The 52,970-nt window shown below is 58.6% G+C and carries 42 protein-coding genes and 1 tRNA gene (1 of these 43 only partly in view); 12 read left to right on the top strand and 31 right to left on the bottom strand.

The features are described from left to right. Nucleotides 1–229 (top strand): hypothetical protein (locus LVD11_RS14490; protein WP_237060190.1); only part of this gene is annotated, 229 nt, incomplete at its 5' end. A 372-nt stretch (nucleotides 230–601) separates the two neighbouring features. Here the strand turns inward: LVD11_RS14490 and LVD11_RS14485 are convergent. The 12 genes from LVD11_RS14485 to LVD11_RS14430 form a co-directional block, all read right to left on the bottom strand. Next, a tRNA-Ser gene (locus tag LVD11_RS14485) sits at nucleotides 602–691 on the bottom strand. A 319-nt stretch (nucleotides 692–1,010) separates the two neighbouring features. Further along, a complete protein-coding gene (csrA, locus tag LVD11_RS14480) occupies nucleotides 1,011–1,205 on the bottom strand; it encodes a carbon storage regulator CsrA (protein WP_237060187.1) in 195 nt (64 codons plus the stop codon). A gap of 217 nt (nucleotides 1,206–1,422) precedes the next feature. Next, nucleotides 1,423–2,661 carry an aspartate kinase gene (locus LVD11_RS14475; RefSeq protein ID WP_237060185.1) on the bottom strand — a complete coding sequence of 413 codons (1,239 nt, stop codon included), beginning with the start codon at nucleotides 2,659–2,661 and terminating at the stop codon, nucleotides 1,423–1,425. A gap of 146 nt (nucleotides 2,662–2,807) precedes the next feature. Beyond that, on the bottom strand, nucleotides 2,808–5,420 hold the full coding sequence (gene alaS / locus LVD11_RS14470; protein WP_237060183.1) for an alanine--tRNA ligase: 2,613 nt from the start codon (nucleotides 5,418–5,420) through the stop codon (nucleotides 2,808–2,810). Nucleotides 5,421–5,479: 59 nt separating this feature from the next. Continuing rightward, a complete protein-coding gene (locus LVD11_RS14465) occupies nucleotides 5,480–5,842 on the bottom strand; it encodes a histidine triad nucleotide-binding protein (protein ID WP_237060181.1) in 363 nt (120 codons plus the stop codon). Nucleotides 5,843–5,846: 4 nt separating this feature from the next. Next, nucleotides 5,847–6,032 carry a Trm112 family protein gene (locus LVD11_RS14460; protein ID WP_237060179.1) on the bottom strand — a complete coding sequence of 62 codons (186 nt, stop codon included), beginning with the start codon at nucleotides 6,030–6,032 and terminating at the stop codon, nucleotides 5,847–5,849. Between the two features lie 114 nt (nucleotides 6,033–6,146). Then, nucleotides 6,147–6,986: an alpha/beta hydrolase gene (locus LVD11_RS14455; protein ID WP_237060178.1), complete on the bottom strand. Its 840-nt coding sequence runs from the start codon at nucleotides 6,984–6,986 to the stop codon at nucleotides 6,147–6,149. A 99-nt stretch (nucleotides 6,987–7,085) separates the two neighbouring features. Further along, nucleotides 7,086–8,123: a class I fructose-bisphosphate aldolase gene (locus LVD11_RS14450; protein ID WP_237060177.1), complete on the bottom strand. Its 1,038-nt coding sequence runs from the start codon at nucleotides 8,121–8,123 to the stop codon at nucleotides 7,086–7,088. Between the two features lie 70 nt (nucleotides 8,124–8,193). Next, nucleotides 8,194–9,672 carry a glycerol kinase GlpK gene (gene glpK, locus LVD11_RS14445; RefSeq protein ID WP_237060176.1) on the bottom strand — a complete coding sequence of 493 codons (1,479 nt, stop codon included), beginning with the start codon at nucleotides 9,670–9,672 and terminating at the stop codon, nucleotides 8,194–8,196. 40 nt (nucleotides 9,673–9,712) lie between these two features. After that, nucleotides 9,713–10,192 (bottom strand): regulatory protein RecX, encoded by a 480-nt coding sequence (locus LVD11_RS14440; RefSeq protein WP_237060175.1) that lies wholly within the window; start codon nucleotides 10,190–10,192, stop codon nucleotides 9,713–9,715. 12 nt (nucleotides 10,193–10,204) lie between these two features. Further along, nucleotides 10,205–11,242: a recombinase RecA gene (gene recA / locus LVD11_RS14435; protein ID WP_237060174.1), complete on the bottom strand. Its 1,038-nt coding sequence runs from the start codon at nucleotides 11,240–11,242 to the stop codon at nucleotides 10,205–10,207. A gap of 75 nt (nucleotides 11,243–11,317) precedes the next feature. Next, nucleotides 11,318–11,827: a CinA family protein gene (locus LVD11_RS14430; RefSeq protein ID WP_237060173.1), complete on the bottom strand. Its 510-nt coding sequence runs from the start codon at nucleotides 11,825–11,827 to the stop codon at nucleotides 11,318–11,320. A 91-nt stretch (nucleotides 11,828–11,918) separates the two neighbouring features. On the opposite strand from LVD11_RS14430, the gene mutS reads away from it, so the two are divergent. From mutS to LVD11_RS14415, 3 genes are all read left to right on the top strand, one after another. After that, entirely contained in the window at nucleotides 11,919–14,615 is a 2,697-nt protein-coding gene (gene mutS / locus LVD11_RS14425) for a DNA mismatch repair protein MutS (protein ID WP_237060172.1), read from the top strand. Between the two features lie 123 nt (nucleotides 14,616–14,738). Then, nucleotides 14,739–15,062: a ferredoxin FdxA gene (gene fdxA, locus LVD11_RS14420; protein ID WP_237060170.1), complete on the top strand. Its 324-nt coding sequence runs from the start codon at nucleotides 14,739–14,741 to the stop codon at nucleotides 15,060–15,062. A gap of 231 nt (nucleotides 15,063–15,293) precedes the next feature. Beyond that, the gene (locus tag LVD11_RS14415) at nucleotides 15,294–15,461 is read left to right on the top strand and encodes a DUF1328 family protein (protein ID WP_237060168.1); all 168 of its coding nucleotides are present in this window, start codon (nucleotides 15,294–15,296) and stop codon (nucleotides 15,459–15,461) included. Between the two features lie 171 nt (nucleotides 15,462–15,632). On the opposite strand, the gene LVD11_RS14410 is transcribed toward LVD11_RS14415, so the two are convergent. Next, nucleotides 15,633–16,157 carry a carboxymuconolactone decarboxylase family protein gene (locus tag LVD11_RS14410; protein WP_237060166.1) on the bottom strand — a complete coding sequence of 175 codons (525 nt, stop codon included), beginning with the start codon at nucleotides 16,155–16,157 and terminating at the stop codon, nucleotides 15,633–15,635. Between the two features lie 20 nt (nucleotides 16,158–16,177). Here LVD11_RS14410 and dinB point away from each other — a divergent pair, with 20 nt between their 5' ends. The 3 genes from dinB (at nucleotide 16,178) to LVD11_RS14395 (ending at nucleotide 18,374) form a co-directional block, all read left to right on the top strand. After that, on the top strand, nucleotides 16,178–17,332 hold the full coding sequence (gene dinB / locus LVD11_RS14405) for a DNA polymerase IV (RefSeq protein ID WP_369413325.1): 1,155 nt from the start codon (nucleotides 16,178–16,180) through the stop codon (nucleotides 17,330–17,332). 122 nt (nucleotides 17,333–17,454) lie between these two features. Next, a complete protein-coding gene (locus LVD11_RS14400; RefSeq protein ID WP_237060164.1) occupies nucleotides 17,455–17,751 on the top strand; it encodes a DUF6116 family protein in 297 nt (98 codons plus the stop codon). 86 nt (nucleotides 17,752–17,837) lie between these two features. Then, entirely contained in the window at nucleotides 17,838–18,374 is a 537-nt protein-coding gene (locus tag LVD11_RS14395; RefSeq protein WP_237060162.1) for an RNA polymerase sigma factor, read from the top strand. A 526-nt stretch (nucleotides 18,375–18,900) separates the two neighbouring features. On the opposite strand, the gene LVD11_RS14390 is transcribed toward LVD11_RS14395, so the two are convergent. From LVD11_RS14390 to LVD11_RS14355, 8 genes are all read right to left on the bottom strand, one after another. Then, nucleotides 18,901–19,878, bottom strand: a complete 978-nt coding sequence (locus tag LVD11_RS14390) for an NADPH:quinone oxidoreductase family protein (protein WP_237060161.1) — start codon at nucleotides 19,876–19,878, stop codon at nucleotides 18,901–18,903. A gap of 74 nt (nucleotides 19,879–19,952) precedes the next feature. Next, nucleotides 19,953–20,876: an SDR family NAD(P)-dependent oxidoreductase gene (locus tag LVD11_RS14385; RefSeq protein ID WP_237060159.1), complete on the bottom strand. Its 924-nt coding sequence runs from the start codon at nucleotides 20,874–20,876 to the stop codon at nucleotides 19,953–19,955. Beyond that, nucleotides 20,873–21,355: a MaoC family dehydratase gene (locus LVD11_RS14380; protein WP_237060158.1), complete on the bottom strand. Its 483-nt coding sequence runs from the start codon at nucleotides 21,353–21,355 to the stop codon at nucleotides 20,873–20,875. Before LVD11_RS14380 ends, LVD11_RS14385 begins: the two co-directional genes overlap by 4 nt. Before the next feature lie 58 nt (nucleotides 21,356–21,413). Further along, nucleotides 21,414–22,199: an SDR family NAD(P)-dependent oxidoreductase gene (locus tag LVD11_RS14375; protein WP_237060157.1), complete on the bottom strand. Its 786-nt coding sequence runs from the start codon at nucleotides 22,197–22,199 to the stop codon at nucleotides 21,414–21,416. A 1-nt stretch (nucleotide 22,200) separates the two neighbouring features. Next, the gene (locus tag LVD11_RS14370) at nucleotides 22,201–22,977 is read right to left on the bottom strand and encodes an SDR family oxidoreductase (protein WP_237060156.1); all 777 of its coding nucleotides are present in this window, start codon (nucleotides 22,975–22,977) and stop codon (nucleotides 22,201–22,203) included. 26 nt (nucleotides 22,978–23,003) lie between these two features. Continuing rightward, nucleotides 23,004–24,062 carry a phosphotransferase gene (locus LVD11_RS14365; protein ID WP_237060155.1) on the bottom strand — a complete coding sequence of 353 codons (1,059 nt, stop codon included), beginning with the start codon at nucleotides 24,060–24,062 and terminating at the stop codon, nucleotides 23,004–23,006. A 61-nt stretch (nucleotides 24,063–24,123) separates the two neighbouring features. Next, nucleotides 24,124–25,332: an acyl-CoA dehydrogenase family protein gene (locus LVD11_RS14360; RefSeq protein WP_237060154.1), complete on the bottom strand. Its 1,209-nt coding sequence runs from the start codon at nucleotides 25,330–25,332 to the stop codon at nucleotides 24,124–24,126. Between the two features lie 40 nt (nucleotides 25,333–25,372). Further along, nucleotides 25,373–26,044, bottom strand: a complete 672-nt coding sequence (locus tag LVD11_RS14355; protein ID WP_237060153.1) for a histidine phosphatase family protein — start codon at nucleotides 26,042–26,044, stop codon at nucleotides 25,373–25,375. A 96-nt stretch (nucleotides 26,045–26,140) separates the two neighbouring features. Between LVD11_RS14355 and LVD11_RS14350 the strand changes: the two genes are divergently transcribed. After that, nucleotides 26,141–27,073, top strand: coding sequence for a LysR family transcriptional regulator (locus LVD11_RS14350; RefSeq protein WP_237060152.1), 933 nt, complete (start codon nucleotides 26,141–26,143; stop codon nucleotides 27,071–27,073). A 216-nt stretch (nucleotides 27,074–27,289) separates the two neighbouring features. Further along, nucleotides 27,290–29,320 (top strand): NADPH-dependent 2,4-dienoyl-CoA reductase, encoded by a 2,031-nt coding sequence (locus LVD11_RS14345; RefSeq protein WP_237060150.1) that lies wholly within the window; start codon nucleotides 27,290–27,292, stop codon nucleotides 29,318–29,320. Between the two features lie 82 nt (nucleotides 29,321–29,402). Here LVD11_RS14345 and LVD11_RS14340 read toward each other — a convergent pair whose 3' ends face one another. Beyond that, nucleotides 29,403–30,650, bottom strand: coding sequence for an MFS transporter (locus tag LVD11_RS14340; RefSeq protein WP_237060148.1), 1,248 nt, complete (start codon nucleotides 30,648–30,650; stop codon nucleotides 29,403–29,405). A 692-nt stretch (nucleotides 30,651–31,342) separates the two neighbouring features. On the opposite strand from LVD11_RS14340, the gene LVD11_RS14335 reads away from it, so the two are divergent. After that, nucleotides 31,343–36,097, top strand: a complete 4,755-nt coding sequence (locus LVD11_RS14335; protein WP_237060146.1) for a CapA family protein — start codon at nucleotides 31,343–31,345, stop codon at nucleotides 36,095–36,097. A 30-nt stretch (nucleotides 36,098–36,127) separates the two neighbouring features. Here LVD11_RS14335 and LVD11_RS14330 read toward each other — a convergent pair whose 3' ends face one another. The 8 genes from LVD11_RS14330 to LVD11_RS14295 all read right to left on the bottom strand — a co-directional run bounded on the left by LVD11_RS14330 (nucleotide 36,128) and on the right by LVD11_RS14295 (nucleotide 49,910). Beyond that, the gene (locus tag LVD11_RS14330; RefSeq protein WP_237060144.1) at nucleotides 36,128–36,808 is read right to left on the bottom strand and encodes a TIGR02466 family protein; all 681 of its coding nucleotides are present in this window, start codon (nucleotides 36,806–36,808) and stop codon (nucleotides 36,128–36,130) included. 21 nt (nucleotides 36,809–36,829) lie between these two features. Further along, nucleotides 36,830–38,818, bottom strand: a complete 1,989-nt coding sequence (locus LVD11_RS14325) for an acylphosphatase (RefSeq protein WP_237060142.1) — start codon at nucleotides 38,816–38,818, stop codon at nucleotides 36,830–36,832. Between the two features lie 424 nt (nucleotides 38,819–39,242). Further along, nucleotides 39,243–41,225: an acylphosphatase gene (locus LVD11_RS14320; RefSeq protein WP_237060140.1), complete on the bottom strand. Its 1,983-nt coding sequence runs from the start codon at nucleotides 41,223–41,225 to the stop codon at nucleotides 39,243–39,245. Between the two features lie 18 nt (nucleotides 41,226–41,243). After that, on the bottom strand, nucleotides 41,244–42,152 hold the full coding sequence (locus LVD11_RS14315) for a transglutaminase-like domain-containing protein (protein ID WP_237060138.1): 909 nt from the start codon (nucleotides 42,150–42,152) through the stop codon (nucleotides 41,244–41,246). Nucleotides 42,153–42,205: 53 nt separating this feature from the next. After that, on the bottom strand, nucleotides 42,206–43,477 hold the full coding sequence (locus tag LVD11_RS14310) for an HlyD family type I secretion periplasmic adaptor subunit (protein ID WP_237060135.1): 1,272 nt from the start codon (nucleotides 43,475–43,477) through the stop codon (nucleotides 42,206–42,208). Next, complete coding sequence (locus LVD11_RS14305) at nucleotides 43,474–45,669, bottom strand: type I secretion system permease/ATPase (protein ID WP_237060133.1); 2,196 nt, start codon at nucleotides 45,667–45,669, stop codon at nucleotides 43,474–43,476. The genes LVD11_RS14310 and LVD11_RS14305 overlap by 4 nt, the downstream gene beginning before the upstream one ends. Next, nucleotides 45,666–46,892: a TolC family outer membrane protein gene (locus LVD11_RS14300; RefSeq protein WP_237060131.1), complete on the bottom strand. Its 1,227-nt coding sequence runs from the start codon at nucleotides 46,890–46,892 to the stop codon at nucleotides 45,666–45,668. The genes LVD11_RS14305 and LVD11_RS14300 overlap by 4 nt, the downstream gene beginning before the upstream one ends. Before the next feature lie 345 nt (nucleotides 46,893–47,237). Beyond that, nucleotides 47,238–49,910 carry a BapA/Bap/LapF family prefix-like domain-containing protein gene (locus LVD11_RS14295; RefSeq protein WP_237060129.1) on the bottom strand — a complete coding sequence of 891 codons (2,673 nt, stop codon included), beginning with the start codon at nucleotides 49,908–49,910 and terminating at the stop codon, nucleotides 47,238–47,240. A 272-nt stretch (nucleotides 49,911–50,182) separates the two neighbouring features. Between LVD11_RS14295 and LVD11_RS14290 the strand changes: the two genes are divergently transcribed. Further along, a complete protein-coding gene (locus tag LVD11_RS14290; protein WP_237060126.1) occupies nucleotides 50,183–51,757 on the top strand; it encodes a carboxylesterase/lipase family protein in 1,575 nt (524 codons plus the stop codon). A gap of 97 nt (nucleotides 51,758–51,854) precedes the next feature. Continuing rightward, a complete protein-coding gene (locus LVD11_RS14285) occupies nucleotides 51,855–52,403 on the top strand; it encodes a histidine phosphatase family protein (RefSeq protein WP_237060124.1) in 549 nt (182 codons plus the stop codon). An 87-nt stretch (nucleotides 52,404–52,490) separates the two neighbouring features. Here LVD11_RS14285 and pepN read toward each other — a convergent pair whose 3' ends face one another. Then, nucleotides 52,491–52,970, bottom strand: the final stretch of a protein-coding gene (gene pepN / locus LVD11_RS14280; RefSeq protein WP_237060122.1) for an aminopeptidase N. The gene runs 2,175 nt beyond the window's last position; the window shows 480 of its 2,655 coding nt (coding positions 2,176–2,655); the start codon falls outside the window, past its right edge; its stop codon occupies nucleotides 52,491–52,493.

Genomic DNA, 52,970 nt, shown 5'->3' with positions numbered 1-52,970 from the left:
GCCGGCCGCTCGGGCCTTTCCGGGATCCCCGACCACCGCTTCCGGTGACCGTCGAAGGGGCGCGCATTATATCGACCCCTTCGTGCTTGGCAAGCCTTTTTTGAAGGCTTTTTTCAGTGCCGGAAACCGATGCCCGAAGGCGTCCTTTCCCGACCCCGAAGGACCGCCCGGCCCTTCCGAAGTGGCGCGCATTATAGCGGCCTCTCCGCGTCTGGCAAGCCTTTTTTGAAGGCTTTTCCAGCGCCGGAAGCGATGCCCGAAGACGTCTTTTCCCGACCCTGAAGGACCGCCTGGCCCTTCCGAAGTGGCGCGCATTATAGCGACCATTTCTGGCCCGGCAAGCAGTTTTTCCAAAATCTTTCTGGAGCAAACTGGAGAGCCAGACCGGGAGGCGCTCGCCTCCCCACCCTGCGACTCAGGGCAAAAAAAACACCCTCTCATGAGAGGGTGTTTTTGTATGGCGGTGAGAGAGGGATTAGCTTCGCTTTGCTCGCTGCTCTCCGGCGACAAGCGCCTCCGAGTCGAACCAGCGGGTTCTCACTCTCTCAGACCATCCTCAATCAAAGGGCCCTGCTCAGCAGGGCCCTTTGATTGATCGATATGGCGGTGAGAGAGGGATTCGAACCCTCGATGAGTGTTAACCCATACGCCCTTAGCAGGGGCGCGCCTTCAGCCACTCGGCCATCTCACCGTGTAATCTCATTGTGCTGCAACCCGGGGCTGCAGACAAGAATCCCGACCCGGGATCCTGGCGGTCAACTCGATTGAGCACCCCCCGAAAGAGGACGGCATCATACCAACGGGAGGGCAAAAATCAATGGGGAATCAATAACTTTTTTGGCGCCATTCCCGCTTGCACACATTCTGCACAGACTGATTTCCGGGGTTGCCTGTCGGCAGCTGGCCTGTACGACAGAGGGAGCAGAGAGCAGGAGGGAGGAAAGCAGGGACAATGTCGCAGCGGAAACAAAAAAGGCCGGTCATGCCGGCCCCTTTTTGCTCGGGAGGAGCTACTCTTGCTCGGTGTCACCCGGCGTCTGCTTTTCCCTCTGGATCCGCTGGTATATTTCTTCCCGGTGCACGGCTACTTCTTTGGGCGCGTTTACACCGATTCTCACCTGGTTTCCCTTTACGCCGAGCACGGTGACAGTAACATTGTCACCGACCATCAGCGTCTCGCCAATCCGGCGGGTTAAAATCAGCATTACCTACTTCTCCTTGATCATCCTGTGATTGGGATAACTCAAATCAATTTGAGTTTCCCACGGTCATCATAACCGGATGGCGGCATGTTTTGGGAGGTTTTTGCCCATCACTACTGTCAGTATTGACCACCCGATCAAATTCTCAACAGTTGCACCCTACGCCACATGACGAAATTGCTATGAGAACTCAGCCGCCACCTACCAGTTGGTTATAGCCTCAGCCCGCCGCCCTGGGTTCGGACAACTCAAACTCACTGTGAAGGGCACGCACTGCCAGCTCCAGGTAGCGCTCGTCGATGATCACGGAGATCTTGATTTCGGAGGTGGTGATCATCTGGATGTTGATGTTGTCCTCGCCCAGCGCACTGAACATCCGGCTGGCGACATTGGCGTGTGAGCGCATCCCCACACCCACAATCGAGACTTTCGCAATCTTGTCGTCAGCGACCACTTCCCTGGCACCCAGTTCACCTGCAACACGCTCCAGCACCTCCCTCGCCTTCGCCAGGTCATTGCGGTGGACAGTGAAGGTGAAATCGGTGGTACCGTCGATAGAACTGATGTTCTGCACGATGACATCCACCTCAATGTTTTCCGCGCCTACCGGCGCCAGGATCCGGCAGGCCACCCCGGGGGTATCCGGCACGCCGCGAATGGTCAGCTTTGCCTCGTCCCGATTGAATGCAATGCCGGAAACAACGGGTTGTTCCATTTGGGTGTCTTCCTCATCCAGACTGATCAGCGTGCCCTCCCCTTCCTCGAAGGTGGAGAGAACCCGCAAGGGTACTTTGTATTTACCGGCAAACTCGACCGCGCGGATTTGCAGCACCTTCGAGCCCAGGCTGGCCATTTCAAGCATTTCCTCGAAGGTGATGCGGTCGAGCCGACGCGCACTGTCAACCACCCGCGGGTCGGTGGTGTATACCCCGTCCACGTCGGTATAGATCTGGCACTCGGTGGCTTCCAACGCTGCCGCCAGGGCGACACCCGTTGTATCCGAACCGCCGCGGCCCAGAGTGGTGATATTTCCTTCTTCGTCCACCCCCTGGAAACCGGCCACCACCACTACACGGCCCGCATCCAGGTCCCGGCGCATGCGCTCCACATCGATCTGCTGGATACGCGCCTTGGTGTGCGAGTTGTCAGTGAGAATCTTGACCTGGCCGCCGGTATAGGAGCAGGCATCATAACCGCGCTTTTTCAGGGCCATACTGAGAAGGGCAATGGTGACCTGCTCACCGGTGGCCACCAGCACGTCCAGCTCACGCGGATCCGGTTTTTCCTGCACCTGGTAGGCCAGGTCAATGAGGCGGTTGGTCTCACCACTCATGGCTGAGAGCACCACCACCATTTCATGCCCCTGCGCCCGGAAAGCGGCCACCTTGTCGGCAACAGCCTCAATGCGCTCGATCGAGCCCACCGAGGTGCCACCGTATTTCTGCACGTACAAACTCATGGGATTCTGTGTTTCCTTACTGCCGGCAGCGCCTGACCAGACCGCATGGCACAGCAACTATCGAATTCTGCAAGCCGCGCACTAAATCACTAATTTTTGCCAAAATCAACTGAATTGTTGCGCGACCAAGTGCCGGGCCGACCCGTTCAGGAGAGCCGCTCCTCCACCCAGGTGCGCACGTCGGCAAGCATTCCCGGCAGGGCCGCCACATCGGTGCCGCCACCCTGGGCCATATCCGGGCGCCCACCGCCCTTACCTCCCAGCTGGCCAGCAGCGAAGCGCATCAGCTCGCCGGCCGCCACCCGGTCAGTCAGGTCCTTGGTCACCGCAGCCACGAGGGCCACCTTGTCATCGCCCGGTGCAGCCAGCAATACCACACCACTGCCCAGTTTATTCTTCATCTGGTCGGCGAGGTCACGCAGTGATTTCGGGTCCGCACCGTCGATGGAGGCTGCCAGCAGTTTGTGGCCCCCCACCTCTACCGCCTGGGCCGAGAGATCACCACCCGCACCGCTGGCGAGTTTTGTCTTCAGCTGCGACATTTCCTTTTCAAGCTTGCGGTTGGTGACCAGCAGTTGCTCCACCTTATCTGCCAGCATATCCGGCCGCGTCTTCAGCAGCGCTGCAGCATGCTCAAGGCGCTGCTGCGCCTCATCAAACAGGGCCAGGGCATGCGCCCCGGTCACCGCCTCGATGCGGCGCTGGCCGGAGGCGATGCCGCTCTCACCGACAATCCGCAGGAGGCCGATATCGCCGGTCCGCTGGACGTGAGTCCCCCCGCAGAGCTCTACCGAGAAAGCACTGCCGTCCTCTATCTCGCCCATTGAGAGCACCCGGACAGTATCGCCGTATTTTTCTCCGAAGAGCGCCATGGCACCCTTTTTCCTCGCGCTCTCGATATCCGTCTCCTCGGTGTGAACCGGGGTATTCGCACGAATCTGGGCATTTACCAGCGACTCAATCGCGTGGAGCTGCTTGGTTGTCACCGCCTCCGGGTGGGAGAAATCGAACCGCAGGCGCTCGGAGTCCACCAGCGAGCCCTTCTGGGTCACATGCTCGCCCAGCACCTTCCGCAACGCAGCGTGCAACAGGTGTGTCGCCGAGTGATTCAGCGCAGTGGACTGGCGCACATCCCCGGAGACCTCCGCCTCCAGTTCGTCGCCGACAGAAAGGCTGCCCTGCAGCAGCTTGCCGGTATGGAGATGATGGCCGCCCTGCTTGGTGCAGTCACGCACCTCGAAGCGTCCGCCGGCCGCCTGCAGGTAACCGCAATCACCCACCTGGCCCCCGGATTCGGCATAGAATGGCGTGCGGTCCAGCACCACCGCACCCTCCTGGCCCTCGCCCAGGGTATCCACCTGCTCGCCGTCGCTGACGATGGCTATCACCTTGCCGTGGGCAACCGTGGCATCGTAGCCGAGAAATTCGGTCGCCCCCTCCAGGTCGAGGGTGGCGGTGTAATCGTGCTTGAACTTGCCGGCAGCACGGGCGCGTTCACGCTGGGCCTCCATGGCCGCCTCATAGCCGGCCATGTCCAGGGTCAGTTCCCGCTCACGGGCAATATCATGGGTCAGGTCCACCGGGAACCCGTAGGTGTCGTACAGGGTGAATACCAGCTTGCCCGGGATTTCAGTGCCCTCCAGATCGGCAAGGGCCTCGTCCAGTACCGACATTCCCTTATCCAGAGTCTTGGCGAACTGCTCTTCTTCCTTGCGCAGCGTGTCCTCGATCAGCTTCTGCTTCTCGCGCAGCTCCGGGTAGGCGTCCCCCATCTGTTCCGCCAGCGCATCGACCAGCCTGCAGAAGAAGATACCTTCCTGGCCCAGTTTGTGGCCGTGGCGCACCGCACGGCGGATGATCCGGCGCAGGACATAGCCCCGTCCCTCGTTGGAGGGCATGACGCCGTCGGCAACGAGGAAAGAACAGGAGCGTATATGATCGGCGATCACCCGCAGGGACTTCTCTTCCAGGTCCTTACAGCCGACGATCTCCGCAGCAGCCTGGAGCAACGCCTGGAACAGGTCGATCTCATAGTTGGAATGCACGCCCTGCATCACCGCGGCAATCCGCTCCAGGCCCATGCCGGTATCCACCGAGGGCTTGGGCAGCGGATGCAACTCGCCATCGGCGGAACGCTCATACTGCATGAACACCAGGTTCCAGATCTCGATATAGCGATCCAGGTCATCATTATCCGATCCGGGCGGGCCGCCGGGCACTTCCGGGCCGTGGTCGTAGAAGATCTCCGAACTGGGCCCGCAGGGGCCGGTGTCGCCCATCTGCCAGAAATTATCCTCATCCAGGCGCGAGAAACGTTCGGCACTGACCCCCATTTCCTTCAGCCAGATATCCGCAGCCTCGTCATCGCTGATATGCACGGTGACCCACAGGCGCTCCTCCGGCAGGCCAAGCACCTTGGTCAGGAAATCCCAGGCAAAGCGGATGGCATCGCGCTTGAAGTAGTCGCCGAAGCTGAAATTGCCCAGCATCTCGAAAAACGTGTGGTGGCGGGCGGTGTAACCGACATTTTCCAGGTCGTTATGCTTGCCACCGGCACGCACACAGCGCTGGGAACTCACGGCGCGCGTATAGGGACGCGGCTCGTGACCGAGGAAGGTATCCTTGAACTGCACCATGCCGGCATTGGTGAACATCAGGGTCGGGTCATTACCCGGCACCAGGGAACTGGAGGGCACCACGGTGTGGCCCTGCTCGGCAAAGTAATTCAGGAAGGCGTCGCGTATCTGTGCGCTTTTCATCCAGCGTAATTCCACTTCGTTGGTAAGGGTTATCAGTCAGAAAGGCCGAGAGTCCCGGGTCAGCTGCCCGCCGGGGCGTCGGCCAGGTCCTGCTCACGCATCTCGCGGTCGGCGAGCAGGTGAATATGCAGGTGAAAGACGGTCTGGCCGGCACCGGCACCGTTGTTGACCACCAGCCGGAAGCCGTCGAGCCCCAGCTTTCGGCCCAGTTCACCTGCAACCCACATCAAGTGTCCCAGCAAGGGCCGATCATCCCGTCCCGCGTCCGACACATTGAGCAGAGGCTTGCGCGGGATGATCAAAAGGTGGGTCGGCGCCTGGGGCGCGCGATCGCGGATGACAATGCACTGGTCATCCTCATACAGCCGCTCGACCGGAATTTCACCGGCGACGATTCGGCTGAACACGCTAGGCTCACTCATGGGCTTATTTTTCCAGCTTTTCCTCGGTGGTCAGCTGGCGCGCCTCGGATTCCAGCATCACGGGGATGCCGTCACGTACCGGATAGGCCAGCCCGCTGGCCTTACACACCAGCTCCTGCTTCTCCTCGTCGTATTCAAGAGGCGCCTTGCTCACCGGGCAAACCAGCAGACTCAGTAGTTTCTTATCCATGTTCCATACACTCCGGGCCCACCCGGGGCCAAAAACGACCGCGTATGGTACAACGGTTAACAGCCATTTTCACGGGCTGCGCGGCCGTCCCCATCCCCGGTGGTGTACGGGGGGTCAGGCGGAGGCCTCGATCGCCCCCACCTCCTGGCCGGCCCGGAGGTGCCTGAGTAGCAGTTCCACTGCGCGGGGACCATCCTCTGGCTCATTGAATACCTCGTGAAACGCGCCCGGGAACAACTGCACTTGCCGCTTTTCACTACCAAATCGCTCGAACCAGGCCAGGGTGGTGTCACTATCCACCATGCGATCACCCCGCGGCAGTAACAACAGGCAGGGAACCGTAATCCGGTCGAGCCGGGAGAAAAGGAACTCTCGCTCGCGCAGGAAAGTAGTGAACCAGCGCATGGATACCCGGTCGTGGACCAGGTCGTCAGCCAGGTAATCCTTCACCACAACCTGGTCATGGGTCAGGTCGTGCGGGTCCAGCCGGTTGGAAAGGGACAGTCTGGGCACCACCGCTGCGAGCCCCCTGATCAGGAAACGCTCCACCGCGCCAGGCTCCCGGCAGCCCCGGAATCCCGGTGCCGAGAGCACCAGGCTGTCGACACCCCCGAAGCGCACGACACAGCCACAGGCAATGACACCGCCCATACTATGCCCCAGGAGGTGCAGTGGGCGGTCAGGATTATCCCGCTGCACAATGCGGATAAAATCGTGCAGGTGCTGGCTGTAGCGGGCAAAGTCGTCGATGTGACCCCGCCCCCCCGCGGACAGGCCGTGACCGTAGTGATCAGGCGCGTAAACACTGTAGCCCGCACTGTTCAGCGACTTCGCCAGCCGCCGGTAGCGGCCGCCGTGTTCACCGAGCCCGTGCGAGATCACCACTACGCCAAGGGCCCCCTCCACCCACCAACGCCGGTAATGGAGCCGCTCTCCGTGTGACAGGAATTGCATGTCTCTCTCCTCGCTACCTTATTGTTATTTTGCAGTGATGTCCGTGCAGCCTCTACCGTGTCCGGGCATGTTTGCGCGGCGACAGCGCCGCTACGCCCCCTACTCCATGGACTCCTGGTACTCGCCGAGCATCGCCAGGTGGTTCAGCCGGGCGCGCTTGAGCAGGGCGGCCTGGGCAGCACCGGCATTGCCGCTCTCACCCTGCCAGGCTTTCAGCGCCGGTTCCTGTAACGCGCGCCCATAGGAAAAACTCAGCTGCCAGGGAGCATGCCATAACTGGTTGAGTGCATTAAGGTTCGCTGTGGCCTCTTCCGGGCCCTGGCCACCGGAGAGGAAATTGATGCTCGGCACTGCGGCCGGCACCCCGCGGCGGAGACTCCGCATGGTGTATTCGGCCACCTGCTCCGGGGGCGCCTTGGCACAGTCTTTCCCGGGCGTAACCATGCTGGGTTTCAGGATCATCAGCTCCAGTACCACGCCGTGCCGGTGTAAAGCATGGAATACCTCGTGCCACACCGCCTCGTTCACCTCTGCACTGCGCTCGATACTGTGGTCACCGTCCATCAGCACCTCGGGTTCAACGATCGGTACCACCCCACAGCCCTGGCACACCGCTGCATAACGGGCCAGCATCTCGGCATTGGCAGTCAGTCCCAGCCGGGCGGGGTTATGCGGGCTTATCGGGTACACCTCGCGCCATTTGGCGAACCGGGCACCCTGTTCGCGGTAGCCCTGCAGGCGCGCCTCCAGGCCATCGAGGCCAAAGGTGATCAGGTCACCGGGAGCGCCGGCCAGGGGGCCCTTGCCCTTGTCCACCTTGATGCCGGGAACTATCCCCTGCTCCGCCGCAACATGCGGGAGGAGGCGGCCATCGCCGTTTTTCTGCCCCAGGGTCTCCTCGAACAGGATGACACCGCTGACATACTGCCCCAATCCCTCGGTATCCAGCAGCAGGGAGCGGTAAAAGCGGCGATGCTCTTCCGTCGACTCCACCCCCACCGCGTCAAATCGTTTGGCGATGGTCCCCGAGCTCTCGTCCGCGGCGAGGATCCCCCGGCGCCCGTCCACCATATCCGCGATAGTTGCCTGCAGGTCGTCACTGATACCCACGCTGAATACCTCCCGTCTCCGGTTCATCACAGACTTGAGGATAGGCATTTTCGGCGGGAGCGGCGGCAGTATGCCGCCGCAGCCGTTCGACCGCCCGTCAGAAAGTGCGGCAGGCAGACACCGCCCGACGCCAGCCCTCCAACAGTTCCTCCCGCTTGTGGGCGCTCATCTGCGGCACGAAGTCCCGCTCAATCTCCAGCAGAGACTCCGGCAAGGCCCCGCTCTCCCAGATGCCCGCACCCAACCCCGCCAGCAGCGCCGCCCCCACTGCCGTTGACTCGATCTGGCGCGGTCTTTCCACCCGGGCGCTGGAGATATCGGACTGGAACTGCATCAGGAAATCATTGGCCGCCGCACCACCATCCACTCGTAACCGGTTGATTTCCACTCCAAGCGCATCAGCCATCAACCGCGCCAGGTCATCACTCTGGTAGGCGATGGACTCCAGGGTGGCTCGCACCAGCTCATCCCGGCCGGTGCCGCGACTCAGGCCGCAGATCATGCCCCGCGCGGTGGGATCCCAGTGCGGCGCACCGAGGCCGCTGAATGCCGGCACCAGGTATACGCCGCGGGTATCGGGCACCTGGCGCGCGATGCTCTCGGTGTCCGCCGCCTGCTGGATGAGCCCCATGTCATCCCGCAGCCACTGCACCGCCGAGCCCGCATTGAACACGGCCCCCTCCAGAGCGTAGGCCGGCGCGCCGCCCGCATCGCAGGCAATGGTGGTGAGCAGGCCAGTGGGAGCCGGGGGCCGGTCCTCGCCCGCGTAGGCGAGCATGAAGCATCCGGTGCCGTAGGTGTTCTTGATCGCCCCCGGCACGGTGCAGCCGTGGCCGAACAGGGAGGCCTGCTGGTCCCCGGCCACACCGGTGATCGGCACCTCCGCGCCCAGAAAGGACGCCGGGTCAGTATTGGCGAAGTGCCCGGCGGACGGCCTGATTTCGGGCAGGATGGCGTCCGGGCAGCCAAACAGCTCCAGCAGTTGGGGATCCCAGTCACGCCGCTCGAGGCTGTAAAGCAACGTTCGGCTGGCGTTGGTATGGTCTGTGAGGTGCGCTCGGCCACCGGTCATTTTCCAGATCAGCCAGCTGTCTATCGTCCCGAAGGCCAGCTCCCCGGCCCGGGCCCGTTCCAGCAGCCCGGGATTGGCGCGAAACAGCCATTGCAGCTTGCTGGCGGAAAAATAAGCATCGAGCACCAGGCCTGTCTTCTCCCGCAGCCAGTCCGCCCTGCCCGCCTGCTCCAGCTCCCGGCAGATATCGGCGGAACGGCGACACTGCCACACGATGGCCGGGCAAACAGGCTCGCCAGTCTCGCGATCCCAAAGTACCGTGGTCTCGCGCTGGTTGGTGATACCGATAGCGGACAGCTGCGAGGCTTCGACACCAGCGCGCTCGAGGGCCGCCCCGCACACACGGAGGGTTACCTGCCAGATCTCGCTGGCATTGTGCTCTACCCAACCGGGACGGGGGTAATACTGGGGAAATTCGGAATAGCTGCGGCCTAACAGGCGGCCCTGGGAATCGAAGACAAAGGCGGTGGTTCCGGTGGTGCCCTGATCGACTGACAGAATCACGGGGGCTCCTTACTCTTATCTTTTCCCGCAGTATACAGGCTCAGGAGAAAAGTTCCGCCTCCAGGGCATACTGGATGGCGTCCGCGGGGAAACCGCGGTAGGCAAGGTAGCGCTGGCGCCGTGCGCGCTCTTTCAGCTGCTGGTCGCGCGGTAATGCATCGCTGATGGGGCGTCGGAACTTGCGCTGCAGGGTCTCCGCCGCCAGCTGGTACCAGTCCGCCTCAAGCTGGTCGAGGGCAGAGCCGGCCAGGGCGCTGTCGATCCCCCGCTGTTGCAGGTCTCGACGGATGCGCAGGGGCCCCTGACCGCGCTGCACGCGCGAGCGGGCAAACACTTCGGCGAAGCGCTGGTCGGACTGGTAGTTGAGTTCGTGCAGGCGCCCGAACAGCGCCTCGAAATCTGCGGAGGGGAAGCGCGCCGAGAGTTTCTGCCGCAGTTCGTGGCAGGAGTGCTCCCGGCGCGCCAGCAGGTCAAGCGCTGCAGTGAACAGCGCCTGAGCCGTATCGTCAGAGGAGAACACGGGCGGCTGGAATTACTCTTCCGGCGCTTCCGCTGTCTCGGGTTCCGGCTTGGCCGGCACCAGGTCGCCCAGCAGCTGGGCGCGTAGCTGTCCCTCGATCTCGTCGCGGATACCCTGGTTCTCTTTCAGGAACTTGACCGCATTGGCCTTGCCCTGGCCGATCTTGTCGCCCTTGTAGCTGTACCAGGCACCCGCCTTGTCGACCAGCCCATGCTTGACGCCGTAATCAATAATCTCGCCCAGCAGGTTGATCCCCTGGCCATACATGATCTGGAACTCGGTCTGCTTGAACGGCGGAGCCACCTTGTTCTTGACCACCTTCACCCGGGTTTCGTTACCGACCACTTCATCGCCTTCCTTGACGGAACCAATGCGACGGATATCCAGGCGCACGGAGGAATAGAATTTGAGTGCGTTACCGCCGGTGGTGGTTTCCGGGGAGCCGAACATCACGCCGATCTTCATGCGGATCTGGTTAATGAATACACACAGGGTGTTGGTATTCTTGATGTTACCGGTCAGTTTGCGCAGGGCCTGGGACATCAGGCGCGCCTGCAGGCCTACGTGGGAATCGCCCATTTCGCCCTCGATCTCGGCACGCGGGGTCAGGGCCGCAACCGAGTCGACAATCAGTACATCGACAGCACCGGAGCGCACCAGCATGTCGGCCACTTCCAGCGCCTGCTCACCGGTATCCGGCTGGGAGACGATCAGCTCGTCTACATTGACACCCAGCTTCTCGGCATAGATCGGGTCCAGCGCGTGCTCCGCGTCGACAAAAGCACAGGTGCCGCCCTTGCGCTGGGCCTCGGCAATAACCTGCAGTGTCAGGGTGGTCTTACCGGAGGATTCCGGACCATAGATCTCCACGATACGGCCGCGCGGTAAGCCGCCGATGCCGAGGGCAACATCCAGGCCCAGGGAACCGGTGGAGATCGCGGGAATGCGCTCGCGCTCCTTGTCCCCCATACGCATAACGGTACCCTTGCCGAACTGGCGCTCGATCTGAGACAGCGCCGCCTGCAATGCCTTGTCTTTGTTGGAATCCATGACCTTTCCCATGTACTTAAGCGTTGTTGATTGTGGGCAAGCTTAACGAAGGATTACTGTATAAGCAACCAGTAATCAATCTTCCGAGTGCTCCCGCACCAGTGCCAGCATTTCCCGCAGCGCCTCGGCCACGGTCTGCTGCTGCACCGCGGCGCGGTCGCCCTCGAAGTGAAAGCAACTGGCGTCGATGGTAACCGGCTCCTGGCCTTCCGAGTGAGCCACCGCAATCCAGACGGTGCCAACCGGCTTCTCCTCGGTGCCGCCATCCGGGCCAGCGATTCCAGTGACAGCCACAGCCACATTGGAATCCATCAGCCCCAGCACTCCACTGGCCATCTGCCGGGCCACCTCTTCACTCACGGCCCCCAGTTCCTCCAGGTCTTCCCCGGAAACCGAAAGCAGCTCGCGCTTGACCCAGTTGGCATAGCTGACCACCGAGCCCTCGAACCAGTTGCTGGCACCCGCCACCGACGTAATAGCCGCGGCGATGGCGCCGCCGGTGCAGGACTCGGCAGCCGTCGCCTTCCAGCCCCTCTTGTGCAATTCTTCACCAAGCTGCTGCGCCAGTACTGAAATATCCGTCATCTGTTTATTCCTTGCTACCCGACTCGGTAGAATAGCGCCTTGCCCCGGACCCCGGCAAAATCCAACCAGAAACGGACAAGAAGTACGCCCCATGCCGCAAGCCGCGACCGCAACCGATAACGCCAAACATACCCCGATGATGCAGCAGTACCTGCGCATCAAGGCCCAGCACCCCCAGGAGCTGGTGTTTTACCGGATGGGGGACTTCTACGAGCTTTTCTACGATGATGCCAAGAAAGCGGCAGAGCTCCTGGATGTCACCCTGACCGCCCGCGGCAAGTCGGGCGGCGAGCCGATCCCGATGGCAGGCATCCCCTACCATTCGGCAGACGGCTACCTGGCAAGGCTGATCAAACAGGGCGTATCCGTGGCCATCTGCGAGCAGATCGGCGACCCGGCCACCAGCAAGGGCCCGGTGGAGCGCAAGGTGGTGCGCATCGTCACCCCGGGCACGGTCACCGACGAGGCCCTGCTGAATGAGCGCCGGGACAACCTGCTGGCGGCCCTGTCCCGGCTGGGGGACCGCTACGGCCTCGCCCTGCTGGACCTGGCCACCGGGCGCTTCGTGGTGCAGGAGGTAGATACGGTAGAGGCACTCGCGGAACAGGTGCAGCGCCACGCGCCCGCCGAACTGCTGGCGCCGGAGGACCTGGCGCTGCCGGCGGAAATAGAGCGCCGCGCGGGAATGCGGCGGCGCGCCCCCTGGGAGTTCGATCACGAGAACGCCCTGCGTGTACTGAACCAGCAGTTCGGCACCCTGGACCTGGAGGCATTCGGTTGCAGCCATATGCTGGCTGCCGTCACCGCCGCCGGGTGCCTGTTGCAGTATGCCCGGGACACCCAGCGTACCGAGCTACCCCATATCCGCAGCCTGCAGACAGAGACCAGCGATGACACGGTGGCGCTGGACGGTGCCAGCCGCCGCAACCTGGAAATCGACCTGAACCTGTCGGGCGGTGACGACAACACCCTGCTGTCGGTTTTCGATACCTGCAAGACCGCCATGGGCAGCCGCCTCCTGCGCCGCTGGCTGAACAACCCGCTGCGCCAGCTGACCACCCTGAACAATCGCCAGGACGCGATCGGCGCCATGCTGGAGAATTACGGCTTCGAGCCCCTGCGGGACGCCCTCAAGCCGGTGGGGGATATGGAACGCATCCTCGGGCGCCTGGCGCTGCGCTCGGCCCGCCCCCGCGACCTGGCCCGGCTGGGCCAGTCGCTGGCGCAGTTCCCGGAGATCCAGCGCCAGCTGGCGGAGATGGACACGGCCCTACTGCGCGAGCTGGGGCGCGAGATCGGCGAATGGCCGGAGACCGTGGCGCTGCTGGAGCGCGCGATTATCGAGAACCCGCCGGTGGTGATTCGCGATGGCGGCGTGATTGCCGAGGGCTACGACAGCGAGCTGGACGAGCTGCGCTCCATCAGCGAGAACGCCGGCGACTTCCTGGTCCAGCTGGAGCAGCGCGAGAAGGAGCGCACCGGTATCCCCACCCTCAAGGTGGGCTACAACCGGGTGCACGGCTACTTTATCGAGATCAGCCGCGGCCAGAGCGACAAGGCGCCGGCCGAGTATATCCGCCGCCAGACTCTCAAGAATGCCGAGCGCTTCATCACCCCCGAGCTGAAGGAGTTCGAGGACAAGGCCCTCTCGGCCAAGAGCCGCGCCCTGGCACGGGAGAAGGCGCTGTACGAGGAGCTGATCGTCAAGCTCAACGAGTCCCTGGCGGAGCTGCAGGCGGCCGCCGCCGGCGTGTCGCAGCTGGACGTCCTGGCCTGCCTGGCCGAGCGCGCCGACAACCTGCGCCTCTGCCGGCCTGCCCTCGACACCGAGCCGGGCCTGGATATCAGCGCCGGCCGCCACCCGGTGGTGGAGCAGGTGCTGGACGACCCATTTGTGGCCAATGATATCGACCTGCGCGACGACCGTCGGATGCTGGTGATTACCGGCCCCAACATGGGGGGTAAATCCACGTACATGCGCCAGACAGCCCTGATCGCCCTGCTGGCACACTGCGGCAGCTACGTGCCGGCTGATTCCGCCCGCATCGGCATGCTCGACCGCATCTTTACCCGCATCGGCAGCGCCGATGACCTGGCCGGGGGCCGTTCCACCTTTATGGTGGAGATGACCGAGACCGCCAATATCCTGCGCAATGCCAGCGAACACAGCCTGGTGCTGATGGACGAGATCGGGCGTGGCACCAGTACCTACGATGGCCTGTCGCTGGCCTGGGCCTGCGCCCACTTCCTGGCCGAGCGGGTGCGTGCCTTTACCCTGTTTGCCACCCACTATTTCGAGCTCACTGACCTGCCGGCGCGCTGTCCCGAGGCGGCTAACATCCACCTCAACGCCACCGAGCATGGCGACAGCATTGTCTTCCTGCACCGTATCCAGGAAGGACCCGCTTCCAAGAGCTACGGCCTACAGGTAGCGAAGCTCGCTGGCATCCCCGGGGAGGTGCTGGAGGAGGCCCGGCAACGCCTGCAGGCGCTGGAATCCGGCGAGCGCCCCGAACTGGCAGAATTCGAGCCAGCACCCGCCCCTGCGACGGCCCCGGAGCCCAAGTCCGGTGTGGCTGATTCCCCGGAGGCGGTATCCCCGGAGGCGGTATCCCCGGAGGCGGTATCCCCGGAGGCGGTATCCCCGGAGGCGGTATCCCCGATGCAGGCGGAGCTGTTTGGCGCTCCCAGCCACCCGGCCGTGGATGCGCTGGCCGATCTGGACCCGGATGACCTGACCCCGCGCCAGGCCCTGGAACAGCTCTACGCGCTGCGCAAATTGTTATAAGCACCCAACCAATTCGACTGAAAACCCACTACAATTCGCGCCAGTTGTTGCTAAAATCCGCAACTCACAAAATTCCGCCGGGGCCGGCGCCCCCGGAAATTGACGCTTCATCGAGGGACAAGCATGACATTCGTAATTGGGGAAAACTGCATCAAGTGCAAATACACCGACTGTGTGGAAGTCTGCCCGGTGGACTGTTTCTATGAGGGCCCCAACTTCCTGGTGATCCACCCGGACGAATGCATCGACTGCGCGCTGTGCGAGCCCGAGTGCCCCGCCAATGCCATCTTCTCTGAGGACGAAGTCCCCGACGACCAGCAGGAGTTCATCGAACTGAATGCTGAACTGGCAGAGGTGTGGCCCAATATCACCGAGAAAAAGGATCCCCTGCCGGATGCGGACGAGTGGGACGGCAAGAAAGGCAAACTGGAGCAGCTGGAACGCTAACCATTCCCTGACACTCTGCATCAACCCGCACCCAAACGGGCCGCACCAAGCGGCCCGTTTCCATTCACGCCATCCTGCCCACCATATTTCCGTACTGGAACATAATTGCTGGTGAACAGCCAAAGTTGAATCTATAACTGTTGCCCATGAGCCATCCGCGATGGCCTGAGCCCAATCGAGAGCGGCCGGCTCAAAGTGCTTAATCTCTCCCGCCACCAGAGGAGACTCACCATGTTGCGATGGGCAATAATATTTTTCGTAATTGCGATCATTGCCGCCTTCTTCGGGTTCGGCGGCGTGGCCGGTGTCGCTGCGGATGCAGCGAAAATCCTGTTCTTTATCTTCCTGGTACTGTTCGTACTGGCCCTGATTTTTGGTCGCAGACGCCCCCCCAAATGACACCATTTACTGGAGGGTCGAATCTCGGCCCTCCGGCTAACTCCAGCCCCGCACTATATAGCGACCAGCCCACCCCCCCGGTTGCAGCAGTACCCAACCTGTTTATTAACGTTGGCTTCCCTCAGCTTCTTTCGCCCGTTTTATAGACTGCCCTGCGCAGAGAAATTCTGTTTAGTCCAGAGTCACATCCAGTACTTCCAGAAAACGGTTGGCACCGGCCATAAATTCCATGACGCCCAGCGCCTCAACAATTTCCATGTCAGTGGCGCCCTCGCGCCTTGCAGCATCGACAAACTTCTCGCCGTGGTCGAACGGCGACTGATGCGCCCGGTGGGCCAATGCGAGCAGTGCATGCTCCTTGGATGACAGGTGGGCGTGATCCGGGTCCAGCCGGATTTTCAGGATCTCGTGCGGATTCACTTCTCGCTCCTGCAGGAGTTCGCTGTACCGCGCTATACCGTATTCATTGCGGTTATCCGCAGACACCACCAGTGCGATACTCTCTTTTAGCCGGACCGACAGGCACCCATGCATCATCAGGACCTTGAAGCGCTCCCAGTTCAGGCGCAGAATTTCCGGGTGATTGGCATAGGCTCGAAACATATTGGGAATCGAACCCAGCTCATCCTCGATCTCCGCAAAGACCTGTTCCACCATTTCGTCAGCAGGCCTCTGCACCAGGGGTATGCGGCTCATAGTCCATCTCCCAAAGCGTCATGAATAGCCGGTCAGGAATCACTCAAGGCTTCCCGCCTGGCCGCAATGCTGTATATAATCCCAGCATGAGGAAGATCATCCATTGCGACTGCGACTGCTTCTACGCCTCTGTAGAAATGCGGGACGATCCCAATTTGCGCGGGAAGCCCCTGGCGGTGGGAGGCGCCAGTGATCGTCGCGGGGTGATTTCCACTTGCAATTACGAGGCACGGAGTTATGGAGTCCGCTCCGCCATGCCCTCTTCACAGGCAAAAAAGCTGTGCCCTGACCTCATTGTAGTACCCGGCAATATGAAAAAATATCGGGAGGTCAGCGCCCAGATACGGGAAATTTTCTCAGATTACAGCGACGCCATAGAACCGCTGTCGCTGGATGAAGCCTATCTTGACGTTACTGAGAGTGACCATTGCCAGGGCAGCGCCACCCTGATTGCCCGTGAAATCCGCCAAAGGGTGGAATCTTCCCTCCATATCACTATCTCGGCCGGGGTGGCCCCCAACAAGTTCCTGGCCAAAATAGCCAGCGACTGGCAAAAACCCAATGGCCTGACCGTCATTACGCCCGATCAGGTGGATGAGTTCGTCCTGCGGCTGCCTGTGGGGAAGATCCACGGCGTGGGGCGGGTCACTGCGGAAAAAATGCATCGCCGAGGGATCCGTACCTGTGCCGACCTGCGTAACTACTCGCGAATCGAGCTCAGCCAGTTGTTCGGCAAGTTTGGCAGCCGACTCCACGACCTCTGCCGCGGCATCGACGACCGTCCGGTGCAGAGCGATGGTTCCCGCAAGAGTGTGAGTGTGGAGCGCACCTTCAATGAGGACCTGCCCACACTGGATGACTGGCAGCAACAGCTGTCCGAACTCTACATCAGGTTACTGGAACGGCTGGAGAAACTGGATGACCGTTACGAAATCAGTGGCGCAGGGGTAAAGGTCAAATACAGCGATTTCTCCACCATGACCCAGGAGCGGTCAAGCCAGAAAGCCCGCGCTACCGAGTTCCGTCACCTGCTCCAGCAATGCTGGGACAAACGTGCCGAACCCATTCGCCTGCTGGGGCTCGGGGTCAAACTGAGGGATTTACGTGCCGAGATGGGGCCGGAGCAACTCTGGCTACCATTGAAATACCGCAACCGCCAGGTATCAAATTCCTGACCCGCCACTGTAAACCGGTCGGCACGTACCAGTCAGTAAATCTGGCGTGGCCGGTGTCTATAGAACCAGAGCTTTTCGGCCAGCCAACTATACTCACCCATGGCAGGAGGCGGGAACGCCCCATGAAAAGAGTGCTACCCAGTGCCATGGTCGGCTGGTTCCTTTCCTATGCCCGCCGGCTCGAGCACCCACACCTGTTCAAGTGGATATGCGCTATATTCCTCGTGGACCTGTTTGTTCCCGATTTCCTGCCGTTCGTCGATGAGCTAATCCTCGGATTAGCCGCAGTATATCTTGGCAGCCGCAGGAAACGGCGCCTCGATGACTTACCCCGCAACAACACCGACGGGGATAACAGCGATAAACGTCAGCATTCTTTCGCACAGCATTCACAGCGAAAAGACGACGGGCACCGATGACGGTTTCCGGCCGCTAGCGCGGCTGGCCCAGGCTCGTACCGCAGTTTGATTGAGCGGATTTGGGAAGCGCATGGAGGCGCGACAACTTGTCCAGCAAACACTACCAGCACCTGAATGACGAGGCGCTACTCGAGTTTTATCACTCGACTCGCAACCTTGCGGCATTCCGCCACCTTTACACTCGCTATAAGGATTCGCTTTATCGTTACTGTGCCCAGATGAACTTCACCTGCACCAATCGCGTGCTCGAGGAACTCTGGACCAACCTGCTCGAACACCCTCCGGTCTTGCAGGGACGACTACTGCGCAGCTGGCTCTTTATCCGTATCAACAAGTTACTGCGCCGGCACCTGGAAGAACCTGCGGAGGCGGGCACTGGCCGCCCTGAGCACCAGCAGCAGGGAGAGCCGCTACTGGAGGCAATCCAGCAACTGCCGCGCAGTCAACGAAACATACTCTTGCTCCATATGGAGTGCCGACTGCCCCTGGCCACAATCGCGGATATCGAGGGCATCTCGCTGAAGCGTTGTCGTGATCAGTATCACCAGGGCAAGGAACAGTTGAGGGAGATTTTGCATGGACCTCGGCGGCAGCCGTGGCGGATCGTGGAGGTGACTGTATGAGTGTCTGGGAGAGTCAATACCGGCAGGCAGCAAGCCAACTTGTTTCCCCGGAACATCTGGATGAGCGGATTATGCAGCAGGCCCGCCAGTACAAGCCGGCTCCCCGCACCAATCGCCTGGCTTCTGGCGCCGCCGGTAGCTTCGCCGCTGTGGCAGTCATGGTCTTGCTGATTCATCCGGCTCAGTACCTTGGAGCTCTCACTCCCGGGGGCACTCAGAACAGCGGCCCAAATCCCCTGGAGAACTGGCAACCACAGCCCTCGTCGGTCGGCGTGCAGCGGGACCAGTGGTTCGGGCTGCGCAGCGAGGTGCGGGCCGGGAATTACGTATCCCTGTGCGACCACTGGCGAAGAGAGCAGCGGGGTATCACAGACTCACCTCTCCCCCGGGATCTCGCCCGAAAAGCACGGCAGCATTGCCGCCTGCTTCCAAAACCCTGAACACGATGCCGGTTACTGCGAGACCAGCCAATCCTGGCCAGGATACCCGGGCTTTCGCTGCACAGTGACAGGTCTTCGACAGGTCTTCAGGAGATTGTGAGGATCACTTTGCCCCGGGCGCGCCGCTCGGTAATAGCTGCAAATGCCTCCCGGAATTCCTCAAGGGAATAGATTTCGGTCGCCATGGGATTCAGCTGCCCTTCCTCAACCATTTGAAGCAACTCGGCAAAATTCTGCAGGTTAGCGGCCGGGTCCCGCTGTGCCCAGCTGCCCCAGAATATGCCCATTATGTCCCCGGCCTTGAGCAGGGGCAGGTTCAGGGGGAGGTGGGGTATATCCCCGGAAGCAAAACCGATCACCAGGTAGCGGCCACACCAGCCGATGGATCGATAAGCCTGTTCGGTATAGTCCCCGCCGACCGGATCAAAAATAACATCGGCTCCCCGGCCGTCGGTCAACTCCCTGATACGGCCCTTCAGGTCCTCCTGACTGTAATCAACCAGTTCATCGGCGCCCGCCTCACGACAGAACTCGAGTTTGCGGGCACTCGAGGCACAGGCAATCACCCGGGCTCCCAACGCCTTGCCCAGCTGGATCGCAGTCACCCCCACTCCACCGGCCGCCCCCAGGACCACCAGTGTTTCACCGGGCTGCAGCGCAGCGCGCTGTTTCAGGGCATAGTATGAAGTGGCATAGGTAATACAGAAACCGGCCGCCTGCTCAAAACTCAGGCTTTCCGGCATAGGCACCAGCAGGTTCTGGTCTACAGTGACTTGCTCGGCAAATGCGGACATTCCCGGCATCGCGATCACCTTGTCACCCACACGAAACCGTTTCACCTTACTGCCAACCGCACTCACCACCCCTGCGCATTCCCCACCGGGGATAAACGGCAGGGGCGGCTTGACCTGGTACTTTCCGGCAATGACGAGAACGTCGGGAAAGTTCAGACCCGCAGCACGTACCTCTATCCGCACCTCGGTTTCCCGGGGAACGGGAGCATCGTGATCTTCGATCACCAGCGTATCAACCGGCCCGTATTCCCTACATATCAGTGCGCGCATCAGGCAAACCTCATCAATTCACAATATTTAGACACCGGCAAAGTGGTCGTGTTCTGTCTTAACAGGCCGGCCAGTTATGCCATCTCGATCTCGAGTGCCTCAGCAGCCTTTTGTACGAACTTGAAGGTCTGGCTAAAACCGCCGACCAGTTCCTGCTGACCGGTCTCATCTCCAATCTGTTTCAACGACTGGAGAACGTTTTCCCCGCTCTGTTCATCCGGCGCCAGGTAAATACCCTCGGTCTCTACAATCCGCGTCCGGGCAAAGCCCCCTGCCCCCGCACACAGAATGGTGCGGTTGGGCGCCTCCGCAGCAACCAGTGCCACCAGGCCGGCGGTGACCGATTCCGGCCTCATCAGGTCGAGCACGCGGGGGTCCTGGATCAGGTCCTCGGTCATACGGGTGGCAGCGGTGGGGGAGAGACAGTTGATCCGGATACCGTATTTCTCACCCTCCAGGCACAGGGTATTCATCAGGCCAACCAGGGCGGTCTTGGCGGCCCCATAGTTCGATTGACCGAAATTCCCGTACAAACCGGACGAGGATGTTGTCATCACAACTCTGCCATAAGCCTGATCGCGCATTGGCGACCAGACTGCCTTGGTGCAATTCACTGCACCCATCAGGTGCACGTCGATCACCTTGCGAAAATCCTCGATCTCCATGTTGGCGAAAGACTTGTCACGCAGGATACCGGCATTGTTGACCAGTATATCCACACGGCCCCATTTGCCGATGGCCTCGGCAACCATATCCTGCACTTGGGCAAAATCACAGACATTAGTCCCGCTGGCGAAGGCCTCCCCCCCGGCGGCCACAATTTCCGCCGCCACCTCTTCGGCCGCTCCCGGTGAAGCACCGGTGCCATCGCGGGCACCGCCCAAATCGTTAACCAGCACCCTCGCCCCACGCCGGGCCAACTCCAGGGCATGGGAGCGCCCCAGGCCATTGCCGGCCCCGGTAACGATGGCTACCTGGCTGTCAAAGCGGATGGTCATTGGCGCTCTCCCTGCATTACTCCGGTAAACTGCATGATCAGCCATTCGGCAATCAACGCCGGCTTTTCCTCGCCCTCGATTTCCATGGTCATCTCTAGCTTGACCTGATACCGGCCGCCCCCCCTGTCGACAACATCAAGCACCCGGGCCTGAACGCGTACTCGCTGGTCGACCTTAACCGGGTTGATAAATCTCACCCGATCAAGGCCATAGTTCACAGCCATTTCCACCCCCGCAATACCAACCCGAAGTTGCCCGGCAAAATGGGACAACAGTGACAAGGTGAGGAATCCATGGGCAATGGTGGAACCGAAGGGACTTTGGCCTGCCGCTTCCGGGTCCACATGAATAAACTGGTGGTCACCGGTACAGTCAGCGAAAGCATTGATTCGCGACTGGTCAATGGTCAGCCAGTCAGTGGGCTCAGTGGTATGGCCAATATATTGTTGCAGTTCATCACGCGGGATAGCCGTGGACATGGGCGGCTCCTTATTGTCTCTTATCCAGGGTCACCTAATCGGACCAGTGAGCACTCTATCAATAGGCGGAAACCCCGCCATCCACTGCCAGCGCCTGGCCGGTGACGTAAGTCAGCTTCGGGGACAGTAGCATCAACATGGCGCTGACCACCTCCTCCGGTTCGGCCAGGCGCTTCATCGGGCACCCGGCGGCCAGGAAGGCCTGGAAATCCTGGGTGCTCACCCCCTCGGGAGTTTCGATATCTGTGACCATTGGTGTCAGTGTGAAGAAGGGACAGACCGCATTGACGCGAATGCCGTGACTGGCATTTTCGATGGCCGCAGTTTTGGTCAGGCCGATAACGGCGTGCTTTGCTGCGGCATAGGAGGCGATCTTTGGCGCACCGCCCAATCCCGCCATGGACGAGACATTCAGCACGGTACCGGATTGCTGCTGTTTCATCACCGGCAGCTGGTGCTTCATGCCGAAGAATACCCCCTTCTGGTTGATGCTGTATTGGCGGTCCATTTCCTCTTCACTGGTCTTTTCCACCGACATCATTGGCGGTGCCACGCCGGCATTGTTAATCGCAATATCCAGCCGACCGAACGCTTCACGGGCAGCATTTACCAGCGCAATGCAATCATCTTCCTGCGATACATCACAACGGCGGGCCCGCACTTCAATCCCGGCATTGCCAAGCTCATCCACAAGCGCCATCAGGGCCGCGTCGTTGATATCACCCAGGACCAGGTGCGCACCCCGCGCGCCGAGCTCCCGGGCCAGCAGGGCGCCGAAGCCACTGGCGGCACCAGTCACCAGGGCTACCCGGTCTGAGAAATCGAGTATTGGGTCCCGTGTCATATCAGATCCCCCCGCAGGAAGTCATACCGCCATCAACCACCACACACTCACCGGTGGTGTAGCTGGACGCATCGGATACCAGGTACAGCACTGTGCCGGCCATTTCATCCGGCTCAGCATGGCGATGCATCGGAATGTGGCCGATAGCCGTCTTGTAAATGTCTTCGTGTGCAAACAGGGCACCGGCGAACTTCGTCTTGGTCAGGCCCGGTAAAAGGGCGTTGACGCGAATATTGAACTGGGCACATTCCTTGGCAAAAGCCTTGGTCATGTTGACCACTGCAGCCTTGGTGATGGAGTAAATGCCCTGCCCGACGCCCGGCTGCAGCGCGTTAATCGAGGCAGTGTTCACGATTACGCCACCGCCCTGCTCACGCATTAACTTACCGGCCTCCACCGACATGAAGAAGTAACCGCGGATGTTTACGTCAACGGTCTTCTGGAAAGCGCTGAGGTCTGTATCGAGAATATGGCCGAAATAGGGGTTGGTGGCGGCATTATTGACAAGGATGTCCAGGCGACCGAACCTATCGCGAATCTCGCCAAAAACCCGTTCGATATCCTCCATACTGCCGATATGGCAGGGCATTGCCTCGGCCTTGCCGCCGGCATCGACGATAGCATCCGCTACCGCCTTGCAGCCTTCCAGCTTTCGGCTTGAAACCAGGACGTGGGCGCCCTGCTCCGCCAGCAGCCTGGCGATGGATTCACCGATGCCGCGACTGGCCCCGGTCACCAGGGCAATCTTTCCAGTCAGTTCAAACAGGTTTGTGGACATTTTTTCTTCTCCGTATTCTTTTCCTGTCAGTATTCTTTTTCGATCACGTCCAGCGCGAACCGGGCCACCGGGTCCACCAGGGCACCCATTTTGGCTGCGCTCCTGCTGGAGGCGTTACCCTGCTGGGCACGCTTGGCCACCCCCTGGATAATCGCCGCCAGTCGGAAAAAACTGAACGCAAGGTAAAAAGCCCAGTTGTCAATTTTCCTAATTCCCATGCGCTCGCAGTAAGCGGCGATATAGTCGGCCTCCGAGGGAATGGCCAGGGCCTGGCGGTCCACTCCCATCAGGCCAGACATCTTCTCGCCGCTGGCAGGCATCCGCAGCTGCATGCACTGGTAGGCAAGGTCTGCAAACGGGTGACCGAGAGTGGACAGTTCCCAGTCAAGTACGGCGATAGCTCGCGGCTGCAGCGGATGGAACACGATATTGTCGAGTCGGTAATCCCCGTGTACCAGGGCCACGCGACCGTCATCAGGCGGCAGGTGCCCGGCAAGCCAGTCAATCAGGGCATCCATGGACGCGATAGTGTCGATTTCAGAAGCCCGGTACTGGCCGCTCCAACGCTCGAACTGGCGCTGGAAATAGTTGCCCGGTTTCCCGTAATCCCCGAGGCCCACGGCTTCGATGTCGACACTGTGCAGGGCAGCCAACACCCGGTTCATCTCATCGTAGAGGCCGGCGCGCTCATTGTTGTCAACCTCCGGCACCGCAGCGTCCCAGAAAATGCGACCCTCGCAGAATTCCATGATGTAAAACAGGGAGCCGATCACCTCCCGGTCTTCACACAGGTGGAGCACCTGCGGTACCGGCACATCGGTATCGTGCAGTGCCCGCATCACGCGAAATTCCCGATCCACTGCATGGGCGGACTTCAGCAGCTTGCCCGGTGGCTGGCGCCGTAACACCCAGGTGCCTGACGTCGTCTCCAGCTTGAAGGTGGGATTGGATTGGCCCCCGGAAAATTTTGTCGCCTTCAGTGGCCCGGAAACTCCCGGGATCTTCCCGGCCAGGTACTTCTCCAACGTTGCCAGTGGCAGCTGATCTATCGACTGGTTGCTCTGCAATGTCTTGGTCTCTTCCATCGAGTTCTCCCGGGCCTTGACCCGGCCCCGTACCTTGTACCTTTGTCGCGGTCTTGTTGTGCTACTCGGCGCCGTAGCGTGCAGCCAGGTTGCGGCCCAACTGCATCATATGCACCTGGTCAGGACCGTCCGCAAGCCGGATAGTGCGGGCATAGGCATAGGCATGCCCCAGCACCAGGTCCTGGCCAAGCCCCGCAGCACCGTGGATCTGTATCGCGCGATCAATTACGTTACAGGCCATCTGTGGTGCGACAATCTTGATCATGGCGATCAGCTCCTTGGCCGCCTTGTTCCCAAACCGGTCCATCTGGTCAGCCGCTTTCAGGGTCAGTAGCCGGGCTTGCTCGATCTCACACGCAGACCTGGCAATATCCTCCCGCACTGATCCCTGCTTGCTCATCGGGCGCCCGAAAACCACACGCTGCTCGGCGCGCCGGGCCATCATTTCCAGTGCGCGCTGGGCCATCCCGATAAGGCGCATGCAGTGATGGATACGGCCCGGGCCCAGCCGCCCCTGGGCGATTTCAAAACCACGCCCCTCACCGAGTATGACGCTGGATGCCGGCACACGCACATTGTCAAAGACCACCTCGGCATGTCCTTCCGGGGCATCGTCGTAGCCGAAAACCGTCATTGGCCGGATGATTTTGACTCCCGGGGTATCGGTGGGAACAAGGATTTGTGATTGCTGCCGGTAACGGTCCGCACTATTGGGATCCGTCTTTCCCATCACGATCATGATCTTGCAACGGGCATTCATCAGGCCGCTGATGTAGAACTTGTGGCCATTGATTACGTAGTCATCCCCATCGCGCACGATCGAGGTTTCTATGTTGGTGGCATCTGAAGAGGCCACCGCTGGCTCGGTCATGGCAAATGCGGAACGGATCTCCCCGTCCAGCAATGGCTGCAACCACTGCGCCTGCTGCTCGGGAGTCCCATACTTGGCCAGCACCTCCATATTACCGGTATCCGGCGCGCTGCAGTTGAACACTTCAGAGGCCCACAGGACCCGCCCCATCTCCTCCGCCAGCGGCGCATATTCCAGGTTGGTCAGCCCTGCGCCAAAGTGGGGGTCTGGCAGGAACAGATTCCACAGCTCCTTCTCCCGCGCCTTTTGCTTCAGCTCCGCCAGGATTGCGGGCTCATCCCAGCGGTCCTTTTGCAATTGCTGCAGGAACTCTGGCTCTGCAGGGAGAATATTTGCCTGCATAAAATCCAGCAGCCGCTCCCGCAGCGCCTTGACCTTGTCGGAATACTCGAAATGCATCTTGGCTCCCCTGTTTTTTTTGTTGCCCCGCAAACGGCCGTCAGCTGTAGGTAATGAATTCCCGCCTCTCGCGGTGCTCCAGGTGCGGAATATGGTTGAAACTGTGCAGGCTGATATTGTCAGGACTGGCGAAAAAGTGGCTGACGGCGGTGTTGCGAATCTGCATGTTGAGCTTGATTACCGCTTCTGGCCCGGCCTCCATGACCGTACGTACCATCATCGCAATGGCACCTCCGGAACTGACCACCAGGGTGCGGCTGCCACGCGGGCTGTCCGCCAGGATGGCCAGTGCCTCACTTACCCGCTGCTCGAACTCCACCCAGGTTTCTCCGGGGTGGATGTCCGCACGGATCCAGGCGCGCATTGCCTTTTTGAGGAAGCGGTAGTAATCACTGCGGCCGGCTCCGGTCCCGGGCACTGCTCCAGGGTCCAGCTCCCCATAGGTGTGCATCACAGCCTGAAAGTCGAATTCGTTCAGTTGCGACAATACCTCTACGCGCGAGTGGTCCAGGCCCGCGCCCTCACAGATGCCCCGGGCGGTTTCACGGTGGCGCAGCAGGTCACCGCACAGAATCCGGTCAAACCCCGCCCCCAGGTCCATCCAGTGCTCCCCCAGCCAGCGCGCCTGGCGCCAGCCCAGCTCCGAGAGCTTGTCGTAGTCAGCGGCGCCGAACGAGGCCTGCCCGTGGCGCACGGTAAAGAACTCAGCCAATGGTGGTTCCCCCTGCTTGCAAGGTTCCAACTTAGCGGCCGACATTGAATCATCAAAGTTTATTATGCGAATATCTGTTCATTCACAGGATTAATCATGCGTCCTGTACTTCTCACCAGACAGGCAAGGCACCTCATGCAGCTCAAGCAGATGGATATGAACCTCTTTCTGGTACTGGACGCCATTTACAGCCAGCGGAACCTCACAAGGGCCGCAGAACAGCTGCATATCACCCAGCCTGCCGTGAGCAATGCGCTCGCCCGGCTGCGCCGGAGCCTGGATGACCCACTGTTCATCCGCACACCCAGCGGGATGAGCCCCACCCCCCTGACCGAGAACATCATGCCGCAGGTGCAACAGGCTCTGTCACTGCTAGGGCGCAGCCTGAACCAGCAGGAACACTTCGATCCTGCCAGTGCCAGCAGGACCCTGCGGCTGTCAATGAACGATATGGCTGAAACGCTGCTGTTACCGCGGCTGCTAGAACGGCTCCAGGAACGGGCACCGGGGATTTCAGTGGAATCCTACTACGTACCGAGGGACCAGCTGGTCAAGGAGCTGGCCGCCAATACACTGGATTTCGGCGTCGATGTACCGCTGATTTCCGCCTCGCAGCTCCACCAGCAGCGCCTCAGTAACGATCGCTACCTGTGCATGTTACGGAGTGATCACCCACTGGCGGACCAGGACAGCCTGACCCTGGAGCAGTACCTGCAGCTGGAGCATGTGCATGTTTCCAGCCGCCGCAGCGGGCCGGGCCTGGTGGATATTGCCCTGAACAAACTGGGACGGCGCCGCAACATCCGCCTCCGCGTCCAGCACTACCGGGTCGCTCCGGCGGTAGTTATGCGCACCGACCTGGCGCTCACAGTGCCAGCCATCCTCGCTAACCAGTACCCCGGCCGTATTTTTGAGCTCCCCTTCCAGGTACCGCAGATGGACTGGCACTTGCTGTGGCACAAGAATCAGCACGAGGATCCCGCCTGCCGCTGGCTGCGGGAACAGTTGGTTGAACTCTTCAAGACCTGACCCCCGTCGCTCCGGCACTCCCCCTTCTTCACCCCCGGTCGCGGGGCGGCACGGCATTGATGCCAAAGATTTCGGCTGAATCGGTCACTGCCGGACCATTTTCGCACTGATATTCTGCAGACAAATACCGGGGAAGCTGGAGCGGACCTGAATGATCACGCTTCCGCAGGAAAAGTGACCCCGGGGTCAAAAGAAGAGTAACGAGAGAGATTTGCCATGTCACAGACCTACCCTCACCTGCTCGCCCCGCTGGACCTGGGATTTACCCAGCTGAAAAACCGGGTACTGATGGGCTCCATGCATACCAACCTGGAAGAGCACCCGGGAGGATTCGACCGGCTGGCAGCCTTTTACGCCGAGCGCGCCCGCGGTGGCGTGGGCCTGATCGTTACCGGGGGCATCGGCCCCAACGAGGAAGGCTGCGTCTTCCAGGGCGCGGCCAAGATGACCACTGCTGAAGAGGCCCAGCAGCACCAGGCAATCACTTCCGCTGTACATAATGAAGGTGGCAAGATCTGTATGCAGATCCTGCACACTGGCCGCTACGCCTATAACCCGAACCTGGTAGCACCCTCGGCGGTCCAGGCGCCGATTAATCCCTTTACCCCGCGCGAGCTGAGCGACGAGGAGATCGAGGGCCAGATCGATGACTATGTGCGCTGTGCCACCCTCGCCCGCGAAGCCGGCTACGACGGTGTGGAGGTGATGGGCTCGGAAGGCTATTTCATCAACCAGTTTATCGTCTCCCGCACCAACAAGCGGTCTGACCGCTGGGGAGGGAGCTTCGAGAACCGTATCCGGTTGCCCCTGGAAATCGTGCGCCGAATCCGTGCGGCTGTGGGTGAGGATTTCATAATCATCTACCGCCTGTCGATGCTCGACCTGGTAGAGGATGGCAGCACTTTTGAAGAAGTGGTGACCCTGGGCCAGGCTATTGAGAAGGCCGGTGCCAACATCATCAACACCGGTATCGGCTGGCACGAGGCTCGCGTGCCCACTATCGCCACCAGCGTCCCACGAGCCGCGTTCACCGAAATCACCGCACGTGTGAAGGAGCACCTCACTGTGCCGGTGATTACCAGCAACCGAATCAATATGCCCGCGGTGGCGGAATCAGTACTGGCCGAGGGCCACGCGGATATGGTTTCCATGGCCCGCCCGTTCCTCGCCGACCCGGAGTTTGTGGACAAAGCGGCCCAGGATCGGGCGGACGAGATCAATACCTGTATCGGCTGCAACCAGGCCTGCCTGGACCACACCTTCGAGATGAAACTGACTTCCTGCCTGGTCAATCCGCGCGCCTGTCACGAGACCGAGCTCAATTACATCCCGGCGACAGTCGCGAAAAAAATCGCCGTCGTGGGTGCCGGCCCGGCCGGACTTGCAGCAGCCACTGTTGCGGCCGAACGTGGCCACGACGTTACCCTGTTCGAAGCCGATTCCCGAATCGGTGGCCAGTTTAATGTGGCCAAGCGTATTCCCGGCAAAGCGGAATTCGAGGAAACCCTGCGTTACTTTGGCCGCAAACTGGAACTGACCGGAGTGCGTGTAGAGCTGAACCACCGCGTGACTGCGGAAGAGCTACAGGGCTTCGATGAGGTAATTATCGCCACTGGCATCAATCCCCGAACGCCACCAATTCCCGGGGTTGAAAGCGAAAAAGTACTCGGATACCTGGATGTGCTTAAGCACCGCAAGCCGGTGGGCGAAAAGGTGGCAATCATCGGCGCTGGTGGAATTGGCTTTGACGTGGCTGAATACCTGACCCATGAGGTCGATGAGAGCAAAGAACTGATCGCCAGTGATAAGAATGAGTTTTTCGCCGAGTGGGGTGTGGATATCCACCTGGACAACCGCGCCGGCCTCAAGCCCGCCGATTCGGTTGCCTCGCCACGCAAGGTCTACCTGCTACAGCGCAAGACCTCCAAAGTGGGCAAGGGACTGGGCAAGACTACTGGCTGGATCCACCGCACAAGCCTCAAGCACCGCCAGGTGGAAATGCTGCCCGGCGTCAGCTACGAGAAAATAGACGAGCAGGGCCTGCACATCCGCACGGGCGAGGAAAGCAGACTGCTGGAAGTGGACAACATCATTGTCTGCGCCGGGCAGGAGCCGGCACGGGAACTGCACGACTCCCTCACCGCGCTGGGTATCAATTCCCACCTGATCGGCGGCGCCGACGAGGCGGCAGAGCTTGATGCCAAGCGCGCCATCGACCAGGGTTCACGCCTGGCGGCCAACCTCTGATTCCGGCACAAAACAGACCGTGACGCCACCGGCGTCACGGTCGTCCCCCACCTCAATCCCACATCTCAGGATATCCGGCATATTATCCAGTCTGTGACAGGCGCCTCTGCGCTGGCTGACCGTACTCCTGCGCGGTGGCAGACCACCGGTACATCAGCAGGACCACACCGCAGAGCCCGAAGCAGATCCAGTAAAGCACGGCACCACCCCACCACTGGATCACGATCCCACCGAACAACGGTGCCGCCGACCAGCCCAGGGCATAGAAAGCTGCTGCACCGAAATAGCTGCCACGACGGTCGGGAGGCGCCATCTGGTCAATCTGGATGCTCATGGTGGGGAACAGGATCGTCTCGGCCAGGCTGACCACAAAACTCGCCCCGAGCCAGCCGGCAACCCAACCCATCGGGTTGACCGCAAACCACAATTGGCCAACGGCCAGGACCATCAGGCCCAGCACGATGCGCTGTCGTACCGACCAGTGTCCCAACAGCCGCAACAGGGGAAACTGCAGGAGCACAATGGTCAATGCATTGATGAGGATCATGCTGGAAATCAGCTCGACTACCTGCGGCGCCCCACTCCTTTTCAGGTACTGCACGAGGCTGGAATCAAAGTGCGCGTAGATAAAGAAAGTCAGCACATTGGCCAGCACGACCAGCAGGAACACCCGATCTTTCCGCAACACCGCGATTGTGCTGGAAAGCGTGGCATCAGGATTTCGACGCCTGCCCGCGGCCCGACCGGTGGCGGTAAATGCAAATCCCCAGGCGATGGCCAGCGTCAGCGCGAGGTAACTGAGCGCAGTCAGCCCGAAGGTCGACTGTTGTGCCGAAAGGCCCGCCCAGACCCCGACCAGCGGGCCAAATGCGACGCCTACATTAATCAGGAAATAGCGGAGCTGCAGCGCCAGCTCCCGCGTTCGCTGTTCCGGCAACAGATCGCCTATCAGTGCACTGGAAGGCGACTGCCAGGTTGACTGAGCTACACAGCACAGGGAGATCGCCGCAATAAACACCGGAAGCGACCCGGCCTGGGCCAGCAGGGCAAACGCGAGACCATTCAGCCCCGTACCAAGCAACAGCAGGTTACGGCGGCCATAGCGATCAGAGAGCGTCCCGACATAAAAGCCCAGCAATGCAGCAACGACTGCCGATACACTCAGGATGACACCAATCTCTGCGGCACCCAGCGCGAACCGGTCATACAGCATGATCGCGAGGAAAGGCCACACCATAAAGTAAGTGCCACGCGCAAAAAAACTGCCGACCAGAATGATCCAGACCAGAAGCGGAAAGCCGTGCATTCCCTGCCACCACTGCTTATCCATGGTCACTACTCCCTGTGTTCATGTTCCAGTTCCATCAATACATTTCGGTCGCTGACGACCAATTACCGGCAAAAAAAAACCCGGAAGGCAGACCTTCCGGGTTTTTTTGGGAGGAAGGCCTTTCACCTTCCTTCGCACAATGCTCTGTCGGGTGCTCTAACGCATGGCGGTTACCACCGCACGGGTACACGGGGAAATGCGCACTGAAATCACTTCAGCTGTATACACGCACAGGCCCCGCTCCTGCTGTAGCAGGCCGGTACACGGCAAGTGCTGTTTCAGTGTGATCTCTTTGTACATGTTTCCAGGCGATCAAAGCTAGTGAACGGTATCAGGCAATACTATCCCACCCCAGAGGTTTTGCAACCCCCAACGATGGCTTACCACCAGCCAGGGGCAAAAGAAAAGCAGCGCAAGCCCGTGACCTCCGCTCGCAATGGGATAACACAAGACCAGGTCGACTAACCGGTAATGCCCAGTCGCAACCATATAGTCGCGCCTGGCAAGGCCCAGTGCTCCGGGGAGAACTATACTGGGAGGCTGTGGCGAAGCCTAAAGATAGTGCCACCCAGTGATAGCGGGGATGAAACAAATGCCGATCCACATCGGTGCCCCCACCACGCAACGACCAACCCGATTTCACATGGCACACAATTCGTCACTACCATCTCTCATGGAAGCGAGAAGGAAATATGACGCTCTCAGACCTTTTACTAAAAGCAAAACCAATGGTGGAGAGGAAACTGGAAGACCTCCCTGCTCCCTACATACTCTTTGTCTCCATTTGCGACGGTAAAGAGCGCGCCATCACACGCCATGTAAAGGGCGAGAGCATATCGAGTGCTTGGCAGGCAATTACCACCGAAGCACGTAAGGCAACCAGAAATGGCAAACTGCAGCCCTGCTGGCTTCGCATGGACTGGGTCACCCGCGCCGACAAAATGAGTTGGGCAGCATTGAAGGAGATACTCCGCATCACAAAGCGCTCCTACTTCCGCTACGGCATCGCCATGGACGAGGATTTCCGCTTTGCCTTCCTCGAGCAGGAACTGAATGGTAATGCGATGCTATATGGTGGCAACCAGATAGGACATGCAGTTGTCAACGAGAAAAATTTCAATGTTTATTGCCGCAAGCGGTACGGCAATAAACTAGAGCCCGACTTTTCAGACGACAAGACAGTTTTTCGTCTGTGGACGGAAGGTGTCTTCTGTGACGAGTCCGGCCAACCTGAATACCTTTACGGCCCCGGCAGAAACGCTGGCCGCAGGATCATCGATGACCTGGATGAAGACACGACAACCAAACTGATTGAGACCAGCAGCAACTATCTGGCGGGCCAGGTAAAGAAGAGCGGGCGTTTTGAGTATGGCTGGCACGCCTGCTTTGATAAGGCAATCGGGACCTACAATACGCTGCGCCATGCCAGTAGCACCTATGCAATGACGGAGGCCTGGGAGGTCACGCGTGACAGGAGACTGGGCGCCGCCATCGAGCGCTCACTCGACTACCTGTCGAACACCCTGATTAAGCGCACCTCCCTGCCGTCCGGCGAAACTGCAGCTTTCCTGGTTGAAGCCAATGGCGAGATCAAGCTGGGCGGCAATGCGGTGTGCCTGCTGGCTTACGTCAAGTGGTGTGAGCTCACGGGAGACGACCGGTACCGTGACCTGATGGACCAGCTGGCCTTGGGCATACGGTTTATGCAGGACAGCCAGTCAGGCAAATTCGTGCATGTCCTCCAGTTCCCCGAGCTTTCGCTCAAGGAGGAGTTCCGTATTATCTATTATGACGGCGAGGCCGCATTCGGACTGATGCGACTCTACGGCCTCACCGGGGATGGACGCTGGTTGCGGCTGGTCGAGAAGGCATTTGAGTATTTCATCGCTGCGGATCACTGGCAGGCCCACGACCACTGGTTGAGTTACTGTGTCAACGAGCTGACGCTGTACCGGCCGGAAGAGAAGTATTACCGCTTTGGCATACAGAACGTAGAGGGCTATCTCGATTTTATCGAAAACCGGATCACCACATTTCCAACCCTGCTGGAACTGATGATGGCAGCAGAGAAGATGGTGACGAGGCTTTCGGAAGACAGCAAGTACCGTCATCTCCTACAGATGCTGGACCTGGAGTGGTTCTACCGCGCGCTGCACAAACGGGCGAACTACCTTCTCAATGGCTACTTCTGGCCAGAGTTCGCCATGTTCTACAAGAACCCGGCAAAGATCCTGGGCAGCTTCTTTATCCGGCACCATGCATTCCGTGTGCGTATTGACGATGTGGAACACTACCTTTCCGGCTATGTCGCCTACCGCAACTACCTGAGAAAGGGCAAAGTCCGGACTGGACAGCACGCTATCGTCCAACAGGATCTTGAACCGGCACCGCCCCCCGATGGCCGGCCGGTGGTGGCTTGGGGCGGGGACGTCAACCTCTCCCGCCGCCAGCATTATCGCACCGCAGAGCTTGGCAGAGCGGCAGTTCTCGGTCGGGTTCCAGCATTGAGCAATGCAGATCTGACCATCATCAACCTTGAATGTGTCGTCGCGACCTGCGGTCAGCAGGGGAGCCCAAAAGGTGAGCTATCGCCCTACTACTACCGTGCCAGGCCAGAGATGCTGCGCCTGCTGGTGGACTCCAGAATTGACGTGGTAGCCACCGCAAACAACCATAGCGGCGATTATGGCCCTGGTGCACTCGTCGAGCAGTGTGAGTGGCTTGACCGGGTAGGCATCGGCCATGCAGGGTCGGGCCACAATCTCGAGCAGGCCCTGACTCCCGTCATTCGCTGCGCCGGGCAGCTAAATGTGGCGATTTTTTCCCTGGATGCCACACAGGAGGAGTTTGCGGCGACCGTAAACAGACCGGGGAGCGCCTACCTTCCGCTGGAGGAACCGCAGGCCTGGACTGATGTTCTCGAACCCAGGATACGTGCGGCCCGCGAGCTGGCAGAGATTGTACTGGTCGCCGTGCACTGGGGCCCCAATCGTGAGGTCGCACCTGGCAGAGCGGAAATTCTTGTCGGCCATGCGATCATCGACGCAGGAGCGGATGCTGTTCTTGGCGCCAGTGCTCACGTGCTCCAGGGAACGGAAATCTACCGCGGCCGGCCGATCATCCATGATGCCGGCGACCTCCTGTTCGACTCGGTACGGAACTCTCTCGCTGACAGTGGAGTCTTCAGGCTCGCACTGGGCCAGCATGGAGTCGAACGCATAACGTTTGTACCTGTGGGCTCCGGGTTTGGCTTCAGCCGGCAATTGAAAGACAACAAAGCCATAGACGCCTGTCGACGGTATGCACGACTCTCTGCGCCACTTGGGACTGCTTTTACCCTCACCGAAGACGGCACTGCAACACTCTCACTGTCGCCGCCGGAGAGACAGCTGGAGCGCAATATTCCCCGGGCAATGCCCACCACTTACCGACTGTGGCCTCTCGACGAGGCGACACGGATCAATAGGCCCGAGTGGCAGGTACCCAGCGTTCCCAAAGACGCCCGGATTACACCTGTCACTGTAGGGCCACTGAAACTGGTTGGCATACGCCTGTGGCCTCGCGAAGTCAGGTACCGGCAAATGCTCTGGGTAGAGTCCTTCTGGACCAGCGAAACGGAGATGGACGAGGATTACCGGCTCGATTTCCGTGCCGTGCCGGTCGAAGAAACATCGATGCCCCTGTGGGGCAAGTCAATGGACCACGATCCCTGTGACTGGCAACTACCGACCAGCCGCTGGCAGAAGGGGCGGGTTTACCGGGATTTTTACGGGTTGAGGCCCCCGCAATCCCGGACGCTGGAAAATGTGGACCTCCAGTTACAGGTAGGCCTGGCCGGGGCTCACGAAAAGACGGCACCGGTTCCGCTGGAGGGACTAACGGTGCACCTGGCTCTCGGTAAGGCTACACCCCCCAGTGGAAAAGCCCCCGTCTACCAGAGAGAGTTCCCCCGCTCTCTTCTCAATCATGATCATGGGCTAACATGGGACGCTGAGCAGCTCGAGCGCATTACTGGCGGCAGCTGGCTGGTCCCCCCTCCTGATGGGTGGGCCGTAAAAAGTGTGGTTTCGGGGATCAGCTTTATCGACCAGACCCCCGGACCGACCGTGTTTGTTGCCCATACCAGCCTGGATCGGGCCTATCATGAGCAAAGTTCCTCGGTGACCAGGCTATGGGACATGCATAAGAAACTCCCGCTGGTCCCAGAAAAGCTCGCTGGTGCGATTGTAGCCAGGCCAGTTGCCGGCTTACCACGTAACCTCCCGGTATTGCTGGTCGATGACCCTATCCGGGCCATCGTCGAGCTTGGCCTGGCCGCAAGGGCCCGTTACGAAAAGGATGTGATAGCAATCACCGGCACAGCGGGAAAGTCGACAACGCTGAAAATGCTCGGGCACCTCCTCGGTGGTAGGGAGAAAGTCCTCACAAGCCTGGGAAACTACAACTCACGGGTGGGCGCCCCATCGATGCTGGCCAGCCTTGCACCCAACGACGAAGCAGCGGTGATCGAGGTCGCACAGAGCGCGCTGTGGATGAAGAGGGGGCCGATAACCAGGCTTATCCGCCCTACGATCTCAATAATTACTGAGATCGGTATCTCACAATCTCGCAGCCATGTTCGCTCTACAAAGGATACAGCACGCTGGAAATCCCGTATCTTCGATGGCTTGACGGGGTCAGCAGTGGCTATATTTGGCGATCACCTCAAGCACTTTGAATACATCAGGTCTGAGGCGGAGAAGCATGCCCGGCGAATCATTGTATTCGGTACCGGTGAAGAGTCGGAGGTAAAGATCAGAGATATCCAGGGAGACGACAATGGGAGTTGGGTAACATTGGAAACCCCAAATGAAACCGTAAGCTACAGGGTACCGGCGCCCAGCCGGGGTATGGTTATGAATAGTGTTGCTTCCATGTGTGCACTGTACGCCATGGGTCGGGATCTGACGAGTATCGCCGGCGAGCTGGCAAACCTGGAGCTCGATGACGCCCACCTCAGTCGCACCAGAATGAAACTGGCCGGAAAGGAAATCGAGCTTATTGACGACAGCTGGAACGCAACTATCAGCTCGATGCTAAACGCTTTCTCCGTTCTTGCCCAGTCGAATATCAGCAACCAGGGGCGGAAAATTGCAGTTCTTGGAAGGGTCGTTCATCTAGGGGAAAAGTCACGCGAATTACATCAAAGCCTCGCACAACCACTCCTGGATGCCGGCGTGCATCAGGTCATTACGCACGGTGAGGAAATGCAGCATCTGCGCGATGTTTTACCGGAATCCATACTCGGCCCGCACTTCATGAACGCTGATGATCTTGCCTGCCACCTGGTTGAGTGCGTTCGCCCGTCAGACCTGCTGCTACTCAAGGGGTCAAGGCGTGATTCCGACTTTGGCTCGGTCCCGGGCCTGCTGGAAAAGATATCGGATACCGATACTGCGCCGGCTTGACATTGACGCTGACATAGTCCCGAGCTTTGGTCACACCTGGACTTGTGGTCCCTGCGCCTCCATCGCCAGGGGGCGCATCCCTCCGAGGCGGCGCCTGGTCGCCAGGGTCTCCAGCTTTACGTTAAATGCTATGCATATCCTGAGTGAGTTATCTTCAACCTGGTTAACATAGTGGTAAAGCCAATTCGGGAAAAGGATCATCCTGCCCTCCCTCGGTACCACAGTGCTCCTGCCTCCAAAGTTGCAGCCAGGCAAATCCGTGGAAATACATAGCATCCTGGGATCGAGAAACTCTATATTTCCACTGGCCTTGCTCTTCACCTTGACCAGATCCGACTTCACATAGTAAACCCCGGACCAGGTACAGGATTCATGATTATGTATCTTTCGATAGCTGTCTGCCCGTGAGACATTGGCCCAGGCATGGGCAAGCATATCACCTGGCCGGGGAGTGTATTTTCCTTTCGTCACACTCTGGGTCATCTCCTGTACAGCGGAGATGATTCTTTGCTTAAGCAATTGGATTTCTTCATGCGGCCACTCAAGCAGGTCCTTGCCGGAATCCCAGCTTCCTATATTCGACCTCTGCACCCGCGGGGAAATCCCCTCCCTACTGAGGATAATTTCCGTCAGTCTCGCGTTTATCAGCTCTGACTCACTCCAGTCCTTGATCAGGATTGGTGTAGAGAATGCTGACTTAATCACGTTCATGATGAATTGCCTGAATTGCTATCATTGATCCTGGCGTTGCATGGTGAAATTAAACTGAGTGACCTGAGGGTGATCCTCTACCTGGATACTCGCAACCCGTGCCTGGGAATGACCGGTCCTGGCAAGCTGCATGATGGACTCGATGGACGCGGGGCTTCCTTCCAGTAACATTTCAACGTTACCATCGGCCCTGTTACGTACCCAGCCGGACAGGCCATGTAATACAGCCTTACGCTTTAACCACTTTCCATAACCGATCCCTTGCACATCACCACATATCACTGCGTGCACACTGCGAGGAGACACAGGATTTGACACTGCCTCAGGAAAGAGTGACTGGATCATGGAACCTGCCACATCCCGACCAATCCCCTGGGTAGGAAAGTGGTGCAATGCCAGGCTGGGATTACAGACAACAGCATCGACCCGCCAGGCCTGGCTCCCTGGCGGAGCAGCGATGTCTGAAGCGATCACATCGACTCCTGCAAGATAGGGGGAAAATACTGCCTCAACCGAGCGACAGGCAATATCCACAAATCCGGGGTGAACAAGATCAGTAACATCGCGCCGGAACTCCCTGTAATTACATGCATCATTAGCGTTACCGGGATGGGGACCACCAAAGACACAGGCAATGAAACGACCATCAATCATCAACATGCGATATTGACAAAGCACCAGCAAATCGCTCGGCTGCCTCCCGCTCACGACCCCTGCGTCCCCTATCACCTCCCTGACCCAGTTACGATCACGGCATATTTTCAGTGACACCACGCTGGTAAGGTCTGGAATGCCCTTGTAGAACACTACGCGATGGCAATCATCAGTTATTTCAAATACCAGATCATCGATTTTATTGACTCGGAGATTGGCTGCATAAGCTGCCTGGCTGATCAGGTCTCTCTGCGGATGCGTACCTGTGGCAAACTTTCTGACCCCTTCTCCCAGGATATACGGCCTCGCTGCGCAAAACAGGTCATCCAGCGTCTTCGCTCCAGCGCGCGCACTGCTAAAAGCAAACTTCAAAAGCCTTTCTGGTAGGTTTACTGGGCGGCCGTAACTCGGGAAGACTGAACTGGAAACTGAAGGGTTCCCATTAATTTCGATCACCTCCGCTGTCACCTGCTCTTTGCTTTCATCCACAATAAGGTCAACGCCTACCTGGGCCAACCCAGGGAAGCAAGCGGCGGCTTTCAGGGCAGTATCCAGCACACTACCGCCCAAAAACTCAATAATCTGTACTGCGTCACCTCCTGCAGAGATATTGGCTACGCTCGCCAACTGAACATACTCCCCTGCACCCGGGACCTCTCCAAGAGACCTGCCACTTTGTTCGAGAAAGTCGAAGCGCCTGATCAAGGAAATGCTTGCGGAGGGGTTTTTCATCCTTTGCCGATTCTTGCTATCCACAAGCTCACGAATCGTACTTTTCCCATCACCAATAACGCTGGCAGGCAACCTGGCGTAGGCAGATACTACCACTCCCCCGACTACGATAACGCGCAAGTCATAGCCGCTCAGGTGTTTCTCAACGATAACTCTACTGGAAAACCGGCTTGCATAATCCCAGGCATCCATAAAATGATCACGAGAACCCACGCCGGTAGTCACACCTGTTCCATGGGATTTATTGACTGGTTTTATGACAACAGGCCAATTACAGGACTCAAAATACCGCAGCGCTGAATCCCTGTCTTCGAATTCCAGGCCTTCGGCGACCTTCACACCATCCCTCTGGAGGAGACGCTTTGCGATACTCTTGTTTTTTGCGCAAAACGTATATACAGCAGAATTCTCAGGGCTGTTCTGTAGAAATGCGACACGCCTACCCTGGTAGACGACGTCGAAAACCATTTTTTTGTACAGATTTACCTGAAATCCCAGCCGCTGCGCCTCAAAACTGATCAGCGAAATTGAAATATTGCCATCTCTCTGGTGAAACGGGGAGCTCTCGTAGTCGTTTTCAATGGAAAACAGCTTGTCGGCAGCCTGCGGTATCTGTACAAGCATCTAAGCCATCCTCAGGTAAGTTAACCATTCTAGGGAATTCACGCGGCGACCCCGGCGCAATGCAGAGATACACCAGCACCCTATATCCGTCAATTCCTCCTCGAATTCAAGCTAAAGCGATCTCTCGGTCTATTGATAATGCACAAGTTTTGAGTTGTGTTACCGGTAAATATAGACACAATAACCCGGTATTTTACCTGGGCTTGGTCGGGAAACATTCCGTTAACCGCCATTCACCACCTGACAAAGGGATCGCGCAACTCCTCTTGTAAATAGAAACCGTTTCAGCCTGAAGGAACCACATAGGGTTCCCGCCTGAACGATAGCTAAAAGGCGCTGAATAACTGTGGCCGCGAAGACCAGTCACGATTACACGAGTATAAGAAAAGCCCCGGATAACACATTAATATTGACGCGTCATCGCCTATCGGTACACAAGGAATGCACGCTGATTCATTGGCCCATACTCCTTTACCGAGATTTCAGAGACCCTTGCTCGAACTGGACCTTCCTCACAGAGCGTGAGCAGGCTAGCCACAGCCGCCGGGGGTCCATTGAGAAATATCTCCACATCACCATGCGGAAGATTCCGGACCCATCCCTGAACACCATGGCGAACAGCTTCCCTCTGTACCCAGTCCCTATAGCCCACACCCTGGACCCTGCCCTTCACTACGACATAAACACAGCGATCCGTAGTACATCCCCAATCTGCGTTAGGGAAAAGTGACCTCAGCAAGGCACCGGCAATATCACGGCCAACACCCTCAGATGGATAGTGATGGAGCACAAAATTGGGATTACACATGACGTCCAAAACCTGCCACGATTGCTCGCCTGGTGAAAGCTCTATATCCTCCGCAAGCACGTCCACGCCAGCGAAATAAGGACTGAATGTCGCCTTTACGCCTTCCAGTGCGGCCTTTACAAAGCCAGGGTGTATCGACTCGGTGATATCCCTTCTCTGGTCAACGTACTTTCCCGCCGTGTTGCCTTCTCCGGTATAAGCCCCGCCATCAATGCCGGCTACAACCTTGCCATTAATCACTATCAGTCGGTACTGGCACAGTTGACGCGTATCGGTTCTCGGACCGCTATTGTCAAGCCCGGCTTCCGACAGGATCTCCTTGAGCCACTTCCTGTCCCTGGAGACTTTTCTCGAAATAATGTTAGTCCTGTCAGGCATCCCCTGGTAGAACAGCACTTCGCCAGTACCATCTGACACTTCGAAGACATAAGGGGATATATGGGATACGCTGAGATTTGCCAAAATTGCAGCCTGCTCTATATAAGCCACCTGCTCACTCTCACCAGTGGCACGAACACGGAGACGAGGAGCGAAAACATACGGCGATGCTGGTACGACTCCACCTTCAGTAATATCCGCTCTTTCCCGCCGGGCAGTGGAAAAAACATGGCGCAGAAGCTTCCCCGGAACATTCACGGGGCTACCATAACTGGGGAACACAGCATCACAGATGCCCGGGTTGGAATTGATTTCGATTACGTGGGAAAGCACCTCATCGCCCCGATCATCGACCATGAGGTCCACGCCCGTCTGGGTGAGCCCGGGGAAGCAACGGGCAGCTTTTTCCGCGATCTTTACGACCTCCTGGGGTACCAGATGCAAAAGCTGCACAGCATCCCCGCCGGCAGAGGTGTTTGCCACACTGGTCAACTGCACATATTCACCCTTTCCGGGGACATCGTCGAGTGAACGGCCGTTATGCTTCAGCAGGTCAAACCGGGTAATCAGGTCAATCTGTAAGGAGGGATTTTTCTCGCGCTGTAGATTCTTACGGTCAACCAGTTCCTGTATGGTGCTCTGCCCATCACCGATGACATGCGCCGGAATCCTCGATAGTGCAGCTATCGCTTGCCCGCCTACAACCACTACACGAAGGTCATAGCCCTTTATGCACTTCTCTACAAGCACTTCCCGCCCATACTCCCGGGCATACCCCCAGGCCTCGAGGAAGTGCTCCCTGGTTCTGACATCTGTGGTTACTCCCGATCCGTAAGCGCGATCCAGGGGCTTCAGCACCATGCCAGCATCACAGGACTCAATGTAATTCCATGCGGCCTCCACATCTTCAAATACCTTTCCCTCCGGAACCGGCACTCCCTGCCTTGCCATGAGCTCCTTGGCGATATGTTTCTGCCTCGCACAATAACTGTATACTGCAGAGTTTTCCGGACTGTTCTGGAGGAAGGTTACGCGATTGTTGTTATACAAGACATCATAGACGAGCTTTTTATATCGCTTCACCTCGAAATTCTGCCGCTCTGCCTCTGCACTGATTAATGCAGTTGCAATATCGCCCTCTCTCTCCATAAGCGGTGATTCCGAGAAATCGTTTTCCACTTCAAAAAGTTTATCGGTACCGACAGGGACATGATCAAACATTTGAGAACCCTCGAAATATCACTTCACGCGCCAGCGGATATTTACATCCACCTGGTCTCTCTTCCCCCGCAGCTCCCTGGGCCATAAGTTTGACCATACCCAGGTGAAATCGCGATTTAGCACAATTTTATCCTTTCCACCAATGCCGAAGCCGTAGCCAAAACGGGAGTCCAAGGCCAGGTTTGGGTCCACAGGTATCCAGCGTCCGTCGATATACACTTCCGCGGCATGATGGTTTGGCTGACTGAACTCTGTCTTTGATGTCATTAAAAATTCAGAGGTAATCCTGGCCGGATAACCCATAGCCCTGGCAAGAGCAACAAACAGGGCGGCATACTCCGTACAGTCCCCCTCTCCTTCATTGACCGCATAAAGCGCACCCTTTGTAGACTGCACATCGTATTCAAGTAGTTGCTGTGGAGTCAGAAATGCCGCTCTCAGACGATCTTCATCAGTGTCGAACGTGCTGCGAATATGTGTGGCAAGCTTGCGAATGGGCTCGGCGTCAGACTCGATATACTTTCTCGGTTGAAGATATTCATCAGGTGGTGGTGAATCGTGAACAGGAGTGTCCTTATGGAAATCATACCTGGTTATTTCCAGGTCGAACTCCACCCGGCGAGTCGACGTCTTGCCAGCCGGAATATCCCATACCATTTCGACATACTCACCATTGCCAAGTCTGTGGCTCTTTCGCTTCAGGGCTTCTGGATAGTCATAGCGGACACTGAGCAGCCGCTGCTGCATATGATCGCTTAGGGGAACCGAGAGGCGATGGGTATATCCCTTGATATCGACATCCGAACGGTTGTGTACAACCACTTCCGCCGTGAGCGTAACCTGCCGGGTCTGTCCCCAGGAAAAGTTGACGACGACCCACATCAACAGGAGAAAAACCCCTGCCAGCAATAAGAACTTCATAACCATCAAGCTCCGATCCTGGAAAACCCACTCCTAACCACAGTGCAGCCACAGCTTGCTCAGCGCTCCCTGAGGGCTTCGCTGGCTTTGTTAATGGGTTTAACAAGGTAGTCAAAAATCGTCTTTGACCCGGTTTTTACATCAACCGATGCAACCATTCCTGGAACAATTGGAAAGCGATTGCCATCCTTGTTGATCAGGGCATCGGATTGGGTAAGGATATAGACGCGGTAGTAGTATTCATCCCGGTTTATCTCATCCTGGATCGTGTCGGGTGAAATGGTCGTCACCTTTCCCTCCAGTCCCCCATAAATAGAGTAATCGTACGCCGTAATCTTTACTTTGGCCGACTGTCCAGGGTGAATGAACGCGATATCTCGTGGAGATATACGTGCTTCGATCAATAGCTTGTCATCCAGGGGAACGATTTCCATCAGGCGGCCATTGGGCGGAAGGACGCCGCCAATCGTAGTGACTTCAATATCCTTTACGATGCCTCTTACCGGTGACCTCAACGTCAATCGCGTCAGGGAGTCCGATCGCCCTTCAATTACCGAGGACAGGGCTTCTGCCTCAGCACTGACCGTGGCCAGCTCCTCGCGGGCCCGAACCATATACTCGGACCTGATTTCCCGGATTTTCAGCTTAAGTTCTGATTTTTGCCTGCTCAGGCGCAGGACTTCGACATTGCTTGCAGCGCCGGAACTGACCAGCGAACGGGTTATTGATAGCTCCTTCTCAACCAGGTCAAGTGACTCCCTGACACCGCGAAGCGACTCCTCGAGGCTGTTTTTTCGTGTCTTGTATAGTTTTCGCTCTTTTGCCTTCAGTTCATCATGGGAATCAAGTTCTCTCGGAAAGTCCAGGTCCGTACCATTGACCTCCGCTGTCAGCCTCGCCACACTTGCTATGGCTGCACGGTAGCGAGCGTAACTTTCCTCTACATTCGAGCGTACTTTTGTGGGGTCGAGCTGTGCCAGGACTTGCCCCCGTTCGACGATATCTCCTTCACTGACCTTGAGATCAGCAAGGATACCCCCTTCGAGCGACTGTATGACCTGCTCACGTGAGGTTGGCACCACCTTACCGCTACCGGATGAGACTTCGTCAACCTTGGCGAAGTAGGACCAGCAGATAAGCCCGGCCAGCAGGAGAAAGAAGACCCAGACAACGCGCCTTGAGTTGATCAGTGTTGACTCGTCATGCTCGTCATACTGATTCTCGCCGGCCTGGTAGTCCGCATCCAGGAGAGGGATAGATTTAGTACGGGAACCTAAACCTTCACTGCCAGAGGGATTTAGCCGGCTACCTTTTGCCCCCACAATCATCATGTCACCTGCTCTCGATCCTTGGCCACCTGCCGATCAGATCGGGATAATTTCTCCATTACCGCCTCCTTCTGGCCATCCATTACAATCCTGCCCCTATCGATAACCAGGATGCGATCCACTAGCCGGAGCGTACTTACCCTGTGGGTCGCAAGCACCAGCGTCCGTTTTTTGGCCCAGGCCGAAAGGTTATCGATAAACCGCCTTTCAGAGGCTTCATCCAGGGATGCTGTGGGTTCATCCAGGAGAAGGACCTGTGGCTGCCTTATCAATAGTCTCGATAACAAGAGTGATTGCTTTTGCCCACCGGAAAGCCCTGCGCCACCTTCCAACACCATATGATCCAGCCCTTTAGGCATGTTTCTCACCATATCGAGGGCTCCGGACATCTCCAGTGCCCAGATAATTTCATCATCCGTTGCATTCGGTGCGCCTAAGGTCAGGTTCTCGCGCAATGTCCCGTGGAAGAGTCCCGATCCCTGGCTCAGGAGGCCTACGTCTCTCCTGACATCAGCCGGATCAATGTGCGCTATTGAAACTCCGTCAAGGTTTGCTGTCCCCGCACTGGCCTCCAGTATTCCGGAAAGCGCCTGGAGAAGAGTCGACTTCCCTGCACCATTTTTTCCGAGTAATGCAACTTTCTCCCCCGGTTTTATCGTCAGGTCCGATATGATTAACGCCGGTACATTCTGTTCAGCATCGTACTTGAATTCCGCATTGTGGAATTCGTATTCACCGCTAATAGAGGCTTTGTGTACGCGCTTACTCCCCTCTGGCTGGTCGACCGGGAGATTCATGATATTGTCGATCCCCTCAAGGGCATACTTGGCCATTTGCCAGCGGCTGAGCACCTGGGTGATATTGGACATTGGGGACATCATCCGCGAACTGAGGATCGAGGCAGCCACAAGCGCACCAGTTGTCATGGTTCCGTTCATCACCATGGGCGCCCCGAACAACACAGTCAGCGCAAAGACAGACGACTGGACATTGTGGGTCCAGGTCACCAGCTTACTGGTGAGATATCTCAGCTTGAGGTTCGAGTCCGCAGTGACAGCATTAAAGTGGTTCCATTGACGCTGGAACCTGTGCTCCGCCTGAAGGGTCTTTATATCCTCCATCCCCTGCACTGTCTCTACAAGCATGCCGTTGCGCAATGAGGATTCACGCATCGCTTCACCAGACAACCTCGCCAGCTTCTTCTGGACAAGGAGCCCCGGTATTACGAGCAAGAGCATGGCGAATAGCGGGATCAGAACGAGGGGACCGGCTATGACCCACAGAACCAGCAGGAAAAGGAAAAAGAATGGCATGTCCGCGATTGCGAGGATAGTGGTCGAAGTAACCATGTCGCGCACGCGCTCCAACTCCCGAAGCTGGGAAATAAATGTGCCTGTCGATTTGGGCTTTGCTGAGTTCCGCAGCCTTACCGCATGCCCGAACACAAGGTCAGAGACACGAATATCAGCTCGCTTCCCCAGGAGGTCAGTGATCCTTACCCGCATTACCCGCATGGTAAAATCAAAGATGATCGCCAGCAGAACGCCACTGAACAGTACATAAAGGGTCGACATGGATTCCGCCGGGATAACCCGGTCATAGACCTGCTTTGCAAACAGTATTCCGGAGAGGGCCAGCGTGTTTGCCACAGTAGTGGCCAACATCACATGACCGTAAGGCCTGATATCCTTCAGTATGATTTTCCGGAACCAATGCCGGTTGTCTGGCTTGATGTAGTCGTCCACCCTGACATCACTGAGTGTTTTCCTGGGACGCAGGATCACCAGGTGGCGGATATTTCCAGCAATCTTGTCAACACTGGTATGACTTTCCAGGCCCTGGTCACCGCACCAAACAATGCCGAGGACTCCGTTCCTTCCGATTGTCTCGACCACACCGACCTGTCCGTCGTCTAACTGAAGTACCACTGGCAGGCGCCAGGGGCTCAGGTCGAACTGGTCAAATGTTGAAAACTTGATAGTAAGCCCAGCCTGGCGTGCCATCTGTCTCAGCACAAGTTCGACACTTTCGTTCCCTCCCCACTCGGCGGCTATCCGTATATTCTCTGCCGAGCAGTCCAGCCGGTAATGACGGGATACTGTAACAATTGCTTCCAACCATGGTCGAAAGTCCAACTGTGTGTTACGGCTGGTTGTCTCTGACTGGTCGTGCTCAACTACGCTCTCGCTATTCAAGGCAACACCTCCACGCCCTGGACCGCCCTACCCTCTATTCCGAATGCCCTGCGAATGTCCCCGGTGTTATAAAGGCATTCTATCTCGAGTGCCTTCAGGTCATATCGGGTCTCAACACGTTCCTGGCGTGCCTGCTGCAGCTCTTCTTCCGAATTCAACAGGTCAAGCAGGGTCCGAGTTCCGAGTGATGAATATTGTTTCCGATAGAGGTTCCTGGTCTCCCTGATCGCATTTTCACGGGAGTCCAGAATTCCCAGGCTGCGATCCAGGCCATTCGCCTGTGCCTGGGCTGCCAGGTATTCCCTGGTAACAGCCTCCCGGGCAGCATCCTTTGCGGCGTCGGCAGAGCTCAGTGCATAAGATGCAGATTCCTTACTTGCCGACAACCTGCCGCCCTGGTAGATCGGCATGGAAAGATTGAGGAACACCGCAGACTCGTTCTCATCGAGTACATTCGTATCGACATAGGTCTGGTCCAGGTAGCGGTTATAGCTCGCATCCAGGGACAAGGTTGGCCAGACGTCAGCTTTGGATTCCTGGAGGCGGGCCATTGCTTCAGCACGTGACGCCTCAGCAATCAGGACACGCGGTGAGGCAAGCACTTCCCCTGGCGCCCCTTCACAGGCATTCGTCACTGTCTCCGTTTCTGCCATCGAAACCCTTACGGGCGCGGCTGCATTGACCAGGTTCTTCAGAGTACTGCGCCAACGGGCCAGGCCTGCGATAACCTGCTGTTTCGAGGCTCGCGCGGCTTCGATGCGCGCCTGGGCCTGCAACACATCCGAGCGAGAACTGGCCCCTCGCTCGCTGCGCATTCTTACCAGTGATGCTATTGACGAGACACTCTCTATCTGCTCATCAGCTATGTCCAGAAGTGCCTGGTATCGCTGGACTTCCACCGCTGCATTTGCGGTATCCCGGGCAACCTGATCAATTGATTGGAGCACTTCAGCCCTGGATCGACTGACCTCAGCTTTGGCAAGATCCACACCGCTCGATATTTTCCCAAAGTCATAAATCACCTGGGAAACATAGAGCTGTACGGCGTGCCCGTTGCCATCTCCCTCATTTTCACTATCCTGGCCGGCGACGACGCCCGCGCTTAGCTGCGGGAAATAACCCGAGCGGGCGACGCGAATACCTTCCTGTCGCCGATATAGTTCACCCACGCTTTCGGCGATCACTGGATGCCAGTCGATAGCCTGGTGTACCGCTTCGGTCATAGTCAGTTGTTGTGGTGAGTACTGGGAGTGACTGACAGTAGAAGGAGGTGACGCTACTTCCTGCTGGACTGCCGATTCACTTATTCGGGCCGGACGGTCAGTCGAGCCGGGTCCGGTCTGGGATTGAGCCTGCTGCACACACATGGCGGTGAGAGATGCCAGCGTGACTATCCATAGTCGCTGCATTGAATCCACTATTTTCACTTACTCTGGCGTGAGAGGTATCCGGTACGGATCTGTTATACCCGGCACCACTGTTGAATTTTTTCCTTCACAGATTCTAGTCGAAAAAAGAAACACCGAGCCCTGGGCCCGGTGTTTCCCGTTTGCTAAGCCTCCTTTGGATCAGACGTCGTCTGGTCCATTCTGTTGCCACATATCCTGGACGGGATCAGTGTCCTGGGCGTGCATAGTGCTATCCAGGCCATCCGGGAGGCCACTTCCACCACCCGAGAATGTGTATCCTGACGCAGTGTCATCATCGGTATCAGCTACCGAGAAGAGCGACCCTGCATCAGATTCACAGTCGCTGACGAGATCATCAAGATCCAGGTCCGGGCCCATCTGATCGTCAGACAGCATTCCCGATCCACTCTCTTCTGACTCTCCAGGCTCACTGCGCATCCCAGCGTTGTCGTCCCCCATGGGGATTACGTCGCTGAGACTTACCTCAATGTCCTGGTCGCCGTCAGCGTCCCCGTCGGCATCACCGTCCGCGTCACCGTCCGCGTCACCATCGGCGTCACCATCGGCGTCACCATCGGCGTCACCGTCGGCATCACCGTCCGCGTCACCATCGGCATCCCCGTCGGCGTCACCGTCGGCATCACCGTCGGCGTCACCGTCGGCATCACCGTCCGCGTCACCATCGGCATCCCCGTCGGCGTCACCGTCGGCATCACCGTCCGCGTCACCGTCCGCGTCACCGTCCGCGTCACCATCGGCGTCACCGTCGGCATCCCCGTCGGCATCCCCGTCGGCATCACCGTCGGCATCACCGTCGGCATCCCCGTCGGCATCACCGTCCGCGTCACCGTCGGCATCCCCGTCGGCATCCCCGTCGGCATCACCGTCCGCGTCACCATCGGCATCACCGTCCGCGTCACCATCGGCATCACCGTCCGCGTCACCGTCCGCGTCACCGTCGGCATCCCCGTCCGCGTCACCATCGGCATCACCGTCCGCGTCACCGTCGGCATCACCGTCCGCGTCACCGTCCGCGTCACCGTCGGCATCCCCGTCGGCATCCCCGTCGGCATCCCCGTCGGCATCACCGTCGGCATCCCCGTCCGCGTCACCATCGGCATCACCGTCCGCGTCACCATCGGCATCACCGTCGGCATCACCGTCCGCATCCGCATCGGCGTCAGCATCGGCATCGGCATCGGCATCGGCATCGGCATCGGCGTCCGCATCCGCATCCGCATCGGCGTCCGCATCCGAGTCAGCGTCTGCATCACATTCGATATCGATGTCGATATCGATATTGATGTCACACCCGTCCCTCTCGATATCAATGTCTACATCGACATCCTTTATCTGACAGTCGGGATCGCAGTATCCACCCAGGCCTATGGGGCTCGGGTGTCCATCCGCGTCAGCGTCAGCGTCAGCATCGGCATCCGCGTCTGAATCCGCATCGGCGTCACAGTCACAGTTGATGTCGATATCTATATCGATGTTGACGTCGCAATCGGCGTCAGCGTCAGCGTCAGCATCGGCATCGGCATCGGCGTCCGCATCGGCATCGGCGTCCGCATCGGCATCCGCATCCGCATCCGCATCGGCATCCGCATCCGCATCGGCATCCGCATCGGCATCGGCATCCGCATCGGCGTCCGCATCGGCATCCGCATCGGCATCCGCATCGGCATCCGCATCGGCGTCAGCATCCGCGTCCGCATCCGCATCGGCATCGGCATCCGCATCGGCATCGGCGTCAGCATCCGCATCGGCATCCGCATCGGCATCGGCGTCAGCATCCGCATCGGCGTCCGCATCGGCGTCAGCATCCGCATCGGCGTCCGCATCGGCATCGGCATCGGCATCGGCATCGGCATCGGCATCGGCGTCAGCATCCGCATCGGCATCGGCGTCAGCATCCGCATCGGCATCCGCATCGGCGTCAGCATCCGCATCCGCATCGGCATCGGCATCGGCATCCGCATCGGCATCCGCATCGGCATCCGCATCGGCGTCCGCATCGGCGTCCGCATCGGCATCGGCATCCGCATCGGCATCCGCATCCGCATCGGCATCCGCATCGGCATCCGCATCCGCATCCGCATCCGCATCCGCATCGGCATCCGCATCCGCATCCGCATCGGCGTCAGCATCCGCGTCCGCATCGGCGTCCGCATCGGCATCGGCATCGGCGTCCGCATCGGCATCGGCGTCCGCATCCGCATCCGCATCGGCATCCGCATCGGCATCCGCATCCGCATCCGCATCGGCATCGGCATCTGTATCGGCATCTGCATCGGCATCGGCGTCGGTATCGGCATCGGCATCTGCATCAGAGTCAGCATCTGCATCGCTGTCCGGGGGCGGACCGGGGGGATTTGGAGGTAGTGGCCGGCCAGAGGGCGTATTGTTGCCTGTCTGCTGGAAGCCATCCCTGCCATCATCGTCATCTAACGCGATGGCAATTGCGCCCAGACCCACCAACCCGGGAATCAACCAGGAACTCACACCTGCGGTTGTGGCTGCAGCGGGAGCTGCGGCAGCAGCAACCGGATAGCCTGATCCACCAAGCATGGCGAGCATCATCGGCTCCTCACCACCCTCCAGGACCAAGTGGCTTTGCTCACCATCCTCATCGATCTGATAGAAATTGGCGATCACGACCTGCTCGCCCGATTCCAGGATAATGATCAGGTCATTGCCATCCCTTGCGTACGACGCAACTTCATCAAGCCCCAAGGGGAGACTGACGATCCCGATAGACGATAGCGCCAGGCCGTCCAATGGCGCCTCCCTGACCGACCCGGTTTCCCTGTCGTAAATTTTTCCAATCATGCTGTCACCTGACTACGTATCCCATCGTGAAATCCATTCACACGAACAGCGGAGTGACGCCCTGGAGCATTTAGCTGTCTTATTTACCTTGGCGGGAGCCTATTCCCTGAATTAATTGAACAAGAGCCCGAATTTCGTCCGCGACTTGTGAACAAAATTTGAGCAGTCCTTTTTTTATGGACAGTACTCGATCACATTTCAAGAGCAAATAAGACGCCGGCTATACTCCGGAGAGCCCGCCTGGCGGGGCAATCAGGGAAGAGGAACATTTGATGACAGGGAAAAAGCAGTCCGGGTGTACCCGGGCTGGCGGCTCAGGAAACAATAGAATTATCGATACGCCAGCCGGCCCGATTCTCGGCCAGGTTGACGTCGATAGCGGTGTCACACTATTCCTGGGTATCCCCTACGCCCTTCCCCCAATCGGCGACCTGAGATGGCGTCCACCAGAACCATTCCCAAGATGGCAATCACCACTAGCGGCATACTGTTTCGGAATGCCTGCTCCGCAAAACCCATCCACGCTGATGGAAATCCTGGGACCAGGCGGCGAGCCGCCGGAGAGCGAGGACTGTCTTTACCTGAACATTTACGCATCCATTCAGGCGTGCACCAATAAACTGCCGGTGATGATCTGGATCCACGGAGGCTCTTTTTATATGGGATCCGGCTGCCAACCGGTTTATAACGGCCGCCACCTGGCGGCGAGTGGTCGAGCTATTGTGGTAACACTCAACTACCGCCTCGGCAGTCTGGGATTCCTGCGATTAGCAGAGTGTAGTGATGTGGAAGCCAGTGGCAATGAGGGCGTACAGGATCAGATTGCAGCAATTCGCTGGGTCCAAACGAATATCACCGCATTCGGGGGAGACCCGGACAATATCACCCTGTTCGGCGAATCCGCTGGCGCCATGAGCATCACCGCCCTGATGGCCATTCCCCATTGCAAGGGGCTATTCCATCGCGCCGTGATACAGAGTGGCAGTCCCTGCGCAATCCAGGACCGCGACCGGGCAAATAGCCTGGCGGAAGCATTTGTAGGGAAACTGCAATGCAATTCCGGTGTATCGCCGGCCGCAGCCACGACCAGGCAACTTCTCCAGGCCCAGCGGGAGATCCTCGCGGATCCACGCCTGGAACGGGAATGGGGGCAGTTGCCTTTCAAGCCCGTGCTCGACGGGGAGCTGCTGACAGTCACACCCATTGAGGCCGTTCGCCAGGGACACGCTACGGAAGTGCCACTCCTCGTAGGTAGCAACCTGGAGGAGTGGAACCTGTTCAGTGTCAGTGATCCAGGCAGCTTTACCCTCGACAGGGCCCGGATTGTGAGCCACTTGAACTGGCTGCTACCGGAACCTGAACTCAATGACCTGCTGGATCACTACTACAGCCGTGCCCGTACCCTGGAAGCCAGTCCCTGGCCAGAATGGAGCCGTGCATGGAACCTGATGCTGACAGATATGATATTCACAGTGCCGGGACTACGACTGCTGGAAGCACATGCGGGCAAGCGCTACCACTATCATTTCGCCCAGCCCCTCGCCGCACAGCCCTTGCTCGGCGCCTGCCATGCAGTCGAATTGGGCTATGTGTTCGGTACTCATGGAGAAGAGAGCCTGCACGACCTGTACGGTGGCGAACAGGATGCCGATGCCCTGAGCTGTGCGGTAAGAGAAGCCTGGCTGAACTTCGCGGAAACCGGCGACCCCGGCCCGGAATGGCCCGCCTTCACCGAGGGGCACAGTCGGCGCTTCGGAGAACATCCGGAGGCCCACACCTTTGACCGGGCAACCGTGACCCGGATATGGCAGGATATTGGTGACGACTTGATTGGGCGCTACCTCTAGGCCGTAGTGCAACTAGGCCGTAGTGCAACGGCAGTCATTGAATTAAGTGCATGGTGGTATTGCTGTCGGCAATATCGCAGTAACCAGGGGGAATACAGTGACGAAAATCCTGCTGATAAGGCATGGCGAGGCAGCCAAAGTGGCCGGAGTGGAAGACCCGGCGCTTACAGCACTGGGACACCGGCAGGCCACGGCGCTGGCGCAGACTATGGGAGTCAATCCTCAATTCGCGCTGGTGAGTAGCCCCAAAAGCCGCGCGCGCCAGACAGCAGAACCCCTGGCCCGGCGTTGGGGGCGGGAGATCTCCATAGAGTCAGCGGTCAATGAGATCCCCTCTCCCCTGGACCTACCCCTGGCCGAGCGCGGTCCATGGGTCCGCTCGTTACTCGATGCGGAATGGAACCAGCTGGAACCGCATCAACTGCAATGGCGCAAGGACATCATGCAGTACCTGCAGAACCTGCAGCAGGATACCGCGGTATTTTGCCACTTCATGGTGATCAATTCCGTGGTCGCATACACACGGGAATCTGCTGAAATCTGCCAATTTCGCCCCGACTACACGTCGGTTACCGAACTCGCTATTACCAGTCGTGGACTGGAGCTCGTACGACTGGGCCGCGATCGGGATAGCCGGATGCTCTGATGCAGCCCGGCTAATCGGTGGTAAGGCACCAGTATCAACCGGAGGGTGATCGCGGCCAGAATATACCGGGCCGCCGGCGGCCACCAATCAAGCGAGGCTCTTACTTACGACCTCGTAGAGATCCGCTGAAAGCTGGCCACTTTCCATGATTGATTTCAACGCCGAATGCATCTGGCTGCCAACGGCTTCCCGGTATTTTTTCCAGCGGGTCAGGGGCGTCACCAGGCGAGCCGACACCTGGGGATTTAGCCTATCCAGGGCGATGACCTGGTCAGAAAGGAACTCAAAGCCACTGCCATCAGCCTTGTGAAACTGGGTGAAATTGCGGTTGGCAAAACCACCAATTACGGCGCGCACCTTATTGGGATTCTTGAGTTCAAACGCCGGGTGCTGCATCAATGCACGAACATGCTCCAGGGTACCGCAACGCGCACTATTGCTCTGCAACGCAAACCACAATTCAACAACCTGGGTATCCTCCTGCCAGCGCTTGTAGAAGCTATCCAGGGCCCCGTGCATCTGCGCTTCAGAACCACGATTAACCAGTGCCGCCAGGGCAGCTGCGCT

The sequence above is a fragment of the Microbulbifer sediminum genome (genome assembly GCF_021729035.1).
GTDB classification, from domain to species: Bacteria; Pseudomonadota; Gammaproteobacteria; order Pseudomonadales; family Cellvibrionaceae; genus Microbulbifer; species Microbulbifer sediminum.
This window is presented reverse-complemented; position numbering and strand designations above follow the sequence as displayed.

Bases quoted from the DNA above. Each gene is read 5' to 3' on its own strand.
- LVD11_RS14455 (WP_237060178.1), bottom strand. From the start codon at position 6,986: ATGCAATTCCTGTCACACGGAGAGCGGCTCCATTACCGGCGTTGGTGG.
- LVD11_RS14460 (WP_237060179.1), bottom strand. From the start codon at position 6,032: ATGGATAAGAAACTACTGAGTCTGCTGGTTTGCCCGGTGAGCAAGGCG.
- LVD11_RS14400 (WP_237060164.1), top strand. From the start codon at position 17,455: ATGAAAAGAGTGCTACCCAGTGCCATGGTCGGCTGGTTCCTTTCCTAT.
- recA (WP_237060174.1), bottom strand. From the start codon at position 11,242: ATGGATTCCAACAAAGACAAGGCATTGCAGGCGGCGCTGTCTCAGATC.
- LVD11_RS14390 (WP_237060161.1), bottom strand. From the start codon at position 19,878: ATGCGCGCACTGATATGTAGGGAATACGGGCCGGTTGATACGCTGGTG.
- LVD11_RS14365 (WP_237060155.1), bottom strand. From the start codon at position 24,062: ATGGAAGAGACCAAGACATTGCAGAGCAACCAGTCGATAGATCAGCTG.
- LVD11_RS14340 (WP_237060148.1), bottom strand. From the start codon at position 30,650: ATGGATAAGCAGTGGTGGCAGGGAATGCACGGCTTTCCGCTTCTGGTC.
- mutS (WP_237060172.1), top strand. From the start codon at position 11,919: ATGCCGCAAGCCGCGACCGCAACCGATAACGCCAAACATACCCCGATG.
- LVD11_RS14320 (WP_237060140.1), bottom strand. From the start codon at position 41,225: ATGTTTGATCATGTCCCTGTCGGTACCGATAAACTTTTTGAAGTGGAA.
- LVD11_RS14475 (WP_237060185.1), bottom strand. From the start codon at position 2,661: ATGAGTTTGTACGTGCAGAAATACGGTGGCACCTCGGTGGGCTCGATC.
- alaS (WP_237060183.1), bottom strand. From the start codon at position 5,420: ATGAAAAGCGCACAGATACGCGACGCCTTCCTGAATTACTTTGCCGAG.
- LVD11_RS14380 (WP_237060158.1), bottom strand. From the start codon at position 21,355: ATGTCCACGGCTATCCCGCGTGATGAACTGCAACAATATATTGGCCAT.
- LVD11_RS14350 (WP_237060152.1), top strand. From the start codon at position 26,141: ATGCGTCCTGTACTTCTCACCAGACAGGCAAGGCACCTCATGCAGCTC.
- LVD11_RS14410 (WP_237060166.1), bottom strand. From the start codon at position 16,157: ATGAGCCGCATACCCCTGGTGCAGAGGCCTGCTGACGAAATGGTGGAA.
- LVD11_RS14295 (WP_237060129.1), bottom strand. From the start codon at position 49,910: ATGATTGGAAAAATTTACGACAGGGAAACCGGGTCGGTCAGGGAGGCG.
- LVD11_RS14370 (WP_237060156.1), bottom strand. From the start codon at position 22,977: ATGTCCACAAACCTGTTTGAACTGACTGGAAAGATTGCCCTGGTGACC.
- LVD11_RS14335 (WP_237060146.1), top strand. From the start codon at position 31,343: ATGACGCTCTCAGACCTTTTACTAAAAGCAAAACCAATGGTGGAGAGG.
- LVD11_RS14315 (WP_237060138.1), bottom strand. From the start codon at position 42,152: ATGGTTATGAAGTTCTTATTGCTGGCAGGGGTTTTTCTCCTGTTGATG.
- LVD11_RS14430 (WP_237060173.1), bottom strand. From the start codon at position 11,827: ATGACGGATATTTCAGTACTGGCGCAGCAGCTTGGTGAAGAATTGCAC.
- LVD11_RS14345 (WP_237060150.1), top strand. From the start codon at position 27,290: ATGTCACAGACCTACCCTCACCTGCTCGCCCCGCTGGACCTGGGATTT.
- LVD11_RS14360 (WP_237060154.1), bottom strand. From the start codon at position 25,332: ATGCATTTCGAGTATTCCGACAAGGTCAAGGCGCTGCGGGAGCGGCTG.
- LVD11_RS14310 (WP_237060135.1), bottom strand. From the start codon at position 43,477: ATGATGATTGTGGGGGCAAAAGGTAGCCGGCTAAATCCCTCTGGCAGT.
- LVD11_RS14300 (WP_237060131.1), bottom strand. From the start codon at position 46,892: ATGACCGAAGCGGTACACCAGGCTATCGACTGGCATCCAGTGATCGCC.
- LVD11_RS14325 (WP_237060142.1), bottom strand. From the start codon at position 38,818: ATGCTTGTACAGATACCGCAGGCTGCCGACAAGCTGTTTTCCATTGAA.
- LVD11_RS14385 (WP_237060159.1), bottom strand. From the start codon at position 20,876: ATGACCATCCGCTTTGACAGCCAGGTAGCCATCGTTACCGGGGCCGGC.
- fdxA (WP_237060170.1), top strand. From the start codon at position 14,739: ATGACATTCGTAATTGGGGAAAACTGCATCAAGTGCAAATACACCGAC.
- LVD11_RS14415 (WP_237060168.1), top strand. From the start codon at position 15,294: ATGTTGCGATGGGCAATAATATTTTTCGTAATTGCGATCATTGCCGCC.
- LVD11_RS14465 (WP_237060181.1), bottom strand. From the start codon at position 5,842: ATGAGTGAGCCTAGCGTGTTCAGCCGAATCGTCGCCGGTGAAATTCCG.
- LVD11_RS14330 (WP_237060144.1), bottom strand. From the start codon at position 36,808: ATGAACGTGATTAAGTCAGCATTCTCTACACCAATCCTGATCAAGGAC.
- LVD11_RS14375 (WP_237060157.1), bottom strand. From the start codon at position 22,199: ATGACACGGGACCCAATACTCGATTTCTCAGACCGGGTAGCCCTGGTG.
- dinB (WP_369413325.1), top strand. From the start codon at position 16,178: ATGAATAGCCGGTCAGGAATCACTCAAGGCTTCCCGCCTGGCCGCAAT.
- csrA (WP_237060187.1), bottom strand. From the start codon at position 1,205: ATGCTGATTTTAACCCGCCGGATTGGCGAGACGCTGATGGTCGGTGAC.
- LVD11_RS14450 (WP_237060177.1), bottom strand. From the start codon at position 8,123: ATGAACCGGAGACGGGAGGTATTCAGCGTGGGTATCAGTGACGACCTG.
- LVD11_RS14290 (WP_237060126.1), top strand. From the start codon at position 50,183: ATGACAGGGAAAAAGCAGTCCGGGTGTACCCGGGCTGGCGGCTCAGGA.